The sequence below is a fragment of the Pseudomonas putida genome (assembly GCF_026625125.1).
In the GTDB taxonomy this organism is placed as follows: Bacteria; Pseudomonadota; Gammaproteobacteria; order Pseudomonadales; family Pseudomonadaceae; genus Aquipseudomonas; species Aquipseudomonas putida_X.
Window position 1 is genome coordinate 4,229,873 of sequence record NZ_CP113097.1, and the last position, 56,569, is coordinate 4,286,441.

Annotated in this window: 54 protein-coding genes and 5 tRNA genes (2 of these 59 cut by a window edge); 15 read left to right on the forward strand and 44 right to left on the reverse strand. The window is 60.9% G+C overall.

All coding sequences use genetic code 11. The features are described 5' to 3' along the window. The 15 genes from OSW16_RS19435 to OSW16_RS19505 all read right to left on the reverse strand — a co-directional run. On the reverse strand, positions 1-1,082 hold the start of the coding sequence (locus tag OSW16_RS19435; protein WP_267817751.1) for a glycosyltransferase. The gene continues 2,500 nt to the left of window position 1, outside the view; only the first 1,082 of its 3,582 coding nucleotides appear in the window; it begins with the start codon at positions 1,080-1,082; its stop codon lies off the left edge, out of view. Between the two features lie 118 nt (positions 1,083-1,200). After that, positions 1,201-2,775 (reverse strand): flagellar hook-associated protein 3, encoded by a 1,575-nt coding sequence (locus tag OSW16_RS19440; RefSeq protein ID WP_119687560.1) that lies wholly within the window; start codon positions 2,773-2,775, stop codon positions 1,201-1,203. A 13-nt stretch (positions 2,776-2,788) separates the two neighbouring features. Further along, positions 2,789-4,837 carry a flagellar hook-associated protein FlgK gene (gene flgK / locus OSW16_RS19445; RefSeq protein ID WP_241804598.1) on the reverse strand — a complete coding sequence of 683 codons (2,049 nt, stop codon included), beginning with the start codon at positions 4,835-4,837 and terminating at the stop codon, positions 2,789-2,791. A gap of 12 nt (positions 4,838-4,849) precedes the next feature. Beyond that, positions 4,850-6,016 carry a flagellar assembly peptidoglycan hydrolase FlgJ gene (gene flgJ, locus OSW16_RS19450; protein ID WP_267817754.1) on the reverse strand — a complete coding sequence of 389 codons (1,167 nt, stop codon included), beginning with the start codon at positions 6,014-6,016 and terminating at the stop codon, positions 4,850-4,852. An 11-nt stretch (positions 6,017-6,027) separates the two neighbouring features. After that, positions 6,028-7,137, reverse strand: coding sequence for a flagellar basal body P-ring protein FlgI (locus OSW16_RS19455; protein ID WP_241804600.1), 1,110 nt, complete (start codon positions 7,135-7,137; stop codon positions 6,028-6,030). A 12-nt stretch (positions 7,138-7,149) separates the two neighbouring features. Continuing rightward, positions 7,150-7,845 carry a flagellar basal body L-ring protein FlgH gene (flgH, locus tag OSW16_RS19460; RefSeq protein ID WP_267817756.1) on the reverse strand — a complete coding sequence of 232 codons (696 nt, stop codon included), beginning with the start codon at positions 7,843-7,845 and terminating at the stop codon, positions 7,150-7,152. A 34-nt stretch (positions 7,846-7,879) separates the two neighbouring features. Next, entirely contained in the window at positions 7,880-8,665 is a 786-nt protein-coding gene (flgG, locus tag OSW16_RS19465; protein WP_012315556.1) for a flagellar basal-body rod protein FlgG, read from the reverse strand. 47 nt (positions 8,666-8,712) lie between these two features. Further along, on the reverse strand, positions 8,713-9,453 hold the full coding sequence (flgF, locus tag OSW16_RS19470; protein ID WP_042111635.1) for a flagellar basal-body rod protein FlgF: 741 nt from the start codon (positions 9,451-9,453) through the stop codon (positions 8,713-8,715). Positions 9,454-9,784: 331 nt separating this feature from the next. Continuing rightward, the gene (locus OSW16_RS19475) at positions 9,785-9,970 is read right to left on the reverse strand and encodes a hypothetical protein (protein WP_267817760.1); all 186 of its coding nucleotides are present in this window, start codon (positions 9,968-9,970) and stop codon (positions 9,785-9,787) included. Positions 9,971-10,042: 72 nt separating this feature from the next. Beyond that, complete coding sequence (flgE, locus tag OSW16_RS19480; RefSeq protein WP_267817763.1) at positions 10,043-11,398, reverse strand: flagellar hook protein FlgE; 1,356 nt, start codon at positions 11,396-11,398, stop codon at positions 10,043-10,045. Positions 11,399-11,428: 30 nt separating this feature from the next. Then, positions 11,429-12,136 (reverse strand): flagellar hook assembly protein FlgD, encoded by a 708-nt coding sequence (gene flgD, locus OSW16_RS19485; RefSeq protein WP_241804604.1) that lies wholly within the window; start codon positions 12,134-12,136, stop codon positions 11,429-11,431. Between the two features lie 15 nt (positions 12,137-12,151). Continuing rightward, the gene (gene flgC / locus OSW16_RS19490; protein WP_012315561.1) at positions 12,152-12,595 is read right to left on the reverse strand and encodes a flagellar basal body rod protein FlgC; all 444 of its coding nucleotides are present in this window, start codon (positions 12,593-12,595) and stop codon (positions 12,152-12,154) included. Between the two features lie 2 nt (positions 12,596-12,597). Continuing rightward, positions 12,598-13,008 (reverse strand): flagellar basal body rod protein FlgB, encoded by a 411-nt coding sequence (gene flgB, locus OSW16_RS19495; protein WP_012315562.1) that lies wholly within the window; start codon positions 13,006-13,008, stop codon positions 12,598-12,600. Between the two features lie 336 nt (positions 13,009-13,344). Then, positions 13,345-14,172, reverse strand: coding sequence for a protein-glutamate O-methyltransferase CheR (gene cheR / locus OSW16_RS19500; protein WP_012315563.1), 828 nt, complete (start codon positions 14,170-14,172; stop codon positions 13,345-13,347). 51 nt (positions 14,173-14,223) lie between these two features. Then, positions 14,224-15,153, reverse strand: a complete 930-nt coding sequence (locus OSW16_RS19505; RefSeq protein WP_241804605.1) for a chemotaxis protein CheV — start codon at positions 15,151-15,153, stop codon at positions 14,224-14,226. A gap of 78 nt (positions 15,154-15,231) precedes the next feature. Between OSW16_RS19505 and flgA the strand changes: the two genes are divergently transcribed. From flgA to OSW16_RS19525, 4 genes are all read left to right on the forward strand, one after another. Beyond that, positions 15,232-15,984, forward strand: a complete 753-nt coding sequence (gene flgA / locus OSW16_RS19510) for a flagellar basal body P-ring formation chaperone FlgA (protein WP_267817769.1) — start codon at positions 15,232-15,234, stop codon at positions 15,982-15,984. 151 nt (positions 15,985-16,135) lie between these two features. Continuing rightward, on the forward strand, positions 16,136-16,447 hold the full coding sequence (gene flgM, locus OSW16_RS19515; RefSeq protein ID WP_241804607.1) for a flagellar biosynthesis anti-sigma factor FlgM: 312 nt from the start codon (positions 16,136-16,138) through the stop codon (positions 16,445-16,447). A gap of 49 nt (positions 16,448-16,496) precedes the next feature. Further along, positions 16,497-16,964: a flagella synthesis protein FlgN gene (locus OSW16_RS19520; protein ID WP_241804608.1), complete on the forward strand. Its 468-nt coding sequence runs from the start codon at positions 16,497-16,499 to the stop codon at positions 16,962-16,964. Between the two features lie 80 nt (positions 16,965-17,044). Beyond that, positions 17,045-17,788, forward strand: coding sequence for a flagellar brake protein (locus OSW16_RS19525; protein WP_241804609.1), 744 nt, complete (start codon positions 17,045-17,047; stop codon positions 17,786-17,788). Between the two features lie 330 nt (positions 17,789-18,118). Here the strand turns inward: OSW16_RS19525 and OSW16_RS19530 are convergent, their stop codons facing one another. From OSW16_RS19530 to bkdR, 3 genes are all read right to left on the reverse strand, one after another. After that, positions 18,119-19,450 (reverse strand): MFS transporter, encoded by a 1,332-nt coding sequence (locus OSW16_RS19530; protein ID WP_267817773.1) that lies wholly within the window; start codon positions 19,448-19,450, stop codon positions 18,119-18,121. Positions 19,451-19,580: 130 nt separating this feature from the next. Continuing rightward, positions 19,581-20,822: a glutamine synthetase family protein gene (locus tag OSW16_RS19535; protein ID WP_267824049.1), complete on the reverse strand. Its 1,242-nt coding sequence runs from the start codon at positions 20,820-20,822 to the stop codon at positions 19,581-19,583. 198 nt (positions 20,823-21,020) lie between these two features. Further along, positions 21,021-21,506 (reverse strand): Bkd operon transcriptional regulator BkdR, encoded by a 486-nt coding sequence (gene bkdR / locus OSW16_RS19540; RefSeq protein WP_008098689.1) that lies wholly within the window; start codon positions 21,504-21,506, stop codon positions 21,021-21,023. A gap of 197 nt (positions 21,507-21,703) precedes the next feature. Between bkdR and OSW16_RS19545 the strand changes: the two genes are divergently transcribed. Genes OSW16_RS19545 through lpdA form a run of 4 tightly spaced genes read left to right on the forward strand, consistent with a single transcriptional unit; the run spans position 21,704 to position 26,650 of the window. Next, positions 21,704-22,936, forward strand: coding sequence for a 3-methyl-2-oxobutanoate dehydrogenase (2-methylpropanoyl-transferring) subunit alpha (locus OSW16_RS19545; RefSeq protein ID WP_241804611.1), 1,233 nt, complete (start codon positions 21,704-21,706; stop codon positions 22,934-22,936). 1 nt (position 22,937) lies between these two features. Then, a complete protein-coding gene (locus OSW16_RS19550; protein WP_012315573.1) occupies positions 22,938-23,996 on the forward strand; it encodes an alpha-ketoacid dehydrogenase subunit beta in 1,059 nt (352 codons plus the stop codon). Beyond that, positions 23,997-25,268 (forward strand): dihydrolipoamide acetyltransferase family protein, encoded by a 1,272-nt coding sequence (locus OSW16_RS19555; RefSeq protein WP_267817779.1) that lies wholly within the window; start codon positions 23,997-23,999, stop codon positions 25,266-25,268. It begins immediately after the preceding gene. A 2-nt stretch (positions 25,269-25,270) separates the two neighbouring features. Then, on the forward strand, positions 25,271-26,650 hold the full coding sequence (lpdA, locus tag OSW16_RS19560; protein ID WP_267817781.1) for a dihydrolipoyl dehydrogenase: 1,380 nt from the start codon (positions 25,271-25,273) through the stop codon (positions 26,648-26,650). Between the two features lie 104 nt (positions 26,651-26,754). Here lpdA and OSW16_RS19565 read toward each other — a convergent pair whose 3' ends face one another. The 3 genes from OSW16_RS19565 to OSW16_RS19575 form a co-directional block, all read right to left on the reverse strand. Next, a complete protein-coding gene (locus tag OSW16_RS19565; RefSeq protein ID WP_012315576.1) occupies positions 26,755-27,477 on the reverse strand; it encodes a TylF/MycF/NovP-related O-methyltransferase in 723 nt (240 codons plus the stop codon). Continuing rightward, positions 27,474-28,340, reverse strand: coding sequence for a hypothetical protein (locus tag OSW16_RS19570; protein ID WP_267817784.1), 867 nt, complete (start codon positions 28,338-28,340; stop codon positions 27,474-27,476). Before OSW16_RS19570 ends, OSW16_RS19565 begins: the two co-directional genes overlap by 4 nt. A 228-nt stretch (positions 28,341-28,568) precedes the next feature. Then, positions 28,569-29,414: a phytanoyl-CoA dioxygenase family protein gene (locus tag OSW16_RS19575; protein WP_267817786.1), complete on the reverse strand. Its 846-nt coding sequence runs from the start codon at positions 29,412-29,414 to the stop codon at positions 28,569-28,571. Positions 29,415-29,530: 116 nt separating this feature from the next. On the opposite strand from OSW16_RS19575, the gene OSW16_RS19580 reads away from it, so the two are divergent. The 5 genes from OSW16_RS19580 to OSW16_RS19600 are packed head-to-tail and all read left to right on the forward strand — an operon-like array spanning position 29,531 to position 33,408. Continuing rightward, a complete protein-coding gene (locus OSW16_RS19580; protein WP_267817788.1) occupies positions 29,531-30,187 on the forward strand; it encodes an acetyltransferase in 657 nt (218 codons plus the stop codon). Between the two features lie 7 nt (positions 30,188-30,194). After that, complete coding sequence (locus tag OSW16_RS19585) at positions 30,195-31,118, forward strand: hypothetical protein (protein WP_267817790.1); 924 nt, start codon at positions 30,195-30,197, stop codon at positions 31,116-31,118. Then, positions 31,111-31,890 (forward strand): class I SAM-dependent methyltransferase, encoded by a 780-nt coding sequence (locus OSW16_RS19590; protein ID WP_241804617.1) that lies wholly within the window; start codon positions 31,111-31,113, stop codon positions 31,888-31,890. The genes OSW16_RS19585 and OSW16_RS19590 overlap by 8 nt, the downstream gene beginning before the upstream one ends. A 7-nt stretch (positions 31,891-31,897) precedes the next feature. Next, entirely contained in the window at positions 31,898-32,677 is a 780-nt protein-coding gene (locus OSW16_RS19595) for a phytanoyl-CoA dioxygenase family protein (protein ID WP_241804618.1), read from the forward strand. 2 nt (positions 32,678-32,679) lie between these two features. Further along, a complete protein-coding gene (locus OSW16_RS19600) occupies positions 32,680-33,408 on the forward strand; it encodes a class I SAM-dependent methyltransferase (RefSeq protein ID WP_241804619.1) in 729 nt (242 codons plus the stop codon). A 3-nt stretch (positions 33,409-33,411) separates the two neighbouring features. Here OSW16_RS19600 and OSW16_RS19605 read toward each other — a convergent pair whose 3' ends face one another. From OSW16_RS19605 to OSW16_RS19615, 3 genes are all read right to left on the reverse strand, one after another. Then, positions 33,412-34,095, reverse strand: a complete 684-nt coding sequence (locus OSW16_RS19605; RefSeq protein WP_241804620.1) for a WbqC family protein — start codon at positions 34,093-34,095, stop codon at positions 33,412-33,414. 14 nt (positions 34,096-34,109) lie between these two features. After that, positions 34,110-35,231 (reverse strand): DegT/DnrJ/EryC1/StrS family aminotransferase, encoded by a 1,122-nt coding sequence (locus OSW16_RS19610; RefSeq protein ID WP_267817791.1) that lies wholly within the window; start codon positions 35,229-35,231, stop codon positions 34,110-34,112. Positions 35,232-35,300: 69 nt separating this feature from the next. Continuing rightward, positions 35,301-36,614 (reverse strand): glycosyltransferase, encoded by a 1,314-nt coding sequence (locus OSW16_RS19615; protein ID WP_267817792.1) that lies wholly within the window; start codon positions 36,612-36,614, stop codon positions 35,301-35,303. A 233-nt stretch (positions 36,615-36,847) separates the two neighbouring features. Here OSW16_RS19615 and OSW16_RS19620 point away from each other — a divergent pair, with 233 nt between their 5' ends. Continuing rightward, positions 36,848-37,819, forward strand: coding sequence for an endonuclease (locus OSW16_RS19620; RefSeq protein ID WP_267817795.1), 972 nt, complete (start codon positions 36,848-36,850; stop codon positions 37,817-37,819). Between the two features lie 22 nt (positions 37,820-37,841). On the opposite strand, the gene OSW16_RS19625 is transcribed toward OSW16_RS19620, so the two are convergent. Both OSW16_RS19625 and phnN read right to left on the reverse strand, forming a co-directional pair. Then, positions 37,842-37,918 (reverse strand) — tRNA-Arg (locus OSW16_RS19625). Between the two features lie 113 nt (positions 37,919-38,031). Next, positions 38,032-38,619 carry a phosphonate metabolism protein/1,5-bisphosphokinase (PRPP-forming) PhnN gene (gene phnN, locus OSW16_RS19630; RefSeq protein WP_267817797.1) on the reverse strand — a complete coding sequence of 196 codons (588 nt, stop codon included), beginning with the start codon at positions 38,617-38,619 and terminating at the stop codon, positions 38,032-38,034. A 344-nt stretch (positions 38,620-38,963) separates the two neighbouring features. On the opposite strand from phnN, the gene OSW16_RS19640 reads away from it, so the two are divergent. Next, a complete protein-coding gene (locus tag OSW16_RS19640; protein WP_003254499.1) occupies positions 38,964-39,290 on the forward strand; it encodes an Arc family DNA-binding protein in 327 nt (108 codons plus the stop codon). Positions 39,291-39,439: 149 nt separating this feature from the next. On the opposite strand, the gene mgtE is transcribed toward OSW16_RS19640, so the two are convergent. From mgtE to OSW16_RS19730, 18 genes are all read right to left on the reverse strand, one after another. Further along, positions 39,440-40,882, reverse strand: a complete 1,443-nt coding sequence (mgtE, locus tag OSW16_RS19645) for a magnesium transporter (protein ID WP_267817799.1) — start codon at positions 40,880-40,882, stop codon at positions 39,440-39,442. A gap of 375 nt (positions 40,883-41,257) precedes the next feature. Continuing rightward, positions 41,258-41,334: transfer RNA gene (locus OSW16_RS19650), tRNA-Arg, on the reverse strand. A gap of 72 nt (positions 41,335-41,406) precedes the next feature. Next, positions 41,407-41,483, reverse strand: a tRNA-Arg gene (locus OSW16_RS19655). Between the two features lie 72 nt (positions 41,484-41,555). After that, positions 41,556-41,632: transfer RNA gene (locus tag OSW16_RS19660), tRNA-Arg, on the reverse strand. A gap of 106 nt (positions 41,633-41,738) precedes the next feature. Next, a tRNA-Ser gene (locus OSW16_RS19665) sits at positions 41,739-41,829 on the reverse strand. 72 nt (positions 41,830-41,901) lie between these two features. Next, positions 41,902-42,090, reverse strand: a complete 189-nt coding sequence (gene csrA, locus OSW16_RS19670) for a carbon storage regulator CsrA (RefSeq protein WP_003254503.1) — start codon at positions 42,088-42,090, stop codon at positions 41,902-41,904. Positions 42,091-42,257: 167 nt separating this feature from the next. Then, a complete protein-coding gene (locus OSW16_RS19675; RefSeq protein ID WP_267817801.1) occupies positions 42,258-43,493 on the reverse strand; it encodes an aspartate kinase in 1,236 nt (411 codons plus the stop codon). Positions 43,494-43,578: 85 nt separating this feature from the next. Next, the gene (gene alaS, locus OSW16_RS19680) at positions 43,579-46,203 is read right to left on the reverse strand and encodes an alanine--tRNA ligase (protein ID WP_241804627.1); all 2,625 of its coding nucleotides are present in this window, start codon (positions 46,201-46,203) and stop codon (positions 43,579-43,581) included. Positions 46,204-46,541: 338 nt separating this feature from the next. Beyond that, entirely contained in the window at positions 46,542-47,549 is a 1,008-nt protein-coding gene (gene astE, locus OSW16_RS19685) for a succinylglutamate desuccinylase (protein WP_267817804.1), read from the reverse strand. 10 nt (positions 47,550-47,559) lie between these two features. Next, complete coding sequence (locus tag OSW16_RS19690; RefSeq protein ID WP_039602667.1) at positions 47,560-47,850, reverse strand: hypothetical protein; 291 nt, start codon at positions 47,848-47,850, stop codon at positions 47,560-47,562. Positions 47,851-47,865: 15 nt separating this feature from the next. Then, a complete protein-coding gene (astB, locus tag OSW16_RS19695; RefSeq protein WP_267817807.1) occupies positions 47,866-49,215 on the reverse strand; it encodes an N-succinylarginine dihydrolase in 1,350 nt (449 codons plus the stop codon). A gap of 23 nt (positions 49,216-49,238) precedes the next feature. After that, a complete protein-coding gene (gene astD, locus OSW16_RS19700; RefSeq protein ID WP_267817809.1) occupies positions 49,239-50,702 on the reverse strand; it encodes a succinylglutamate-semialdehyde dehydrogenase in 1,464 nt (487 codons plus the stop codon). Further along, positions 50,703-51,731 (reverse strand): arginine N-succinyltransferase, encoded by a 1,029-nt coding sequence (gene astA, locus OSW16_RS19705; protein WP_267817811.1) that lies wholly within the window; start codon positions 51,729-51,731, stop codon positions 50,703-50,705. Positions 51,732-51,785: 54 nt separating this feature from the next. Then, positions 51,786-52,805 carry an arginine/ornithine succinyltransferase subunit alpha gene (gene aruF, locus OSW16_RS19710; protein WP_039602670.1) on the reverse strand — a complete coding sequence of 340 codons (1,020 nt, stop codon included), beginning with the start codon at positions 52,803-52,805 and terminating at the stop codon, positions 51,786-51,788. Between the two features lie 139 nt (positions 52,806-52,944). Next, positions 52,945-54,165: an aspartate aminotransferase family protein gene (locus OSW16_RS19715; RefSeq protein WP_267817814.1), complete on the reverse strand. Its 1,221-nt coding sequence runs from the start codon at positions 54,163-54,165 to the stop codon at positions 52,945-52,947. 329 nt (positions 54,166-54,494) lie between these two features. After that, on the reverse strand, positions 54,495-55,475 hold the full coding sequence (gene argR, locus OSW16_RS19720) for a transcriptional regulator ArgR (RefSeq protein WP_267817816.1): 981 nt from the start codon (positions 55,473-55,475) through the stop codon (positions 54,495-54,497). Between the two features lie 100 nt (positions 55,476-55,575). Next, on the reverse strand, positions 55,576-56,340 hold the full coding sequence (locus tag OSW16_RS19725; protein WP_241804634.1) for an ABC transporter ATP-binding protein: 765 nt from the start codon (positions 56,338-56,340) through the stop codon (positions 55,576-55,578). 22 nt (positions 56,341-56,362) lie between these two features. Further along, on the reverse strand, positions 56,363-56,569 hold the 3' portion of the coding sequence (locus OSW16_RS19730; RefSeq protein ID WP_241804635.1) for an ABC transporter permease. The gene runs 492 nt beyond the window's last position; the window shows 207 of its 699 coding nt (coding positions 493-699); its start codon lies off the right edge, out of view — the gene reads right to left on this strand; it ends in the stop codon at positions 56,363-56,365.

Consider the following 56,569-nt stretch of genomic DNA (forward strand, 5'->3'; position numbering starts at 1 on the left):
GCCTGGCGCTCAATGCTGTCCAGGGTAACCTGCAGAGCTTGTGCATCACCCTCGCTGTCGATAACCACGGGCACGATACGCGGACGAGTTGGCCAGTGCTCGCTAAGGCGCATCAGACGCGCGAGCACCAGCGGATCCTGTCGGCAGGCCAGCCATTTGCTGTACAGCTCGGCAAAACTGTCGCTGTCGCTGCCGACATGAGATTCCTGGATCGCCTGCAAGCAGCGCAGGGTATGGATCAGGAACAGGTTCTCCCAGATACGCTGGGTATCGCCCTCGTCGCCCTGGAGGATTTGCACCCGCACCCAACCGGAGAACGGCTCACGTACTGCAGTGCGCGCGGCGAACATGTCGCGCAGGTGTTGTGATTCACTGGTAGCGGCAGCCTTCACATCGCTCTGGCGACGCAGTTGGTCGGGATGAACCCGCTCGACACAGTGCACCCCGGCGGTCACGCCCAGATGGCCGCGACGCAGCAGGCACACGAACAACACGAAATCGAGCATTGCCACAAAGCCCGGCGCCAGCGCAGGCAGCAATTCACGCAGATCGCGGGTACGCACCAGCACGCTGCTCAGCCCGCCGATGAAGTTGAGCTGGCGGGTCTCGAAGAAATCCAACAGGTCGTCACCGTTGAACAGTGTGTCGCCAAACGTGACCGGGCTGGTTTCCAGACGCTGCGGCAAAATGTGATCTTCAGCATCGACCTGGTGGCGCCTGGCCGCGACCAGGCTGACATCGTCATGGGCCTGGAACAGTCGCACCTGGCTGGACACGCAATCGGCCATCAGGCGGTCATCGTCACAGAGGAACTTGATGTAGTCGCCCTGGCTCTGCTCCAGCCCGTGTTGCAAATTCCCGGCAAAACCCAGCGGTTGCGGGTTACGCAAGTAAATCAGTGGATGACGTGCAAGACTGCGCAGCTCATCGACCACCGCCTCGATCTGCGTACCTGGGCTGTCGTCGCAGACGATGACTTCGAGGTTTGCGTAATCCTGAGCCAGGGCGCTGACCAGAGCAGTACGGAAGTAACGGGGGTTGCAGGCGGGAATGACGAGGCTGACTAGAGGGGCTGGGTTCACGAGGAAATCTCTCAACCGATGACTGCCCGCAGGGAATTCAGAACAGTCGATACTACGGGGAAATCAATGCGCCTTCACCGCGTACCCGAGGGGTAAGCGGTGAAGGCGACGGGCGCACTTAACCGATGGCGTTGAACAGGCTCAGCTGGCTGACGCGTGCGAAAGCCGCCTGCGAAGCCTGAAGCAAGGTCTGCTGCTGGGTAAGGCGGACCAGCACGGTGGCAGGGTCCGAGTCACGGATCGACGACTGCGTGGTGCTGTTGGCAATGCTCAGACTCTCGTTGGTGTTTTGCTGGATTTCCAGCGCCTTGCCACGGGCACCGATATCGGTGACTGCCGTGTTGAGCGCGTCCTGACCGCTCTGGATATTGGCGATGGCCGAATCCAGGTCTGCACGCAGTTGCTGGTAGGCCGCGTTATCGCCGTCGATCGGCTTGCTCAACGCCGTACGCAACTGGGCGACGGTGTCCAGAACGTTCTGGGTCTGGTGGTTGTCGACGTTCACCACGTACTGGTCACCGGACTGCTGCGCGGGCGTGCTGGTGAAGGTGAAGTCCACACCGGCAGCCGAGGCGACGTTGCCAGTCATGGCACCACTGGCCACCGGGCGGCTGTCAGCGGTCAGCGGCTGGGCATAGAGTTCGAAGTCCGTGGCGCTGGTGAACTTGATGACCGCACCGCCATTGGGAAACATCGCTTTGTACTGGGCCGGATCAGTGATGCTGATCGACGATACCTGAGCACTCGACGGGTTGCCCGGGCTACGGGTCGCAGTGATGGTATCGGGCTTGCTTTGCAGGGTGAAGGTATGACCTGCCACCGCTGCATCCGGAACGTCGCCGTCCTGAAGGTTGATGTTCAGCCGCATGTCCACACCACGGAAGCTGATCATCGATCCGCCTACGGTATCGGGATCAAATTTACCGCCCTGGGTGGCCTCGGCGGTCACATCGTTGCCCAGGCTGTCGGTGATGCTGAACTCGGTACTGCTGAGCATGGTGACTGTGTACGGCTGACCACTGCGGAAGCGATCGTTGTACGTGACGCTGCCGGACACTTGCCCATTGGACAGCTTCACGCGGCCATCATCCACCGCGGGGGCGCTCAGGCTGGTTTCGGTGCGGCTGGTGTTGAGGGCTTGCTCGAATACGCTATAGCCAGAGCTGTTGCCGGCCATCTTGAGCATGTCACCGACCTGCAGCTCCAGCTGGGTCTGGTCACCTTGATAAGAATAGGTACCATCGGCATTGCGCACGAACGGCGCGGTGTCGGTACTGGAACCGGCAAACAGGTACTGGCCGTTCTCATCACGGCTGTTCATGAGGCTCAACAGCTGGTCTTCCAACTGCCCCAGCTCGGCTGCCTTGGCCTTGCGTTCGGTGTCGGTGTAGCCGGCATTACCCGACTCGATCGCCAGCTCGTTGACCCGCGTCAGGATCGTGTTGATCGAATTGAGCGTGGTCTCGGTCTGGTTCAGCGAGTTGGTGATGTTTGTCGCGTTGGTCTTGTACTGGGCCAGCATGTCTGCCTGATTACCCAGCTGCAGCAGACGTGCAGCCCCCACCGGATCATCGGCAGCGGTATTGACCCTGACGAAGGAACTGGCCTCTTCATTGGTCTTGATCAGGTTGGAATAGTTGCGCTGGTAGTTCGCCGCGCTGGTCTGGTAGAACTGGGCCGTGGAAATACGCATGGATCAATACTCCTTAAAGCGCAGCGATCAGCGTGTTGAAGATGTCCTGCGCCGTCTTGATGATCTGCGACGAGGCCGTGTAGTACTGCTGGTACTTGATCAGGTTGCTGGCTTCTTCATCCAGCTGCACGCCGGACAACGAGTCGCGGGCGCCGGCAGCCTGAGTCAGAATGACGCCGGTTGCCTGGGTATCCATCTGGCCCTGCTTGGCCTGGGCACCCACACTTTCCACCAGTTTGCCGTAGGCATCGGTGATGCTGATGCCCTTGGTCGAACCGATGTCCATCGTCTGTTTGGTCTGCAGCTCTTGCAGGGACAGTGCATTGCGGTTGTCCGAGGAGCCTGCGCCGGTCAACGATACGGTAAAGCTGTCGCCATTCTTGGGCGAGCCGGCTACATCCATCTCGAAGCTGAATGACTTCTGGACGCCGCTGGCGTCATTGATCGGGTTGCCCGAGGCGTCGATCATTGGCACATCGAGCTTCAGGGTATTGCTCTGCCCCGGAATGAAGGTGCCGGTGCCAATGCTGTTGCCCTTGGCATCGAAGGCTTCGTAGGTTTGTGGTGAGGCGGTTTCGTCACCGAACACCAGGCGCACCGGGGTGGAATACTTTATGCCGGTTTGCAGTTCCAGGCGCTGGGCAGGGTCAGCGATGTCCAACACCGAGGTCAGTACCGGCTGGGTGATCACCCCGGTACCGGAATTGCCGCTGCCGGATGTGGCGGTCAGCGGTGCGGCCAAGGCGAGCCGCTTGGCGTCGGTGAGCACTACGTCGATCTCTGCCGAGGCATTGCGGGTCGGGGTAATCTTGAAGCTATCCCCCACTGCCGCAGTACCGCTCTTGAGGTCGATGCTGAAACCGTCGATCACCGGTGCCGGGTCGTCGTTGGTGCTATAGGTGCCCATGTCCGTGCCGTCAGGCAGCTTCTTGACCTGGAACTTGTCCGCAGTCGGGCCAACGAACGTCACCTGATAGTCACTGGTGCTCAACTTGCCGGTATCTCGGATGACGACATTCAGGGCGGCGTCGCCAGCGTTACCAATCTTGGCAGTGCTGCGCGCAGACATGGCTTTGTCGCTATTGATGTCGCCAAACAGAGCAGCGCCGAATTCACCGTTCTTGTCGATACCTTGGCCGAGCTGCGAGTTGATCTGCTGCGACACCACCAACGCGATACGACCCAGCTCGTTCATGGCCGGCGCGAGGGTTTCACTGCGGTAGCGCAACAGCCCCCCCATTTCACCGCCGGTGATGCTGTTGGTGATATCCATGGTGGTGCTGCCACGATCGAGTTTGATCGCAAACTGCGTAGGGTCGGTGGCGCTTGGCTCAGCGCTCATCTTGTTGGTGGTCTTGCCCAGTACCAGCGACTGCCCGTTCTTGAGGTAGACGTCGATATTTCCGTCACGCTCGACGGTCTGCACGCCCACCAACTCATTGAGCTGACGCACTGCCTCGTTGCGCTGATCGAGCAGGTCGTTGGGCTGGCCGTTGACCGCCGACACCTTGGAAATCTGCTCGTTGTACTGCGCGATACTGGAGGTCAGCTCGTTGATCCGGGCGGTCATCGAGCTCAAGTTGCCATTGATGTTGGTGTTCTGCTCCTTGAACTGGGCAGAGAGGCTGTTGAAACGATTGGCCAGCGCATCGGCATTGCTCAACAACAACTGACGGGAAGCGTCTTCGGTCGGCTTGTTGGCAGCGCTCTGCAAGGCGGAAAAGAAGTTGGTCAGCGCGCCAGTGATACCAGTGTTGCTGTCCGACAACAAGTTGTTGAGGGGCGTGACCTGGTTCAGGTAGGCGGTGCTGTCACTGTTGAGCGAGGTGGCGGTCTGCAACTGTGCATCCAGGAAGGCATTGTACACCCGGCGCACATCCGCCAGCGTCGTACCGGTGCCCATGAACAGCTGGCCTTCCTGGAGCGAGCCCTTGGCACGCTGGATATTCTGCTGACGGGAGTACCCGGCGACATCGGCGTTGGCGATGTTGTTGCCTGTGGTATGCAGACCCGACTGGGAGGCCGACAATCCCGACATGCCAATGTTGATCAAACTCGCCATGTTTCCATACCCTTAAAGTGGTGTTGTGGTACCGAGCGATGCATAGCTCTCGTACGACTTCATCTGTCTTGCGATCTGCGAGATCTTGCTGGCGTAATTCGGGTCGGTGGCGTACCCGGCCTTTTGCAACTCTTGCACGAACTGTTCTGGCTTATCGGCCGCCTTCACCGCTTCTTGATAGCGGGAATTGTTCTGCAGCAGGCTGACCAGGTCGTGGAAGCTATCCTGATAGGAGTCGTAGGAGCGGAACGCTGCGGTCTCCTTGACGAACTGGCCGTCACGGAACTCGCTGGTGATCGCCCGCGCCGAGTCGCCTTCCCAATTGCCCGTGGCTTTGATGCCGAACAGGTTGTGGCTGCTGCTGCCATCGCTGTTGCGCATGACCGACTTGCCCCAGCCGGTTTCAAGGGCTGCCTGGGCCACCAGGTAGCGCGGGTCGACACCGATGCGCTTGGCGGCCTGTTCGGCCATCGGCAGCATGGTGGCGACGAATGCGTCGCTGTCGGTGAACGCTTTTTTCGGCGCCAGAGGCGGCTGCGCCACGGCACGGCCGGAGATGCGCAGCCCGCGCTCGGGCACGGCGAAGCTCTGCGCCACCTGCTGCCCATCGCGGGCCGGTACGGCGGCGGTATTGGTGGCTGCCGCCGGGTTGCCCGCCGAGGGCACGATACCGGCCAGCAAGCGGTCGGTCAGCTTGCCCGGCAACGCCAGGCGCCTTGAATTGAGCGCGGCAACGTCGTTGCGGGTGGCAGTCGACTGCACGGCATGTACCGGGTCGGCTACCTTGTTGCCCCACAGCGCCGGCGCACTGCCTTCGCTACGGGGGAACGGGCTGGTGTTGACCGGCGCGCTCTTGTTCTTCGACAGCTGGCGCACCAGCACGTCCTGCAGGCCGATACCGCCACCCTCGCGGGACATGCTCACAGCCAGCTGCTGGTCGTACATGTCGCGGTACTGCTTGACCGTCGCGCTGTTCATCGGGTTGTCGTCGGCCAGTACGTCACTGGCCTTGCGCGAGGCCTTGAGCATTTCGCTGATGAACAGCGACTCGAATTCCTGGGCCACCTTGCGCACGTTGGCATCGCTGTCGCGATCACCGTGCTTGAGCGAGCTCAGGCGATTGAGGTCGGTGTAGGCGCCGCTGTCGGCCGTGCTGGAAACCAGGCTTTTCGAGTTCATGCGTGGCGTCCTCAGATCACGATCAGGTCGGCCTGCAAGGCGCCGGCCTGTTTCAGGGCTTCGAGGATGGCCATCAGGTCGCTGGGCGCTGCGCCCACCTGGTTCACCGCACGGACGATTTCATCCAGCGTGGTGCCCGGGCCAAACTTGAACATTGGCTTGGCCTCCTGTTGCGCGTTGACCCGCGAGCGTGGCACCACGGCGGTCTCGCCATTGGAGAACGGCCCCGGCTGGCTGACGATCGGGTCTTCGGTGATGGTCACGGTCAGGCTGCCGTGGGTCACCGCCGCCGGCGAAACCTTGACGTTCTGGCCGATCACGATGGTGCCGGTACGCGAGTTGATGATGACCTTGGCAACGGCCTGGCCCGGGTCGATCTCCAGGTTTTCGAGGATCGACAGGTAGTCCACACGCTGGGTCGGGTCCATCGGCGCGCTGACGCGCACCGAGCCGCCGTCCACCGCCTGGGCGACGCCTGGGCCGAGCAGTTCGTTGACCTTGTCGACGATACGCTTGGCGGTGGTGAAGTCGGGCCGGTTGAGGTTCAACGTCAGGGTATTGCCCTGGTTGAACCCGCTCGGTACTGCACGTTCCACCGAAGCGCCACCTGGAATACGACCCGCCGACGGAACGTTGACGGTGATTTTCGAGCCATCGCGGCCTTCGGCATCGAAGCCGCCGACCACCAGGTTGCCCTGGGCAATGGCGTAGACATTGCCGTCGATACCCTTGAGCGGGGTCATCAGCAGGCTACCGCCGCGCAGGCTCTTGGAGTTGCCGATCGAGGACACGGTAATGTCCACCACCTGGCCCGGCTTGGCGAAGGGCGGCAAGTCGGCATGCACCGACACTGCGGCGACGTTCTTCAACTGCACGTTGCCGGAGCCGGCGGGCACTTTGATGCCGAACTGCGACAGCATGTTGTTGAACGTCTGCAGCGTGAACGGCGTCTGGGTGGTCTGGTCACCCGTGCCGTTGAGGCCCACCACCAGGCCGTAACCGATCAACTGGTTGGAACGCACGCCCGAGATACTGGCGATGTCCTTGAGGCGCTCGGCATGGGCGCCAAACGCACAGGACAGAAGCAAGGTTGCGGCAATCAGTTGCCTGACGTTGAACATGTTCATCCGTACTCAGAAGGGCCAAAGCGGGCTGAGGAAGAAACGGTCCAGCCAGCCAGGCTGGCTGGCGTCGGCGAAGGAACCGGTACCCGAATAGGTGATGCGCGCGTCGGCCACACGGGTGGACGGCACGGTGTTGTCGGTGGCGATGTCGTCGGCGCGGATCAGCCCGGCGATGCGCACCAGCTCTTCGCCGGTGTTCAGGGTCATCCACTTCTCACCCCGCACGGCGATGATGCCGTTGGGCAACACTTCGGCGACGGTGACGGTGATCGAGCCGGTCAACGTGTTGCCCTGGGTGGCCTTGCTGTCACCCTTGGTGGCACGTTCACCGCTGTAGCCCGCCTCCAGCGACAGGTCGCCGCCGCCGAACGGGTTGTTGGTGTTCGGCGTGGCACCGAACAGCGAGGTCAGGCCGATGTTGGCGCTGCTGTCCTTCTGGATCTGCGAACCGGCATTCTTGCTGGCCGAGGTACGTTCGTTGAGCGTGATGGTGATGATGTCACCCACGCGGAACGCCTTGCGGTCGCTGTACAGGTTCTGCTCGAAGCCGGCCTGGTAGATCGAACCGTTGTTGGCCGCTGCCGGCAACGGGGTGCGCGGCAAAACCGGCGCGTAGTACGGGTCGTTGGGCTTGGCCGTCGGCGCGACGCAACCAGCCAGCAACACCGCCCCCCCCAGGGCGAACAGGGACAACAAACGATTCATGACGCTTACCTCACGGTGTAACAGGGACTTGGGCTTACAGCTGCTGAGTGACGAACGACAGCATCTGGTCAGCAGTGGAGATGACCTTGGAGTTCATCTCGTAGGCGCGCTGCGTGGTGATCATGTTGACCAGCTCTTCCACGGTGCTGACGTTGGAGTTTTCCAGGGTCTGTTGCAGGGTGGTGCCGAAGCCGTTCAGGCCTGGGGTACCGACCTGTGGGGCACCACTGGCAGCGGTTTCCAGGAACAGGTTGTCGCCGATCGCCTGCAGGCCGGCCGGGTTGATGAAGTCGGCGGTCTGGATGTTGCCGATGACCTGCGCTGCCGGGTTGCCAGCGGTGGTGATCGACACGGTGCCGTCCTGGCCTACGGTGAAGGTCTGGGCGTCGTTCGGCACGACCACCGCAGGCTCCAGCGCGAAGCCGTTGGCGGTGACGATCTGGCCGTCGGAGTTCAGGTGGAAGGTACCGTCACGGGTGTACGAAACCGTACCGTCCGGCTGCAACACCTGGAAGAAACCACGGCCGTTTACCGCCATGTCCAGCGGGTTTTCGGTGGTCTGCAGGCTGCCGGTCTGGAAGTTTTTCTGGGTGCCGACGATGCGCACACCGGTACCGACCTGCAGGCCCGACGGCAGTTCGCTGTCCTGGGTGGACTGCGCGCCTGGCTGGCGTTTGATCTGGTACAGCAGGTCCTGGAATTCGGCGCGGTCGCGCTTGAAGCCAGTGGTCGAAACGTTGGCCAGGTTGTTGGAAATGACCGTCAGGTTGGTGTCCTGGGCGGACAGGCCGGTTTTAGCGACCCAAAGAGCCGGAAGCATCAGTATTCTCCTCGTGCGCCTGTTTTACGGCACCCGTTCAAGTGTGGTTAGCCGAGTTGCAAAACACGCGCCATGGCTTCATCGCCTTCCTTGGCCGCGTTCATCATCTTCACGTGCAGTTCGAATTGGCGAGACAGCGCCAGCACCGACGTCATTTCTTCGACGGCATTGACGTTGCTGCCTTCGAGGAAGCCAGATACGACCTTGACGTTGACATCGGCAGCTGCCGGCTGGCCGCTGGTGGTGTGGATCAGCCCGTCCAGGCCCTTGGTCAGGCCCTTGGTGTCCGGGTTGACCAGCTTGATCCGGTCGACCTCAGCCATCACCCGCGGGTCTTCACCCATGGAGCGGATGCTGATGGTGCCGTCAGCGCCGACTTCGACTTTCTGCTCTGGCGGAATGGCGATCGGCCCGCCGTTGCCGATCACCGGCATGCCATTACCGGCGCGCAGCACGCCGAGGGCATCGATGTTCAGGCTACCGGTACGTACGTAGGCTTCGCTGCCATCGGGGGCCTGCACGGCAATGAAGCCCTGCCCCGCCACCGCCACGTCCAGGTCACGCCCGGTCTCGACCATGGGCCCTTCACTGAAGTCGGTGGCCGGACGCTCGGTCATGGCAAACGCCCGCGACGGAAAGCTGTCACCGAACACCGGCATCGAGCGCGCCTGCTCCAGGTCACGCTGGAAACCATTGGTGGAAATGTTCGCCAGGTTGTTGGCGTGGGCCTTCTGCGCCAGCGCGTTCTGGCTGGCGCCGGTCATGGCCACGTAAAGCATCTTGTCCACAGTCATCCTCCGCTGCACTGGCGATCGTTTGCCGCTCGCCGTTGCTGTGCAGGCACTAAAGCAAGTTCCGAACCAACTTTTTGAAATGCTGAAAAAGCCCGCAAATACGGGCTTTGAAGGGTGCTACCGGGCAGGAGAACGCCGGTTATCCGGCGCCGGGTTGCCGGTAGCGGCAAAGCAAGTGTGCGCACCGGCCTCATCGCCGGCAAGCCGGCTCCCACAAGGATCGCGTAAACTTCTGGATATTGGGTAAGACGGTTGCCCCCAATATCCGCAGCGCTGTAAAACCCTGTGGGAGCCGGCTTGCCGGCGATGAGGCCGGTGCAGGCAATCACCGATCGCGGCAACCACCATTGTTGTAAGGCCCGGCAAAACGCTTCCAGCCCTCCCCCGGCGACCATTGTGAGCACACCAGGCGCCCATCCACCTGGCTTTCCCAGCGCCACCAGGGCGCAGTACCCGCATGGGCCTGATACAGGCAGAACACGGCAAACGCGGCGACAAGCCACTTTTTCATAAGCCCTCCCACAAAAACGACGAACCCCTTCATGGCGAAGGGGTTCGTCTTCACACAATCAACCCGCGACCATCAGGTCATCTGGATGATGGTCTGCATGATGGTGCTTTCGGTGGAGATGGTCTTGGCGTTCGCCTGGTAGTTGCTCTGCGCCTTGATCAGCTCGACCAACTCCTGGGTCAGGTTGACGTTCGAAGCCTCCAGGGCATTGGACTCGACGCTACCCAGCGTACCGGTCTTGGGCTCATCGATGCCGGGAATGCCGGAAGAGAAGGTTTCGGTCCAGCGGGTGCCGCCGATCTGCTGCAAGCCCTGCTCGTTGGCGAAGCTGGCCAGCGCCACCTGGCCAATGGCGCGCGACTGCTGGTTGCTGAAGCTGGCGAACATCACGCCGGTGGAGTCGATGCTCAGGCTCGACAGGATACCGGTGGCGTAACCATCCTGGGACTGCGACATGCGCGCGGTCTCGGTGTTGTAGGACGTGGTGCTGTTCATCGACAGCTTCATGCCATCGGCGTTACCCGCAGCGCCATTGGACGCCCAGTTGCCTGCCGAATCCTCGACCGCTGGCACCCAACCGGTCATGGTGAAGGTGTTGTTGGTCACGGTGAACGAAGCACCCGCCGGATGGCCTGTGTTATCGGCAGTCATGCTGCTCACAGAACCATCGCTGCTGAAACTGATGGTGCCGGTCAGCGGCGTGGTGGAAGCAGGATCGAACGGGTTTCGACCGTCGACCAACGTGTACATGGTCCATTCGTTCGTACCGGTCTTGCGGTAGAACTGCTCCATGGTGTGCTCGTTACCCTGGCTGTCGTACACCTTGGTCGGGAACGACTTGGTGTAGGTCGTCTCGTCGGTAGGGTCGAACGGCAGATTAGGCACCATCGCACCCGTGCCATCATCGATTTCCAGTGGAATATCGGTGGCCGAGGAGTTCAGGTTGATGCCTTGGTCAATCAGCGAGGTGGCTTTTGGCTGCAGCGCCGAGGTGTCGATCTGCAGGTCAGTCAGCACACCCTTCTGGATCTTACCGTTCGCATCGGCCGCGTAGCCTTGCAGGCGCAGGCCGTCCGAGGTGACCACGAAGTTGTTCTTGTCGGCCTGGAACGCACCGGCACGGGTGTAGACCCGCGAACCGTTGTCGGACAGGACGAAGAAGCCCTGGCCCTGGATACCCATGTCCAGCACATTACCCGTGTTGTTGACATCACCCTGGGTGAATTGCTGCGAGATCGCCGCCAGGCGCACGCCGTTGCCGACCTGGTTCTTGCCCACACCCAGACGGTTGGCACCGGCATAGACGTCGGCGAACTCGGCACGCGAGGATTTGAAGCCTGTGGTATTGACGTTGGCGATGTTGTTGCCGGTAACGTCCAGCTGTTTGTTGGCTGCGTACAGACCGCTAAGGCCGATATTGAAAGACATGAATTCGCTCCTGCGCCGCGCTGGCGGGCCTTAGATACCGATGGTTTGTATGTCAGAGAGGGAGACCTTGCCGACGCCAGCAAGGTTGAGCACCATTTCGCCGGTGGCATTGAAGCTGACGCTGGTCACCTTGGCCGGCAGCAGCGTGCTCATCTGCACCGACTGGCCATCCACGGTGGTGCTGGCGGCGAAGGTGTAGGTGCCCGGGTCGACCTTCTCGCCGCTGTCGTTGGTGCCGTCCCAGATGAAGTCGGCATAGCCGGCTTTCTGCTCGCCCAGCTCGATGGTCTTGACGGTATTGCCGTCCTTGTCCTTGATGGTGATCTTCGCTTCACTGATTGCCTGCGGCACGACGAACTGTGCATTGAAGCTTTCAGTGGTATCGACCACCGCCTTGTCGTTCTGTACCACCACCGAACGGCCGACCAGCGAGGAGGCCTGCAGGGCCTGGGACGAGGCCATGGCATTGGTGATGCTGCTGACCGATTCGTTCAGGGAGGTGATGCCTTCCAGGCTGCTGAACTGCGCCAGCTGGGCCACGAACTCACCGTTCTCCTGCGGATCCAGCGGGTTCTGGTGCTGCATCTGGGTAACCAGCAACTGCAGGAACGCGTCCTTGCCAAGCGTATCGGTACCGGTCTTGGACACGGTATCGGTGGTTTTCTTGGTGGTACCACCGACGCCCGACGCTGTCAGGACATCATTGAGGTTCACACCGCTGGTGCTATCGACTGCCATGGTCCGGATTCCTTATCACTGACCCAGGGTCAGCACTTTCTGCATCATGTTCTTGGCGGTGTTCATCAGCTCGGCGTTGGTCTGGAACGCGCGGCTGGCGGAGATCATGTCAGCCATCTCCTCGACCACATTGACGTTCGGGTAGTAGACGTAACCGTCCTTGTTCGCCGCCGGATGGTTGGGCTCGTAGCGTGCTTCGAGGTTGCTCTGGTCTTCGATGATGCCCTTGACCTGCACTCCCTGCCCTGCCTCGCCCTGGTCTTCGAACAGCGACTGGCTGCCGCCGGCCTGCGCATTCTGGAAGGTGGTGGCGAACACCGGGTGCCGCGCGCGGTAGGTCTGATCGATACTCGACGAAACCGTCTCGGCGTTGGCAATGTTGGAAGCAACGGTGTTGAGGCGGGTGTTCTGCGCGCTCATGCCGCTACCGGCAATGTTGAAGACACTGGACAGGGACATGGTCATTCTCCTCGCAGGGCAGAAACCAGCCCTTTGAATTTACTGTTGAGCAGGGTGAAGCTGGCCTGGAAGCCAATGGCGTTTTCCGTGTAGTTCGATTGCTCGATCTGGGCGTCCACGGTGTTCTGGTCGATCGACGGCTGCGTCGGCGTGCGGTACTGCAGCGTGTCGTCAGCCATTGCCAGGCCTTCGGCCTCGATGTGACGGCTGTTGGTTCGGTCCATGGCAAAGCGGCCACCGCTCTGCTGCTTCTGGCTTTCGGCGGCGAGCACCGAAGAGAAGTCCATGTCACGCGCCTTGTAATTGGGCGTGTCAGCGTTGGCGATGTTGTTGGCCAGCACTTCGGCGCGCTGAGCGCGGAAGCCCAGTGCCTTTTCATGGATGCCAAGCGCCTTGTCGAAACTGATGCTCATGTCGGGGAAACCTTCGAAGGTTGACCGGAATATCGTTGGCCAAGCTATAGCAAGGGCTGTGCCAATATCCTGAAAGGCCAGAAACACTGGGCTGGGGCGGAGATGGCTGATGGCGCGATGCCAGAAAAGCGGCAAAAGGCTTCCGCCTGAACAACGCAAAGCGGCAATTGCCGGGCGGCAAAAGCGGCAAAACAAAAAATTGACGTCAACAGGCGTGGGTGGCGTTTGGGGGAGGGCAACCTGCTGCTTGGAACATCAGGCTTTTGAGCGCGAGCGCCGCGCGGGCAGCGTTCGCTCTCACGCCTGCCTGGAACAGACCGGCAGGCTCGCAGCCGATCACTTGGCCTGGTAAATGATTCCCGGGCTGCACTGCACCATCTGGTAGTGGTCCGGCAACCCATTGAGCGCCTCGGACGCCCCCAGGAAGAGGTACCCACCTGGCTTCAGGGTGCTGTGAATACGCAGCAGGATGTCTTTCTTCACCTGTGCCGAGAAATAGATCAACACATTCCGGCAGAACACGATGTCGAACTTGCCCAACGCCGCGTAGCTGTCGAGCAGGTTGAACGAGCGGAACTCGACACGGCTGCGAATCGCCGGCTTGACCGCCCAGCGCCCCGGCCCCTTGGTGTCGAAGTAGCGCTGCAGGCGCTCCTGGGACAAGCCGCGGGCGATCGCCAGGCTGTCGTATTCACCGGTCTTGCAGTTGTTGAGCATCGACCCGGACAGGTCGGTGGCAACGATCTGCGCACCCATCTTCAACTGGCCCAGGTTGCTGCGCTCGAACTCATCGATGGCCATCGAAATGGAGTACGGCTCCTGGCCCGACGAGCAGGCCGCCGACCACATGCGCAGGCGCTGGCCGGGGTTGTTCTTGATGAACTCGGGAATGACCTTGTTCTTCAGCACTTCGAATGGGTAGGTATCGCGAAACCACAAGGTTTCGTTGGTGGTCATCGCATCCACCACCTGCTCGCGCAGCCCCCCACGCGGCTGAGCCTGGATGCGCTGCACCAGTTCGCCCAGGCTCTTGATGCCCTGCTGCTCCATCAGCTTGTTGAGACGGCTGGAGACCAGGTACTGCTTGTTCTCACCCAGCAGGATGCCACAGGCTTTCTCCAGGAATACCCGGAACTGTTCGAAATCCAAATTACCCGTAGACACTACTGCGGCCTCTTTTCAATCACAGGTACCGGGAGTCGCCTCCCGGCTACTTCAATGCGTTGCCTTGATCCGGTCGACCACGCGCTGGGCCAGGTCGTCCGGCCTGAACTTGGCCAGGAAGTCATCGGCACCGACCTTCTTGACCATCGCCTGGTTGAACACCCCGGACAGCGAAGTATGCAGGCAGATATGTAGCTTTTGCATGCGCGGGTCACTGCGGATCTCGGCGGTCAGCGTATAACCGTCCATCTCCGGCATCTCGATGTCCGAAATCATCATCAGGAACTCTTCTTCCGGCCGCTTGCCCTCCTCCACCAGTTTGCGCAGGTAGTCCAAGGCCTGGCGCCCATCATTGAGCGCCACCACCTCGACACCGACCGTCTGCAGGCAGCGGCTGACCTGCTTGCGCGCCACCGACGAATCGTCAACGGTCAGCACACGCAGCAGCACGGCCTTGTCCTGGGTGTCGGCATCGACCACACCGGCTGACACCGACTCGGACGACGGCGCCACCTCGGCCAGTACCTTTTCCACGTCGATGATTTCAACCATGCGGTTGTCCACCCGGGTAACCGCAGTCAGGTAATGGTCGCGGCCGGTGCCCTTGGGTGGCGGGTGGATTTCTTCCCAGTTCATGTTGACGATGCGCTCGACCGAGTGCACCAGAAAACCTTGGGTCTTGGTGTTGTACTCGGTGATGATCACGAAGCTGTTGCGAGTCTCTTCCTGCAGCCCGGGCAAGCCGGTGGCCATCGACAGGTCGAGAATCGGAATGGTCGCCCCACGAATGTTGGCCACACCACGCACCACTGGGTGGGACTTGGGCAGCACGGTCAGCTCAGGGCATTGCAGCACCTCGCGGACCTTGAACACATTGATGCCGTAAAGCTGCGCGCCATTGAGGCGGAACAACAGCAATTCCAGGCGATTCTGCCCAACCAGCTGTGTGCGCTGGTTGACTGAATCCATAACCCCCGCCATGCCTGACTCCTTCTTCTTTCTGCCATATCGTAGCCACTCCTACAGCGAGTCGGCACGGGCTTTGCTTTTTTGAGCGTCATGTACACGAAAACGACAATTTTCCGACGACTGACGCACCTGCTGAGCGGCTCGCTGGCTGCACTGTGCCTGCTGGCACCCGGCGCTCGAACGCTGGCGGACGCGGTTACCTTGCCTGAACAGCTTATCGGTGTCACCCAAGGGTTTCTTGAATTCACCGTAGAGGATTACCTGGCCACGACGCAGACACCGGGCCGCTACGAAATACAGGTCAACTCGCTCGATCCGCGCCTGCGCATGCCGCTGTGCAGCCAGCAACTGGACGCTTCGCTGGAAAGCCCGGCGCAGCCATTGGGGCGTGTCACGGTACGTGTACGCTGCGACGGCGCCGCGCCGTGGACCGTCTTCGTGCCGGCAACGGTGCGGCTGTTCCGCGATGTGGTGGTGGTTACCCGCCCGCTGAAGCGCCAGAATATCGTGGGTGAAGGTGACGTGGCCCTGCGCGAACGTGACGTTGGCACCCTCACCCAAGGCTTTCTCACCGACCTTGATCAGGTGGTTGGCATGAAGATGCTGCGCCCGACGGTGATCGACCAGGTTTTGACCCCACAGCACCTGGAGCAGGCCGAAGTGATACGCAAGGGCGACCATGTGGTGATCATCGCCCGCAGCGGCAGCCTGGCCGTACGCATGCCCGGCGAGGCCCTCAGCAAAGGCGGCCAGGGCGAACAGATCCGGGTGCGCAACCTGAATTCGCAGAGGGTAGTGAAGGCCCGGGTCACGGCCCCCGGCCAGGTGGAGGTCGCCATGTAGATTGGGCTGGCAGTGTATTACCGCTTTTTCTAAACTGTATCAGGAACGGGTTCGCGGGCTTGCCGAGAGGCGGCTGAGCATTTATGCCTAAAGTTTCTTTCGCAATGGCCGAAAACATGGCAAGCGTCCAAATACCCAGGGGTTTCTGATCATGGTCATCGACTTCAGTCGTTTGAATAACTCTCCGTCCATCACGGGCGGCGTTCGCGGCAATGCCGCGCCCGGCAACGCCGACAAGTCCGGCGAAACCACCGCGCCGAATAGCGCAAGCGCCAGCGGAGAAGCGGTACACCTCAGCCAAGAGGCCCAGCAGTTGCAAAAGGTCAGCGACAAGCTGCGCGACCAGCCCGTTGTCGACAATGCCCGCGTGGCACAGTTGAAACAGGCGATCGCAGATGGCAGCTACCAGGTCGATGCCGGCCGGGTCGCCAGCAAACTGCTCGATTTCGAAGCCCAGCGCTGACCGTTCGGCGCGCTGACTTCACGGACGCTTGAAAAGCCAAGAGTTAGCCATGCACGACATCACATTGCTGCAACTGATCGAAGACGACATCGCCCCCACCCAGGAGCTGCTCGACCTGCTTCAGCAGGAGGCAGTCGCCCTGCACGGGCGCGATATGGCACCGCTGGAGGGCATCCTGGCCCGCAAGCAATCGCTGATCGTTCTGCTCGAGCAGCAAGGCATCCGCCGCCACAACCTGCTCACCAGCCTCGGCCTCAGCGCCGACCGCGCCGGGGTGCAGGCCGTTGCTGCACAGTCGCCAAACGGTGAAGTGATCATGCAACAACTCAGAGCGCTGACCGAATTGATGGAAACCTGCCAAAAGGTCAACGAAACCAATGGCCGGATCGTCCAGGTACAGCAGCACGTCACCGCCAACCAGATCAGAATCCTCATGGGCGGCGATTCTCCGTCGCTCTACGACAGCCGTGGCGCCACTTCGCCACTGGCCAAGCCTCGGGCGCTCAGCCAAGTGTGATTAGTTCTATCAAGGCACGGAACATACTGGCAAAATGCCTTTACTTGCGTGTGTCGTTTTTGCCTGGAGATTGATAACCCGTGTTCAATGAAACCGATGCTCCGCAGCCGCCAAAGGTGCTGAACACTCCTTTGGAGATTGCGGCCAACCTGCGCCAGTTGCTGGAGAGCCATGATCCTTTGATCATCACCTTCCATGAGCGCAGCCAGCGTTTCCAGAGCTACGTGGTTCATGTGGACCGTGACAGCAATACTTTGGCGCTGGATGAGATGATCCCGCGCGATGGCGAAAAATTCATCGAGAACGGCGAGCCGTTCCGCGTTGAAGGGTTCCACGACGGCGTACGCATTGCGTGGGAGTGCAACCACGAACTGAGGATCACCGAGGTCGATGGCCATCGCTCCTACCGCGGTGCCTTGCCGGACGAGGTGACCTACCACCAGCGGCGCAATGCATTTCGCGCTGCGCTGAAGCTGTCGCAGCTGGTCGATGTGATTCTCGATGGTACCCATCTCAAGGGGAATGGTGCCTTGCGCGGCAAGTTGCTCGACATCTCCGCCACTGGCTGCAAGCTGCGGTTCGACGGCAACGTCGAGGCGCGTCTGCAACTGGGCCAGGTTTACGAGCGCTTCAAAGCCAGCAACCCGCTGGGCCTGGTGGACATGATGGTCGAGTTGCGCCACCTGCATTACGAAGAGCGGATCAACACCACCTTTGCCGGCGTACGCTTCCATAACCTCAATGGCCAGGCGCAACGCAAGATAGAGAGCTTCGTGTACCAGCTGCAGCGCGAAGCGCGGCGGTTCGATAAAGACGATTATTGATCGTCTGCTTAGAACGCCCCCCCTGGAGGCTGATGCCAGTCTTTTGAACGATCAGGGCCGCTTTGCGGCCCATCGCCGGCAAGCCGGCTCCCACCGGGATCGCGCCAGCTTTTAGACGTTGGGCAAGACAGTTGCTCGCACAGTTTGTGAAAGTGCCCTGGGAAGTTAGGCACCCATCCAATGTCTTGAGGCAGCCCTCTATGGTGAAGCCTACGCCGCACCGGTGGGAGCTGGCTTGCCAGCGATGGGCTGCCTAGCAGCCCTGATGAAGCGTACTCACTGGCATTGACCTGGAAGTGGCTTTTCGTTTGTGCCTACCCTGGGCCCGCCTCAAACTGGCTTGCTGACCTCGCCCGGATCAGCCGGTTCGGCCTTATCTTCAGCCTCGGTATCCTCAGCCGCCACAGGCGCCTGCATTACCTCCTGCACGGTCTGTTCATCCACCCGCGGGTCGAGCGCCGCCGACAATGGCGAGCCCGCCGCCGGCATGGCCACGTGACCCAACGGCGCGTCCTGTACCTGGTGCAGCCCGGTGACCGCCTTCGGCCGAATCCGCCACACCAGCACCAGGGCGAAGAACACGAAGAAGGCATACAGCATCTGCGCGCCCAGCACCTTCATCAGTACCCCCGCCGCCAGCGGCCCGATGCACGCCCCCACGCCGTAGGTGACCAGCAGCATCGCGGTCAACGAGACACGCCGCTCGCTTTCCACGTGGTCGTTGGAAAATGCCACAGCCAGCGGATAAAGGCAGAACTGCAGCAGCGAAATCAGAAAGCCGATGCCGAAAAGCAACTCCAACGGCACATTGGGCAGAATCGCCAGCGGCGCCGCCGCCAGCGCCAGCCCCACAGCCACGCTGCGGATCAGCACGGCCCGGTCATAGCGGTCGGACAACCAGCCCAACGGCCACTGCACCAGCAGCCCGGCAAAGATGCAGCTGCCCATGAACAAGCCGATCTGCTCGGTGGAAAGCCCCTGGCTGGACGCATACAGCGGCGCCAGGCCGTAAAAAGAGCCAACGATCAACCCCGAACCCAGCACCGTGCTCAGCGACTGCGGCACGCGCTTGATGAAGAATTTCGGCTCCATGGGTGCCGGGCGCAGCGGCGCCGGGTGAATGCGCCGGGTCATCGCCACCGGCACCAGGCACAGGGCGAAGCACATCGCGACCAGCATCAACAGTTCAGGGCCAAGTTCGGGATGCACCACCAGAATCAGCTGACCGAGCACCAGCCCCAGGTAAGAGGCGATCATGTACCCGCCAAACACAGCGCCGCGGTGCTTGGCGTCAGCCTGCTCGTTCAGCCAGCTCTCAATGACCATGTACTGGCACATCATGCCCAGGCCAACGAGCATCCGCAGCCCGACCCAGACCGGCAGCCAGTTGGTCATGCCATGGCCCAGCACCGCCGCACAGACGATGCCGGCGCAGGTGGTATAGGCCCGGATGTGCCCTACCCGGCCGATCAGTCGGTGGCCAACCTTGCCACCAACAGCCAGGCCGAAATAGTTGGCCGCCATCAACGCACCGACCCACAGGCTGTCGACATTGTCGGCCGCCAGGCGCAAAGCCAGGTAAGTACTGAGCAGACCCGAGCCGATAAGCATCATCAAGGCAGCGAAATACAACGACTGAAACGGCTTCCAGATGTTTCGCATACGTCCCGTAGGGCTCCCTGGTCAGGTGGCGTTGGCTTGCTGGCAAGCATAAAAGCAAATCAGCCGCGGCGCAGTCCCCTGCCGGCGAAATAGCAGAACAGGGGCGCATGCAGTAGCGTTCGTGTCGCGATCAGGCTTGTGCCGCCAACACGCGCCGCTCCCACGGCGTGATCTCGTCGTAGAAATCAGTCAACTCGAGCGTCTTGCTGGCAGCGTAACCTTCGATGAACTCAGCCCCGAACAGTTCCCGGGCCAAGGCGCTGCGCTTGAGACGTTCCAGCGCCGCGTGCAGGGTGCAGGGCAGGCTCAGGTGCTCAGGGACCTGGAACTCACCCTGGATGGCCGGTGCAGGCGCCAGGCGCTGCTCGATGCCGTGCAGGCCAGCTGCCAGGCTGGCGGCAATGGCAAGGTAGGGGTTTGCATCCGCGCCCGGCAGGCGGTTCTCGACGCGCCGCGCCGCGGGGCCGCTGGCCGGAATACGCAGCCCGGCAGCGCGGTTGTCATGCGACCAGCAGGCATTGTTCGGCGACGCATAGGGATGGCACAGCCGCTGGTACGAGTTGACATTGGGTGCGAACAGCGCGGTGAAATCGGCCATGCACGCCTGCAGGCCGCCAATGAAATGATGGAAGGTCTCGCTCGGCTGCCCCTGGTCATCGCTGAACACGTTCCGCCCCGTGGCGACCTCTACCAGGCTCTGGTGAATATGCATCGAGCTGCCCGGCGTATGCGCCAGGGGCTTGGCCATGCACACCACCGTCAGGCCATGCTTGAGCGCGACCTCCTTGAGCAGGTGCTTGAACAGGAACGTCTGGTCGGCCAGCAGCAAGGGGTCGCCGTGCAGCAGATTGATTTCGAACTGGCTGACGCCCATTTCATGCATGAAGGTGTCGCGCGGCAGGCCAAGCGCTGCCATGCACCGGTAAACCTCCTGAAAGAACGGCCGCAGGCCGTTGTTGGAACTGACACTGAATGCCGAGTGGCCGAGCTCACGGCGGCCGTCCTTGCCCAGCGGCGGCGCAAACGGTTGTACAGGGTCACTGTTGGGCGCAAAGACGAAGAACTCCAGTTCGGTGGCCACCACCGGCGCCAGGCCCAGCGCGGCATAGCGGGCGATCACCCCTTTGAGTAGCCCGCGGGTGGATAGCCCTGACGGGCGGCCATCGAGCTCATTGGCATCACAGATCGCCAGCGCCAGGCCCTCCTCGCTCCAGGGCAAGCGGTGGATCTGCGCAGGCTCCGCGACCAAGGCCAGATCACCATCGTCGCTGCCGTAGTATTTCGCTGGCGGGTAGCCGCCCATGATGCACTGCAACAAGACGCCACGTGCCATCTGCAGGCGCCGGCCTTCGAGGAAGCCATCGGCAGTCATGACCTTGCCACGGGGAACGCCGTTAAGGTCGGGAGTGACACATTCGATCTGGTCGATGCCCTGAAGATGCTCGGCGAGCGAGCGCGGGGCTGCGGTGGTCATGACGCTTGTCCTTGTTGTTATGGGCTGGCAACAACATAGGCTGGGGGTGTTTAAAATATCAAGCACCTGCATCCGCGACGACGCAGTTCTTGCCCCTCACTCGCGCAGGGTCATGCCGTTGGCAGGCAATGGCAGCGCCGTTTTGTACCGGACCTGCTTCAAGGCAAAACTCGAGCGTATGTTCGCTACCCCTGGCAGTCGCGTCAGGTAATCGAGAAACCGCTCCAGCGCCTGAATGCTCGGCAACAGCACCCGTAGCAAATAGTCGGGGTCGCCAGTCATCAGGTAGCACTCCATCACCTCCGGGCGCTCGGCGATTTCTTCCTCGAAGCGGTGCAGCGCTTGCTCTACCTGCTTCTCCAGGCTGACATGGATGAACACATTGACATCCAGCCCCAGCACCTCTGGCGACAGCAGGGTCACCTGCTGACGGATCACACCCAGCTCTTCCATGGCCTTGACCCGGTTGAAGCAAGGCGTGGGCGACAGGTTCACCGACCGCGCCAGTTCTGCGTTGGTGATGCGGGCGTTGTCCTGAAGGCTGTTGAGAATGCCGATATCGGTACGATCGAGTTTGCGCATGAGACAAATTCACCGGTTTTTTGTGTTTATGCAGAATGTTTATCTGGACCGCTCGCTAAAGGCAATCAACTTGAGAGAAAAATTCTCCCGGGGTGTCACTACTATGTAATTGACGCTGACCTGCCAGTCACAAGCCGGTAGTCAGCGGCGGCCGCTTCAAAGCTCACAAAAACAACATCCGAGCGAGCGTAAAAAGCATGAACGAGTACGCCCCCCTGCGTTTGCATGTGCCCGAGCCTACCGGCCGGCCAGGCTGCCAGACCGATTTTTCCTACCTGCGCCTGAACGACGCGGGTCAAGTCCGTAAACCGCCCATCGATGTCGATGCTGCCGACACTGCCGACCTGTCCAACAGCCTGGTCCGCGTGCTCGACGAGCATGGCGATGCTCTTGGCCCATGGGCCGAAGACATCGATCCACAGCTGCTGCGCCAAGGCATGCGCGCCATGCTCAAGACGCGGATTTTCGACAGCCGCATGGTGCTTGCCCAGCGCCAGAAGAAGATGTCCTTCTACATGCAGAGCCTGGGCGAAGAAGCCATCGGCAGCGCCCAGGCGCTGGCGCTGAACCGCACCGACATGTGCTTCCCCACCTACCGCCAGCAAAGCATCCTGATGGCCCGCGACGTGTCGCTGGTGGAAATGATCTGCCAGCTGTTGTCCAACGAACGCGACCCGCTAAAAGGCCGCCAGCTACCGATCATGTATTCGGTACGCGAAGCCGGCTTTTTCACCATCAGCGGTAACCTGGCGACGCAGTTCGTGCAGGCGGTCGGCTGGGCCATGGCCTCGGCGATCAAGGGCGATACCAAGATAGCCTCGGCCTGGATCGGCGACGGCGCCACGGCCGAGTCCGACTTCCACACCGCGCTGACCTTCGCCCACGTATACCGCGCCCCGGTGATCCTCAACGTGGTCAACAACCAGTGGGCGATCTCCACCTTCCAGGCCATCGCCGGCGGCGAATCGACCACCTTCGCCGGCCGTGGCGTGGGTTGCGGTATCGCCTCCCTACGGGTGGACGGCAACGATTTCGTCGCTGTATATGCCGCCTCGCGCTGGGCCGCCGAACGCGCCCGCCGCGGCCTGGGCCCGTGCCTGATCGAGTGGGTCACCTACCGCGCAGGCCCCCACTCCACTTCCGACGACCCGTCCAAATACCGCCCTGCCGACGACTGGAGCCACTTCCCGCTGGGCGACCCGATCGCCCGCCTGAAACAGCACCTGATCAAGATCGGCCACTGGTCCGAGGAAGAACACCAGGCCGTCACCGCAGAGTTCGAAGCGGCCGTCATCGCCGCGCAAAAGGAAGCCGAACAATACGGCACCCTGGCCAACGGCCACATCCCGAGTGCAGCCTCGATGTTCGAGGACGTGTACAAGGAAATGCCCGACCACCTGCGCCGTCAGCGCCAGGAACTGGGGGTTTGAGATGAACGACCACAACAACAGCATCAAACCGGAAACCGCCATGGCCACCACTACCATGACCATGATCCAGGCCCTGCGCTCGGCCATGGACGTCATGCTTGAGCGCGACGACAACGTGGTGATCTACGGCCAGGACGTGGGTTACTTTGGCGGCGTGTTCCGCTGCACCGAGGGCCTGCAGACCAAGTACGGCAAGTCGCGCGTGTTCGACGCGCCGATCTCCGAGAGCGGTATCGTCGGCACCGCCGTGGGCATGGGTGCCTATGGCCTGCGGCCTGTGGTGGAAATCCAGTTCGCCGACTATTTCTATCCTGCCTCCGACCAGATCGTTTCGGAAATGGCGCGCCTGCGCTACCGCTCGGCCGGCGAATTCATCTCCCCACTGACCCTGCGCATGCCCTGCGGTGGCGGCATCTACGGTGGCCAGACCCACAGCCAGAGCCCCGAAGCGATGTTCACTCAGGTGTGCGGCCTGCGCACGGTCATGCCCTCCAACCCGTACGATGCCAAAGGCCTGCTGATCGCCTCGATCGAATGCGATGACCCGGTGATCTTCCTGGAGCCCAAGCGCCTGTATAACGGCCCGTTCGACGGCCACCACGACCGCCCGGTGACGCCGTGGTCCAAGCACCCGCAAAGTGCCGTGCCGGACGGTTACTACACCGTGCCGCTGGACAAAGCGGCCATCACCCGCCCAGGCAACGACGTCACTGTATTGACCTACGGCACCACGGTCTACGTGGCCCAGGTGGCCGCCGAGGAAACCGGTGTGGATGCTGAAGTGATCGACCTGCGCAGCCTCTGGCCGCTGGACCTGGACACCATCGTCGCGTCGGTGAAGAAGACCGGCCGCTGCGTGGTCGTGCATGAAGCCACACGGACCTGCGGTTTCGGCGCCGAACTGGTGGCGCTGGTGCAGGAGCATTGCTTCCATCACCTCGAAGCGCCCATCGAGCGCGTCACCGGTTGGGACACGCCCTACCCTCACGCACAGGAGTGGGCTTATTTCCCAGGCCCTTCTCGTGTTGGTGCGGCATTGAAACGGGTCATGGAGGTCTGAATGGGCACGCACGTCATCAAGATGCCGGACATTGGCGAAGGCATCGCGCAAGTCGAACTGGTCGAATGGTTCGTCAAGGTCGGCGATGTGATCGCCGAAGACCAGGTGGTCGCCGATGTCATGACTGACAAGGCCACCGTGGAAATCCCTTCGCCGGTCAGTGGCAAGGTGCTGGCCCTGGGTGGCCAGCCGGGTGAAGTGATGGCGGTCGGCAGCGAGCTGATCCGCATCGAAGTGGAAGGCAGCGGCAACCACGTGGATGTGCCGCAGGCCAAGCCGGTCGAGCCGCAGGCCGCACCGGTCGCCGTCAAGCCGGAACCCCGTGTCGACGCACAACCGGTTGCCTGCCCGGCCACCACGTCGCACAGTGCCCCCCCTATCGTGCCGCGCCAGGCCGACGAAAAGCCGCTGGCCTCCCCCGCTGTGCGCAAGCGCGCCCTGGATGCTGGTATCGAATTGCGTTACGTGCATGGTAGCGGCCCGGCCGGGCGCATCCTGCACGAAGACCTCGATGCCTTCATCAGCAAACCGCAGAGCCCTGCCGGCCAGGCACCTGGCGGTTATGCCAAGCGCACCGACAGCGAGCAGGTGCAGGTGATCGGCCTGCGCCGCAAGATCGCCCAGCGCATGCAGGATGCCAAGCGCCGCGTGGCGCACTTCAGCTATGTCGAGGAAATCGACGTCACGGCGCTGGAAGCCCTGCGCCAGCAACTCAACAGCAAGCACGGTGACAGCCGCGGCAAGCTGACCCTGTTGCCGTTCCTGGTGCGCGCCCTGGTCGTGGCGCTGCGCGACTTCCCGCAGATCAACGCCACCTATGACGACGAAGCCCAGGTCATCACCCGCCATGGCGCGGTGCACGTGGGCATCGCCACCCAAGGCGACAACGGCCTGATGGTGCCGGTGCTGCGCCACGCCGAGGCCGGCAGCCTGTGGGGCAATGCCAGCGAGATTGGCCGCCTGGCCAATGCAGCGCGCAACAACAAGGCCAGCCGCGAGGAACTGTCCGGCTCGACCATCACCCTGACCAGCCTCGGTGCGTTGGGCGGTATCGTCAGCACACCGGTGGTCAACACCCCGGAGGTAGCGATCGTCGGCGTCAACCGCATGGTCGAGCGGCCAATGGTGGTCGACGGCCAGATCGTGATCCGCAAGATGATGAACCTGTCCAGCTCGTTCGACCACCGTGTGGTCGATGGCATGGATGCCGCGCTGTTCATCCAGGCTGTACGTGGCTTGCTTGAACAACCCGCCTGCCTGTTCGTGGAGTAAGCATGCAACAGACTATCGACACCACCCTGCTGATCATCGGCGGTGGCCCTGGTGGCTACGTGGCCGCCATCCGCGCAGGGCAATTGGGCATCCCCACCGTGCTGGTGGAAGGCCAGGCGCTGGGCGGCACTTGCCTGAACATCGGCTGCATTCCGTCCAAGGCGCTGATCCATGTGGCTGAGCAGTTCCACCAGGCTTCGCGCTTTACCGAACCCTCGCCCCTGGGCATCAGCGTCGCCTCGCCGCGCCTGGACATCGGCCAGAGCGTGGCCTGGAAGGACGGTATCGTCGATCGCCTGACCACCGGCGTCGCCGCGCTGCTGAAAAAGCACGGGGTCAAAGTGATCCATGGCTGGGCGAAGATCCTTGACGGCAAGCACGTCGACGTCGACGGCCAGCGCATCCAGTGCGAGCACCTGCTGCTGGCCACCGGCTCGAACAGCGTCGAACTGCCCATGCTGCCGCTGGGCGGGCCGATCATCTCCTCGACCGAGGCCCTGGCCCCCGAAACCCTACCTCGGCACCTGGTGGTGGTTGGCGGCGGCTATATCGGCCTGGAGCTGGGTATCGCCTACCGCAAACTGGGCGCGCAGGTGAGCGTGGTGGAGGCGCGTGAGCGCATCCTGCCGACCTATGACAGCGAGCTGACCGCGCCGGTAGCCGAATCGCTGAAAAAGCTGGGCATCACTGTGTACCTTGGGCACAGCGTCGAAGGTTACGACAGCGGTTGCTTGCTGGCCCGCGATGCTCAAGGTGCACAGCTGCGCCTGGAGGCCGACCGGGTGCTGGTGGCGGTTGGCCGCCGCCCGCGCACGCACGGTTTCAATCTGGAAAGCCTCGAACTGAAGATGAACGGCGCGGCCATCGCCATCGACGAACGCTGTCAGACCAGCATGCACAACGTTTGGGCCATCGGTGACGTGGCCGGCGAACCGATGCTGGCACACCGCGCAATGGCGCAAGGTGAAATGGTCGCGGAAATCATTGCCGGCAAGGCACGACGGTTCGAACCCTGCGCAATTGCAGCAGTGTGTTTTACAGACCCGGAAGTCGTTGTGGTCGGCAAGACCCCGGAACAGGCCAGCCAGCAAGGGCTGGACTGCATCGTCGCGCAGTTCCCCTTCGCCGCCAATGGCCGCGCCATGAGCCTGGAGTCGAAAACCGGCTTCGTGCGCGTGGTGGCGCGGCGTGACAATCACGTGATCCTGGGTTGGCAGGCGGTTGGCGTGGCGGTTTCAGAGCTGTCCACAGCGTTTGCCCAGTCATTGGAAATGGGCGCGCGGCTGGAGGATATCGCGGGCACTATCCACGCTCACCCGACCCTGGGCGAAGCGGTGCAGGAAGCGGCATTGCGCGCGCTGGGCCACGCCCTGCACATCTGACACTGAAGCGGCTGCGGCCGATTTGGCCCGCAGCGCCCTCGGCGCTGCGGGCTTTTTTTCATTCGGCGATGCTGCATTGGCCTGCAGACATGCCGATGATCAGTTCAAACGCGGAAGTAGCCCACCGACGAATCGAACGGCAGGCGCTTGAGTTCGATCTTGTTCAGATCCAGCACGTCACGCAGCGCGGCAGTTTCGCCAGGGAAGTTGCGGTAGGCGACTTCGTCCAGCACCACGATCGCGCCTTTAGGCATGTAAGGCAGGAAAGTCTCCAGCGCCACCTTGGTGGACGAATACAGGTCCGTGTCGAGGATCAGCATGGCCACTACCAGATCGGGGCGGGTTTTCACAAAGGCAGGCACGGTTTCCAGAATGTCGCCCTTGACGATCTCGCAGCGCGGGATCCGATTGACCGGGCGAATCAGATCGTTGGCCTCGATCATGTCCTGAATCAGGGTCTCGTCGGTGTCGGAGAACATGCTTTCATTGATGTCGGCTGGATCCTGCTCGGCATCGATGCTGGCAAAGCCGCCGAAGGTATCGAAACCGATGATCGAACGGTTGATCGCATAGGGTTCCAGAATCATCGATAGCTGCATGTACAGCATCAACGAGTTGCCTTTGTATACGCCGCACTCGACGATAGCGCCCGGAATGTCTTGCACCATCTTGAACAGTTCGATGCGCGAAAGCGCAGCGGTCACGGCGATACGGTTGGCAAACACGAACGGCGCATCGGCCACGTATTGGGCATCGACACGGCTCAGCACGCTGGCGCGCTTTTCGTTGTACTCGACCTCGGCAGCAGTCAGACGACGCTTGGTCATGGGTTAACTCCCTGGAATTGCGAAAAGTCGCTGGCGTTGAAAAAGTCTTTGAAGCCGGCCTCAGCATCCGAACAACCGTTGTCGACGTTCGGTGCACCGCGCTTATGCAGCAGGTCTTGCAAGTGGATCAGACGGAAGTCCACGCTGAAACGCACCTTGTCGGTGAAGTTGGCTACGGTGCCGTGCAGATGAGCGCCAGAGAAAATCAGCATTTCGCCGCTGTTTGCAGCCACACGCAGTTCGGCGCTGGTATCGATGTCTTCCAGCGGCACCGGGTGTACCCGGGTTTCTTCAGTGATGTTCTGCGAAGCCTTGTGCCGTTGCACATGAATCCAGTCATTGAGGCTCCAATCAGCGGAGCTGTTTCGCACCGGCCGCTCGAAATAGGCCGGGTTGATCATCATGGTCTGTTCGGGCTCGATGCTGTACACCGGCATCCAGGTATTCACCTGGCTTTCCACACTGCCGTACCAGGTATCGCGGTGGGGCTTGTATGCGTAGCTCACACCTGCATGCAGGTACTCGTAGTTGGGCACTACACGCACACGAGGCACGTCGAAGATATAGTCCTTGGGATCGGCCCCGATCTCGCGAATGAAATCGCGGATCAACGCCTTGGCCTGCGGACCATTGGTAAACTGCCGCTTGAGTGCAGTGACACGCTCTACGAAGGTCTCCACCGGCATCATTTTGTGCAGCGACTGGTGGTCGGTTTCGCCATCAAAGGCGGCGGTAATACTCTGCCGGGCCAATGCACACAGCTCATGTGCATTGCCAAGGGCGGTTTCCAGGAAGATATCACCCCTGAACAGCGAGCCCCGGTAGTCCGGCTTGTTCTTCACCTGATTGACATAAAAATTCATACTTGTCCCTTCAGGACCTCATTGAGACCAATGTCCACCACGAACTACGTGGGCTGGCAGCGGTGCATGGATTGAAGCGGACGCAAGGCGACGCATCCAGCCGCTGAGGGCGGGAACTCCAACCATGGCGATACAGGTGTATTACCTGTATCCAGTGCTTCAGTGATCGGCATGCCGGCAGGAAACTTTAAGCGCGCGTGACGCCGATGCTGGCCAAATATCGGCTAATTAGTGGCCTTCAATGGCATACACAGCGCGCACCTGTTCCACGCTCGGAAAGTGCTCGGTAATCAACCCGCGCTGCATTGTCTTGTGCTGGGTGAACGGATACTCGCGCTCGATGAACGTCGGCTCACTGGCATTTTCATAACGCCCACTGACGGAAATCCGCAAGCGCTCATCCCCTTCACGAGAAGACCGATGAATGGTGAAGTTCGACATCAAGCAAACGCCACCCTTGCCGACACAGACAGGAACGAAGTCATCTTCCTTGAAGTGCTTTTCGTCGACCCTCAACACATGCTGTTCCTGGTCGCCGCTAAGCAGGCCCAGCAAATGACTGCCGGGCATCACCTCCATGGTGAACAATTGCGTGTCGATGTCCATGAACGGGATCCAGGTGGTGATGGTATCCAGGCTGCCCTGGACTGAAGTCCAGTCCTGATGCACGTCAAACCCCTGATAACCTCCCGGGATCACCAACTTTTTCGACATCAGATGCAACACAGGGGTGGTCTGGAACAACGGAGTAACGACGCCCAGGTCGGCAGCCGCTTCGCGTAGTCGATCGGCGGTCATCAACCGGTAGACGCCGTACAGCTTGGAGCACATGCGCAGCGTCGCCAAGTAGAGAGGAACGCTCGCCCCCAGCAGTACGGCCATGTTCAGATGCAGGGCTTCAACGGCAGGACCATCAGCGACAGGTAGAGCAAGCCGGTCCAACTGTTGGGCAAATGCCAGATTGAAGTGGACCAGGGTTTCGTCGAGATGACGCGGGTCGAAAATGCCTTCGGCGACCAGATAACCCTGCTCGCGATAAAAGCGGATTTGATTTCGATCAAGAATCTTTCCCATCGGCCCGGTGCCCTTTTTTGTTACGCAAGCGGAGGTGCTATCGTGGCCAGCAGTATACACAGCGTACCCTCAGCACCGGTTGACCTGACTCATCCTCGAACACACTGGATACCCTGATGCAAAAAGTTGTCATTTTCGGAGTGCTGGACACCGCCCAACTGGCGCACTACTACCTGAAAAAAGACCCTGCAGTGGACGTGGTAGGCTTTACCGTGCACGAACGCTACCTGCCAGAATCGAGAATGTTCGAAGGGCTGCCGGTGGTGCCCTTTGAAACCCTGCAGGACTATTTCCCAAGCACCGACTACAAGCTGTTTGCGCCCATGACCGGCCGCAAGATGAACCGCCTACGTGAGTCGGTGTACATTCAGGGCAAGCAAAAGGGCTACGACTTCATTAGCTATGTCAGCCCCAATGCCACGGTAAACGACAACGTCATCGGTGAGAACTGCTTCATTCTCGAAGACAACACGCTGCAACCATTCACCACCATCGGCAACAATGTGGTGATGTGGAGCGGCAACCACATAGGCCACCATGGCGAGATCCGCGATCATGTGTTCTTCGCTTCCCACGTGGTCCTCTCCGGGCACTGCCTGGTCGAGCCCTTCGCCTGGTTCGGCGTCAACGCGACCATCACCAACAATTGCACGATCGGTGCAGGTACCTGCGTCGCCATGGGGGCACTGATTTCAAAAGACACTCAACCCTGGCAGCTCTACATCGGCGCACCCGCGCGCGCAGTAAAGAGCAGTCAGGAACTGGATTTTTAGGTAGAGCATGGCCTGGAAAAAACTCGGTAGAACCTTCGACCCCGATAAAGACTGGGTCGGCTCCCACGCCCAAGTGCCCACCGCGCTGGTGCTGGACGATGTGATTCGGGTATTCATCTCCACCCGCAACAGCGCAGGCAAAAGCCTGTGCTATGCGGTTGACCTGGACAAGCAGGACCCGCGCACCGTCGTTGCCCGCCACCGCGAACCTTGCCTGGGTTTCGGCGCTCCCGGCACCTTCGATGACGAAGGCGTGATGCCCAGCTATGCCCTGAAGAAAGATGGCCGTACCTACCTGTACTACAGCGGGTGGAACCAGCGCCTGACCGTGCCCTACCACAATGCCATGGGCGTCGCGGTTTCTGACGACGACGGGCTGCACTTCGAAAAACTGTTCGAAGGCCCGATCATGGATCGCACTGCAACCGAGCCCTACCTGGCCGTGACGCCCACCGTGCTGTTCGATCAAGGCCTGTGGAAGATGTGGTACGTGTCCGGTACACGCTGGCTGGAGGTGGACGGCAAATACGAGCCGTTGTACGTGATCAAGTACGCTGAATCCAAAGACGGATTCCAGTTCACCCGATTCGCGCAGCAATGCCTTGAATCGCGCTTTGAGACCGAAGCCTTTTCCCGCCCCTGCGTCATCAAGGAAAACGGGATTTTCAAGATGTGGTACTGCTCACGCGCATCGCAGGACTACCGCAATGGCGCCGGCTCGTATCGCATACGCTACGCAGAGTCGCCCGACGGCAAGACCTGGACTCGCTACGACGATGCGGGTATCTCACCGTCAGCCGAAGGCTGGGACTCGCTGATGACCTGCTACCCGTTCATCTTCCAGAGCGGCGAGCGCACCTACATGCTGTACAACGGCAACCGTTTCGGGACCAGCGGCTTCGGCCTGGCCCAGTGGAGTGATGATGAATAACGAACAGCTTCAAAACGAAGTCTACAAACTCGAATCCACTGCATCGGATTTGCAGTACGCCTTTCGTGACAAGTTGCGCGACATGTACCTGAACAGCCCGCTCTCTGACGACGACGTGCTTTTCAATATCGGCCTTTATACCCGCAGCTCAGTATTGGTGAAGTTCATCGTCTTGAGCGACCTTTACAAACGCTTCAAGCATATCCCGGGGATGATCTGCGAGTTTGGCACCTGGTACGGCCACAACCTGGTGCTGCTGGAAAACCTGAGGGCCATGTACGAACCGTTCAACAAACAGCGGCAGATCGTCGGTTTCGACACCTTTGAAGGCTATTGCGCGCCGGGTGAAAAAGACTGCAAGGAGAGCGGTGTGTGGGTTGAGAACTCCTACTCCACCAAAGCCAGCTACAAGGATTACCTGAGCGAACTGTTGCAGGTGCACGAAGGCAACAACGTGCTGGGACACAAGCGCGGAGTACATCAACTGGTTGCGGGGGACGTCTGTCAGACCGCGCCCGAATTCTTCAAGAACAACGGCTCGGCCATCGTCGCTTTCGCCTACTTCGACATGGGTCTGTACGAGCCAACCCTGGCAGCGCTCAAGGCGGTCAAGCCCCATCTGGTTTCCGGCAGCATGCTATTGATGGATGAGCTGACATGGGCTCAAGCACCAGGCGAAGCGCTGGCCTTCAAAGAAGTCTTCACCCCTGCTGAATACACCTTGGAGAAGTGCGAGCTGTACCCCTCAAAATGCATCGTCACGATCAGGTGAAGCGCCTATGATTTCTTCCGAGGTATTCGACCAGCGCATGGCGGAACAAGGCTGGGTGATCTTTGAGAAGGCCATCCCGATCACTATCGTCGAGCAGATGCGTAAAGACATCCACGAGGCCTATGCAATCTGCCGCCACTACCAGATAAAAAACGGCATCGATCAGGACACCAGTTACACCGTGCACCACCTGATCGGCCAGTTTGGCAGTTTTCTCGACTGTCTGAAGGCCTACCCTATCTATGCCTTCATCGAGCGCTATTTCGGCGGGCAGTTCATCCTTAACTCGTATGGCGGCGCCATCAACACCCGCGACAGCCAATCTTACGCCCAGCGCGTTCACCGTGATATCCGTTCGTTTTCCGGTGACATGCCGTTGCTACTGAACACGCTGGTGATGCTCGACGACTTCACCGCCGCCAATGGCGCGACCTGGATGCTCTCCGGTTCGCACAAGGCCGAAGCCAAGCCGACGGACGACTATTTCATGGCCCACGCCGAACAGGCGATCGCACCGGCCGGCAGCATCCTCATGTTCAACTCCAATGTCTGGCATGCGGGGGGCAGCAACGTTACCGATCAGGTGCGCCGCTCGGTGACGCCAATGTTTTCCAAGCCGTTCATCAAGCAGCAATTCGACTACCCGCGGGCCCTGGGCTATGACCTGGGGCCAAACCTCGACCCATTGATGCGCCAGGTCATCGGCTACAACGCGCGGGTACCCGCATCGCTGGACGAGTGGTATCAGCCACCGGCCAGGCGCATGTATCACTCCAACCAGGGTTAACCATGTCACGAGATCTGAATACCGAGTACCAGGACACGGAAAACCGCCTGTACGCCTACGATTTCGACTATATACACCGCGACTACATGCTCAGGGCGCTAAACGGGCAGTTTCGCCCCGGGAATGCGCTGGAAATGGGATGCTATCACGGCGAGTTCACCAAAAAGTTGCTGCAGGTCTTCGATGACGTGACCGTGCTTGAAGGGGCCTGTGACCTGCTCGAAGTCGCCCGCAAAAACGTTGCCGATTCGCGCGCAACATTCATCCTGGGTCGGTTCGAAGACACTACCCTGGAACGTCGCTTCGACAACATCTTCCTGATCCATACCCTCGAACATCTGACCGAGCCGCAGCCGGTGCTCAAGAAGATACGCCAGTGGCTGGCGCCGGGTGGCCGGCTATTCATCGTCGTGCCCAATGCCAATGCGGCGTCGCGGCAGATCGCGGTGAACATGGGGCTGATCGACTTCAATGCAGCTGTTACCGATGGCGAGCGCAAGCACGGCCACCGTTGCACTTACAGCCTCGACACACTGGAGCACGAGGCGTTGCAGGCGGGCTTCGAAGTGACCCAGCGCGGCGGTATCCTGTTCAAGCCGATGGCCAACTTTCAGTTCGATGCAGCCTTGCGTGCCGGTATCATCGACCAGGCATTCTTCGAGGGCTGTTACAAGATGGGCATGAAATACCCGGACCTCACCGCGAGTATCTATGTAGTCTGCCAGGCTTGAACCTCAGAGGTAGTCGTAGGCCGCCAAGTGCGGCCCGATGCCCTCGGCGCCGACCTCCATCAGGGCATCGATGATCGACAGGTACGGTGTGAAACCCCCGCAGCGTTGGCGATAGCCCATTACCCGCATACCGATGAAACGCAGATCGATGTTGGCGTCGGCGAACCGCTCCGCCTCATAGAGCGAGCGCCCGCCCTGAGCATTGATATAGCAGGTAGCACCTTCGTGGCGGCAAATATCTAGAATCCGCGCCTGCGCTCTAAGTTGAGCATTGCCGTAAGCCTCACTACTCGTAACTAGCCGAGTCGTTTGGCCCATGAAGTTGGCCAACACCTGAATTTGATGACTCAGAAAACCCGCGAGATTGTTGTCTTCGTGCGCCAGAATACGCTCTATCACTGGAAATACCTGATCAAAGCAGGGTGCCTTGCGGTAGGCCATTTCCACGCTGCGCAGCATACGTCGTTGCCACTGGGCAGCAGGCGCGATGTCTATTTCGTTGATCTTGCGGTTTTGCGACGCCTGCAATAACGGCAGCGTGATCAGCCCTGGCGCCCCGTTGATGAGGATGCGATTGCGGTTGATCCATCCCCGCGTGATGAAGTTAACGTCATCGTAGACCACGAAGCAGTCTGCAGCCTTCAATAGTTGCCAATAGCCAATGTAGGGAAACAGGTACGGCTGCATGATCGCCACCCTGGTCATGCACTGGCCCCGACGATCAAACCGATAATGAAGTCCACGGTGCAGAGATCCAGATCAGGATAGATCGGTAGGCAGATAACCTGCTCCACCGCCTGATGCGCTACTGGCAGGTTGTCGGCACTGGACGATGGGTACCCGCAGTACATCGGCAAGCCACTTATCAGGGGCTGGAAATAACGCCGCCCATGGATGTTGTGGGCGGCGAGGTGCGAGAACAGTGCATCACGGCCAAGCGCAAACTCAGGCCCTACCAGTATCGGGAAGTACGCATGATTGGCGACTGCCTCGCCCCTCCCCTCGATACAGCGAATACCCGCAATACCCGCAAGGCCTTCGCGATAACGCTGGTCGATCAGCCGCCGTTTCCCCAGCGCCTCATCCAGGCCATCCAGCTGCAACATGCCAAAGGCCGCGTGAATTTCGCTGAGCTTGCCGTTAGTACCGGTCAGTTCTACGGTACTTCCGTCGGGAGATAGACCGAAGTTCTTCAACTGGTCTATGCGCCGCTTGGTCTCCTCGTCGCGACAGATGACAGCGCCGCCCTCGAAGGTGCTGAACACCTTGGTAGCGTGAAAGCTCAGGGTCACCAGGTCGCCGTGACGCAGCAGGCTACCGTTTTCATCCTGCACACCGAAAGCATGAGCCGCGTCATAGATCACCTGCAATCCATGGTGCTCGGCAATCGCGCGTATAGCCTCGACATCACAGGGATGGCCATAGCAATGTACTGGCAGGATGGCCGTGGTTTTGTCGGTGATGGCCGCTTCGATGCGTGCCGGGTCAAGGTTCAGGGTGTGCGGGTCGATATCGACGAATACTGGCGTCAAATTGTTCCATAGCAGCGAATGGGCAGTAGCAACAAAGGAGTAAGGCGTTGTGATCACCTCACCGCTGAGCCCGGCCGCTTGCAACGCTGTAATCAGCGCCTGACTACCGTTGCAGAATAGCGAAATATGTTCCACGCCCAGGTAAGCGCACAACGCCGCTTCCAGTCGCTGGTGCATGGCTCCGCCATTGGTCAGCATGCGGCTGTCCCAAATTTCCCGCAGGTATGGCAAAAAAGCCTCCAGCTCGGGCAACGCAGGCTGGGTCACGAAAACGGGTGGCCGACCAATCATGAGCGGTGTTCCTGTGGCCGGCGACGGTGGCCAACCTTGTGTTGTTCAGGCGTGGTCATATGCGCAATGTCAAAGCGCCTTGTCGAATTCATGCCGCGCCCAGAAGTCGCGCATGATTGCCCAGCAGCGTCGGGATTCACCCTGTGCAGCGGCGCCGTAGAGCACCTGACATTGCTCGCCGTGGATGCGGAAGCTACTCAGTGGCTGAACCAGATAAACGGTGTTGCCGCGCAGTGCCAGGTTGAGAAAAATCGCTACGTCGGAGGCCCAGGCGATGGGTTGTTCGTCTACCGACATGAAATCCGGAGTAATGTCCAGCATGTCAGCGCGGCGGAACATGACCGTGCTTGGCTCGCCAACGAAATTGATCTGCGACTGCATCAGTGCGGTGCCCAGCGACAGGCCTTCGATCATCGCATCGTCTGCCACGGGGGCTTGGGTTGCTGCGATATCGGCTAGAGGTTCGCCATACTGGTCGATGCGCTGGCGCTTGGAGGTTACAAGCGTAACGTCTGGATGAGAGCGGAAGCTGTCGAGCATCCGTTCCACGCATTCGAGTTCCAGCAGGTCGTCGTCGTTGAGGAACTTGACGAATTCGCCACGAGCCTCTTTCAAGCAAAGTACATGGTTTAGACGGCCAATGTCTTTTCCGGCATCAGGGTTGCGCACATAACGCACGCGCGGGTCGTCCTGGCTCAGGTCGGCGCAGATCTTTTCGATCTCATCAGTCGGGCAGTCGTCGCACACCAGGATTTCCAGGTTGCGGTAAGTCTGGTTAAGCGCGCTGCCCAAGGCGTCGTATAGGTGTTCGGTTTTGTAGGTCGGCATGACAATGCTGACCAGAGGCTGGGCATCCGCCGCCAATTGACGCTGCGGCTTGCAAAATTCCAGCACTAACTGGCCCGCCACCGAAGCGTCCAGCCCACTCAGATGCGGATCGCTGCTATTGGCTTCTGCGGTGATAGCTATCGGTTCCAGCCCTACCATCGTGCAGATCCGCGTGAGCTCCTCGGCGTCGAAGGTCCAGGTATGCTGGCGCAGGGCTTTGTTCAGCCTTTCAGCGCGACCGACGCCCGGCGCCTCAGGGCGTGTGCGGTTATTAACATAATCGTCCACCAACGCTTCCAGGTCGGCGCAGACGAGACGGATCACCCCGCCCGGCTGCAGGACTCGGCGGCATTCGTGCAGCAAGCGAATACCTTGATTACGCTCGAGTCGCTCCAGAAGATGAGCACTATAGATCCCAGGCACCGTGCCTTGGTCCCACGGCAAAGCCTGGCCCGGCTTCCATTGCAGATCGGCGCCCGTGGACTCCACATCAATATTGATAAAGCCTTGGCGAGGGTGATCGGCGCAACCTAGGTTCAAATAGATGGGGAGCATGGTACTCGCTTCGAAGGGGTCAACAAGGGCGTAGTGCAGCAACCCAGTTATCGGCCGTGCTCTTCAAATCATGACCGTTGGTTCCGGGACATTATGCAACAGGAGTAGCCCCAAATCGAGAAACCCAATCAGCACCGCGCAACAGGCGCAATACAGCAACGTGATCGGACATTTCTTCAATTGACGTCAGTACGCCGTATAATTCTGCCCCCGCAATCCGATGATGCTTTCTCATGAAGAAACTGCTGTACGTCTTTACCCTCGCCCTCTCTGTCATCCCCGCCGCCTTCGCCAACCCCCCCGCAACGTTTACCGAAGCCAAGGTTGTCGCCAAACAGAAAATCTACCTCGACCAGGCCGACAGCCCCATGGGCGAGCTGTACTGTGGCTGCAAATGGAAGTGGGTCGGCAAGTCCGGTGGCCGTGTCGATGCCAAGTCCTGCGGTTACGAAACCCGCAAAGTGCAAACCCGCGCCGAACGTACCGAATGGGAGCACATCGTGCCGGCCTGGACGTTTGGCCACCAGCGCAAATGCTGGCAGAACGGTGGTCGTGAGCATTGCGTCAATGAAGACCCGACCTTCCGCGCCATGGAGGCGGACCTGTTCAACCTTTACCCGTCTGTGGGTGAAGTGAACGGTGACCGCAGCAATTTCAACTACGGCATGGTTTCCGGCGTTGAGCGCCAGTATGGACAGTGCACCACCAAGGTCGACTTCCAGCAAAAAACCGCCGAGCCGCGTGACGAAGTCAAAGGCCTGGTTGCGCGTACCACGTTCTACATGTTCGACCGGTACAAGTTGAGCATGTCGCGCCAGCAGCAGCAGGTGCTCATGGCCTGGGATAAACAGCACCCGGTGTCGGCATGGGAAAAGCAGCGCAATCAGCGCATCGCCGCGATCATGGGGCACTCGAACCCCTTCGTCACCGGCGAGCGCACATGGACGCTGGGCTACAAGCCTGTTGGGGCGATGGACGTGGTAGCTTCGGCTCCCGCTAAAACGGCTGCGAGAGATGTCGGCAAGCCGACCCTGGCGAATGCGCCAGCTGACGGTGCGATCATTGGCAACCGTAACAGTCACGTGTACCACCTGGCCAGCGGTTGCCCCAGCTACAGCCAAGTCGCTCAGAAAAACCAGGTAGCCTTTGGCAGTGAAGCAGAAGCGCAGCGTGCAGGTTACCGCAAGGCAGGGAACTGCAAGTAGGCGTATGGAGCGAGAGAAGATATGGCGTCCCAGGCAGGATTTGAACCTGCAACCTTCCCCTTAGGAGGGGGATGCTCTATCCAATTGAGCTACTGAGACACGAGAACCGGCAGCGAACGCTGCACAGCTGGACGGCGAGCATGTTAACCAGCGGGCAGCCGTTTGTCATGCATCTATCGGGCTTTTTGCACGTAGGGTTTTTCGGAGGCTTGTCAAACGGGCACCCCGTGCTGACGCAACAGGTCCATCAAGGTGCTGACCGCCGCGGCCAGTGACCCTGAGTTGTCCAGCACATGCACGCGGGGATCGGGGCAGGACTGGAGCCTGGCGCTGCGCGCCAGGCGCTGATCGATCTCTTGCGCTGCCTCCCTGCCCCGGGCAACCAGGCGCGCGCGCAACACCGCTGGGTCAACCTCCAGGCGCACTGCCAGCAGGCTGGGGTAGCGCCTGCACGCCTCGGGCAGATAGCCACGGGAACCGTTGACCAGCACCGATCGCCCTTGCGCGAGCCAAATGTCCACTTGCTTGGGTATGCCGTACTCCAGGCCGTTGGCTTGCCAATGCATGGCAAACTCGCCTGCCGCACGCATCGCTTCGAAGCGCTGTGGCGTGACGCTCTGCGCCGCCTCACCTGCGGCCTCTGCAGAGCGTGTGATCACTCGCCGGGCGATTTCCACACCGGCGGCAGCCAGGTATGAGCGAGCGGCCTCGATCAGAGAATCTTTTCCCGAACCGGAAGGGCCTATCAAATAAATCAGGCGACCCGAGGCTTTATCGTGGGAGCTTGCGTCATGTTGCATAGCCACTATGCTCTATGGAAGGAAACCTGCGCATTTTAAGGGTTTTCTCTACCCTTTGCCGCGTTTTACGGGTTTTTGACGACAGAGGGCTGACGGTAAGGCGATCCTGGAAATGCAAAACTTTTCCAACCAGTACTCATTTCTGATAATTGGTACTGGCAAAAAGCCTTTACCGAGATCACTATTTGTCACAGAATTGACGCCAAGGAAACGGCGACCTTGAGGCAAGATGAGCACCAAATTTTCCAGGCGGTTGAACATTTTGTCGTCGCCACGGTCGTACCAGCATCCCGTGCGGCCAATTTGTGAACCGCTTCCCCTGAACCAAAAACCGGTTAATTTATATGCGCCCAATGAAACAGGCTATTTATTCGAGCCGCACCGCTGACAAGTTTGTCGTCCGCCTGCCAGACGGAATGCGTGAGCGCATTGCCGAGGTAGCGCGCAATCATCACCGCAGCATGAACTCCGAGATCATCGCACGCCTGGAGCAGAGTCTTATCCAGGAAGGTGCGCTGGGCGACGAGCTGAGCATGCGCCTGGACAGCCCGGAACTGTCCCTGCATGAGCGCGAGTTGCTGCAACGCTTCCGCCAGTTGTCCCACCGACAGCAGAACGCGCTGGTCGCCCTCATCGCTCACGATGTGGAAATGGCAGCCGACGCCTCCTGAGGCGCGCAGCAAAAATAAGAAAGCCAGCGTAAGCTGGCTTTTTTTTTGGGTTGTTCACTGGTCGGTGGTGATCCGGCCGGGCACATGCCTTGATCGCCCTGGCGGCCCGGGTATCCAGCGCCGCGCGGGCGGCACTTACACCTGCACCATCACAGCAGGAACAGCGTAGCCAGCCCCAGGAAGATGAAGAAGCCACCACTGTCGGTCACGGCCGTGATCATCACGCTGGACCCCATGGCAGGGTCGCGCCCCAGGCGCGTCAGGGTCATCGGGATCAATACCCCCATGAGCGCTGCGAGCAACAGGTTCAATGTCATGGCCGCAGTCATGACCAACCCCAGTGACCAGCTGTCGTACAGCCAGAACGCCACAGCACCGATCACCCCACCCCAAATCAGGCCATTGAGCAGCGACACCGCCAGCTCTTTGCGCATAAGGCGGCTGGTATTGCCTGGCGACACTTGGTCCAACGCCATGGCGCGAACGATCATGGTAATGGTCTGGTTGCCGGAGTTGCCGCCAATACCCGCCACGATCGGCATCAGTGCCGCCAGGGCCACGAGCTTCTCGATCGAGCCCTCGAACAGGCCGATCACCCGCGAGGCCAGAAACGCAGTTATCAGGTTGATCGCCAGCCAGGCCCAACGGTTGCGCAATGAACGCCAGACCGAGGCGAAGATGTCTTCCTCCTCGCGCAGACCCGCCATGTTGAGCACTTCGCTCTCGCTCTCTTCACGAATCAGGTCGACCATCTCATCGATGGTCAAACGGCCGATCAGGCGGTCGCTCTTGTCCACAACTGGCGCCGAAACCAGGTCGTAACGCTCGAAAGCCTGCGCAGCGTCGTAGGCATCTTCGTCGGGGTGGAAGGACACCGGATCAACCGCCATGACCTCCGCGACCTTCTTGTCCGGGTCGTTGACCAGCAGGCGCTTGATCGGCAACACACCTTTGAGGATGCCGTCGTAGTCGACCACGAAGAGTTTGTCAGTGTGGTTGGGCAGCTCTTTAAGGCGGCGCAGGTAACGCAGAACCACTTCCAGGCTGACGTCTTCACGGATGGTCACCATCTCGAAGTCCATCAGCGCACCGACCTGCTCCTCGTCGTAGCTCAACGCCGAGCGTACACGCTCACGCTGTTGGGCATCGAGGCTTTCCATGAGCTCATGGACGACATCACGCGGCAATTCCGGCGCCAGGTCCGCCAGCTCGTCGGCGTCCATTTCCTTGGCCGCAGCGAGGATCTCGTGATCGTCCATGTCGGCGATCAGCGATTGACGAACCGAGTCGGAAACCTCAAGCAAGATGTCGCCGTCACGGTCCGAGCGCACCAGCTGCCAGACCGTCAGGCGGTCTTCCAGGGGCAAAGCTTCGAGGATATAGGCGATATCTGCGGGGTGCAGGTCGTCGAGCTTACGCTGCAACTCGACGAGGTTTTGACGGTGGACGAGGTTTTCCACCAGGTCGTGGTGATGACCTTCCTGACGATGGGTCAGGTCTTCAACGACGCGCTGACGCTGCAACAGTTCGACCACCTGGGCCAGGCGATCCTGCAGGCTCTCTTGCGCTTTCTTTACTTCTACTTCAGTCATAGGCGAACTCCACTCCCAGCAGCGGAGCACGCCGGGGGAATCAATCGGTCAGATCAGGCTGTAAGAATCTTGTTAACGAGTAACTACTGGGTAAGTCCATGGTGGTATTCCACAAGCCCCGGCGGGGCTGACGGGCGCAATCATACACTGCCTAAGCTGTCAGATCGCTTAAATTTTTGGCCAGAACAATCGTTTGCGCGATAAAGCTATGACAACGCTCGAAGCCATGTGTGCGACGGCACGAGCCAGCGAAAAAACACATGCGGCGCAAAGAAGTGTCGGGCGGGTTGATTTTCAGTCTAGCGGGCATCACTGATAAATCAGTGAACGGCGGAAGACAAAAAGCCCGCTCAATTGAGCGGGCTTCTTGATATGTGGCGGACTCAGGAGGATTCGAACCTCCGACCGCTCGGTTCGTAGCCGAGTACTCTATCCAGCTGAGCTATGAGTCCGTGGTTGGTAGTTTTAGGCCAGATTACCACTGGCTGACTGAAGCCGCTTTTCAAGCAGAGCCACTTCAAAAGTGGCGGACTCAGGAGGATTCGAACCTCCGACCGCTCGGTTCGTAGCCGAGTACTCTATCCAGCTGAGCTATGAGTCCGTAGTTGGTAGTTTTAGACCAGATTACCACTGGTTGCTTGAAGCAGCTTTGTAAGCAAAGCCACTTCAAAAGTGGCGGACTCAGGAGGATTCGAACCTCCGACCGCTCGGTTCGTAGCCGAGTACTCTATCCAGCTGAGCTATGAGTCCGTATCTTGCCGCGCATTATAGGTCGCTGAAACATTTTTGCAAGAACTTTTTCGTTTAAATTCAACGACTTAGCGTTCTTACCGATTACAGCGCCCTAAGCGAATAATGGCGGTGAAGGGGGGATTCGAACCCCCGATACCCTTATGAGGTATACTCCCTTAGCAGGGGAGCGCCTTCGGCCACTCGGCCACCTCACCGCAACACGAGGCGAATATTAAACAGGCTCTTCCTCGTTTGCAACCCTTTTTTTGAAAAAAACTTCAAAAAAATTAAAGGCTTGGCTCCTCATCCTTCTCTTTCTTGATCCGCAGGTAGATTTCCTCGCGGTGAACGGCCACTTCCTTGGGCGCGCTGACGCCGATACGCACCTGGTTTCCTTTGACGCCGAGCACCGTCACGGTGATCTCGCCATCTCCAATGATCAGGCTCTCGGCGCACCGACGAGTCAGAATCAACATAGCTTTCTCCTTACGCAAGACATTCAGGGATAACAGTCTGGGAACAACAGGGCCTGGCCGTGGACGACGACACAGGGCTCCGTAGCACGTCACGCTGGCAGGACAGGGCCTGCGTGACGCGCAGAAACGCGAAGGGCGCGGCAAGCCGCGCCCCTCAAGGCAACGCCTTACTCGCCCTGTCGGGCCGGAGCGTCAAGCTCGAACGCGGTATGCAGCGCGCGAACGGCCAGCTCCAGGTACTTCTCTTCGATGACGACCGACACCTTGATCTCGGACGTGGAGATCATCTGGATGTTGATGCTCTCCTTGGCCAGGGCTTCGAACATGCGGCTGGCAACACCCGCGTGGGAACGCATGCCAACACCGACGATCGACACCTTGGCGATCTTGGTATCACCGATCACTTCGCGGGCACCGATTTCACGTGCGGTGTTTTCCAGCACGCTGTGAGCCTTGTCGTACTCGTTGCGGTGTACGGTGAAGGTGAAATCGGTGGTGTTATCGTGCGAAACGTTCTGCACGATCATGTCCACTTCGATGTTCGAAGCGCTGATCGGGCCGAGGATCTTGAAAGCGACGCCCGGGGTGTCCGGCACGCCGCGAATGGTCAGCTTGGCTTCATCACGGTTGAAGGCGATACCGGAAATGATCGGCTGTTCCATGGATTCCTCTTCATCAATGGTAATGAGGGTACCTGGACCCTCCTTGAAGCTGTGCAGCACGCGCAGCGGAACGTTGTACTTGCCGGCGAACTCCACCGAGCGGATCTGCAGCACCTTGGAGCCGAGGCTGGCCATCTCCAGCATCTCTTCGAAGGTGATCTTCTCCAGGCGGCGCGCCTGTGGCACGACGCGCGGGTCGGTGGTGTAAACGCCATCGACGTCGGTGTAGATCTGGCACTCGTCAGCCTTGAGCGCGGCCGCCAGGGCCACGCCCGTGGTATCGGAGCCGCCGCGGCCCAGGGTGGTGATGCTGCCGTGCTCGTCAACGCCCTGGAAACCGGCTACAACCACCACGCGCCCGGCCTTGAGGTCGGCGCGAATCTTCTGGTCGTCGATCTGCAGGATGCGTGCTTTATTGTGCGCGCTGTCGGTGAGGATGCGCACCTGGTTGCCGGTGTAGGACACCGCCGGCACACCACGCTTGATCAAGGCCATGGCCAGCAGGGCAATGGTAACCTGCTCGCCGGTGGACACGATCACGTCCAGCTCACGCGGAACCGGCTGATCGGTGATCTGCTTGGCCAGGTCGATCAGGCGATTGGTTTCGCCACTCATGGCCGACAGCACAACCACCAGGTCGTCGCCCGCTTCACGGTGTTTCTTGACCTTGTCGGCAACCTGCTCGATCCGCTCGATGGAACCGACAGAGGTACCGCCAAATTTCTGTACGATCAACGCCATTTCAATGGTGCCTCAGCCCATACCGGGCCTCAAAAAAACCATCCAACATGGAGGGGCCGATGACTAGACCATCGGCCCCTCCATCTCAAAGTCCCTGCTCTGCGAACGGCACGGCCAGCGCCAGGGCCTGGTCCAGCGCAGCGACGTCGACGCCACCGCCCTGAGCCATGTCCGGACGGCCACCGCCCTTGCCACCCACTGCCGCAGCGGCTTGTTTCATCAGGTCACCAGCCTTGAGTTGGCTGGAGAGGTCTTTGGTCACGCCGGCCACCAGCACGACCTTGCCCTCATGCTCGCTGCCCAGCAGGATCACTGCGTGGCCGAGCTTGTTCTTCAACTGATCGACCAGGGCCAACAGGGCCTTGCCATCCTGCCCATCCAGGCGGGCGGCGAGGACCTTGGCACCCTTGACCTCAACAGCCGCATTGGAGAGATCGTCCCCTGCGGCGCTGGCGGCCTTGGCCTGCAGCTGTTCCAGCTGCTTCTCAAGCTGACGGTTGCGCTCAAGCACAGCCGACAGCTTGTCGATCAGGTTGTCACGGTTGCCCTTGACCAGCTGCGCGGCTTCCTTGACCTGCTCTTCGGCAGCGTTCAGGTAGGCCAGTGCAGCAGCGCCGGTCACCGCTTCGATACGGCGCACGCCAGAGGCCACGCCGCCTTCGCTGATGATCTTGAACAGGCTGATATCGCCGGTGCGCTTGGCGTGGATACCGCCGCACAGCTCGACGGAGAAATCGCCACCCATGCTCAGCACGCGCACGGTATCGCCGTACTTCTCGCCGAACAGGGCCATCGCGCCCTTGCGCTTGGCGGTTTCGATATCGGTAACTTCAGTTTCCACCGGCGTGTTCTTGCGCACTTCGCGGTTGACGATATCTTCCAGCGCCTTGATCTGCGCAGGCGTCACCGCCTCGAAGTGGCTGAAGTCGAAACGCAGACGCTGGCTGTCGACCAGCGAGCCCTTCTGCTGCACATGCTCGCCCAACACCTGGCGCAACGCTTCGTGCAGCAGGTGCGTGGCCGAGTGGTTCAGCGAGGTGGCGTGCTGCACCTCGGCATCGACCTTGGCTTCGACCGGAGAACCGATCAGCAGCGCGCCGCTGGCCACCACGCCATGGTGCAGGAAAGCGCCGCCGGTCTTGGTGGTGTCTTGCACGTCAAAGCGCACGGCGCCGGACTGCAGGTAGCCGGTATCGCCGACCTGGCCACCGGATTCGGCATAGAACGGGGTGCGGTCCAGCACCACGACGCCCTGCTCGCCCTCGCCCAACTGGTCGACTGACTGGCCGTCCTTGTACAGGGCAATGACCTTGCCCTGACCTTCGGTGGCGTTGTACCCGACGAAATCGGTGGCGGTGTCGACCTTGACCAGGCTGTTGTAATCCATGCCGAAGGCACTGGCCGAACGGGCACGCTCACGCTGGGCATCCATCTCGCGCTCGAAGCCCGCTTCATCGATGGTCAGCTCGCGCTCACGGGCGATGTCGGCGGTGAGGTCCATCGGGAAGCCGTAGGTGTCGTAGAGCTTGAACACCACGTCACCCGGCACGACGTCGCCCTTGAGCTGGGCAAGGTCCTGCTCGAGGATGCGCAGGCCCTGTTCGAGGGTCTTGGCGAACTGTTCTTCTTCGGCCTTGAGCACGCGCTCGATGTGGGCCTGCTGGCTCTTGAGCTCGGGGAACGCCTCGCCCATCTCGGCAGCCAGGGCTGCGACGATCTGGTAGAAGAAGCTGCCCTTGGCACCCAGCTTGTTACCGTGACGGCAGGCGCGACGAATGATGCGGCGCAGCACGTAGCCACGGCCTTCGTTGGACGGCAGCACGCCGTCTGCGATCAGGAAGCCGCAGGAGCGGATGTGGTCTGCCACGACTTTCAGCGAAGCCTGGCCGTCGTTGCTGCAGCCGATGGCCTTGGCCGCAGCGCTCAGCAGGTTCTGGAACAGGTCGATCTCGTAGTTCGAGTGCACGTGCTGCATGACCGCACTGATGCGCTCCAGGCCCATGCCGGTATCCACCGACGGCGCTGGCAGCGGGTGCAGCACGCCATCGGCAGTACGGTTGAACTGCATGAAGACGTTGTTCCAGATCTCGATGTAGCGGTCACCGTCTTCTTCCGGGGAACCGGGTGGGCCGCCCCAGATATCGGCACCGTGGTCGTAGAAGATCTCGGTGCAAGGGCCGCACGGGCCGGTATCGCCCATGGTCCAGAAGTTGTCGGAGGCGTACGGGGCGCCTTTGTTGTCACCAATGCGCACCATGCGCTCGGCCGGCACACCGACTTCCTTGGTCCAGATGTCGTAGGCTTCGTCGTCGCTGGCGTAGACGGTGACCCAGAGCTTCTCTTTGGGCAGGTTCAGCCACTTGTCGGAGGTCAGGAAGGTCCAGGCGAAAGTGATCGCATCGCGCTTGAAATAGTCGCCGAAGCTGAAGTTGCCCAGCATCTCGAAGAAGGTGTGGTGACGCGCGGTGTACCCGACGTTTTCCAGGTCGTTATGCTTGCCACCGGCGCGCACGCACTTCTGGCTGCTGACCGCACGGGTGTAGGCGCGCTTCTCGGCACCGAGGAAGCAGTCCTTGAACTGGTTCATGCCTGCGTTGGTGAACAGCAGGGTCGGGTCGTTGTTCGGAATCAGCGAACTGGAGGCGACTCGGGTATGGCCCTGCTCTTCGAAGAAGCGAAGGAAGGCTTCACGGATTTCTGCGCTTTTCATAGGTTCTTCCACGGAAACGACGGCCCCTGGGGGCAAACGCGTCGACGAAACGACGGCAAAGGGCCGCATTATATCGGTCCTGCAATCTCGGTGCAGTGTGTTTATGCGATGCAAAACGTCGATTGGACGGCTTTTGAAGCGCGTGCAAACGAAAATGACATGACCGGATGCTAAATGCAGGCTTTTGCCGCTGGCAAGCCTATTACCGCTCAAGGGAAGGGAAAATGGAACAGGCGGTGAATTAAATGATTGTCATGGGCAAGGTTCAGCGACGACCGGCCTTGGCAGAAGCGCCCTTTGGCGACAACAAGGCCGCTCCTGCCAGGCACTGCGCAAACTCAGCCCAGACGCTGGCCTGAGTCCGGGACGATAAGAATCCCGGCGCGCAGCCCGTTCTTGACCTTGGGGTTGGGGAAGATGATCCGCGCCCCCTCCTCCTCCACCACCCAGCGCATTTCAGCCAGGTCCTCGGCCAGCAGATAACCTTTGCTCAGCTCGGAGAAGTTCTCGATATCCGCCGGCAGATGCAGGCGAAAGCCCTCACTGTGCTTGATGATCTCGCGAGCCACACTGAACAGTTTAAGACCATCGAGCGACTCCCCGGCCTCAGGCTCATCGCCTTCGATAATCTGGATCAGGCGCTGCTCCAGCTTGTCGAGGTTGACCTGCTCGTTCTGCCCGAACGGCCGCGCCTTGCCGAGCTCCAAGGTAAATGCTTCGGCATCCAGCTGCTCATAGGTGAACGCACTGAAGGTGATCGATGACTTGCTCTGCAGCAGCACCGCTTCCATGCCTGCAGCAGCCAGCCGAGCCAGCTCGCGGCGGGAATGCTTGCGCCCCTCTTTATAGGGGTAAAGGGCAAACTGCTCTATCTTGGAGCCACGAATGGCGGTGTGCAGGTCGTAATGCAGACGGGTACGCTCAGGCTTGCTGAAGAACACCCGGGCGAACTGCTCAAGCTCCGCAGCACGCAGTGCCTCGAAACCACTGGAAAGCTCGTGACGACCATTGAACAGGCGGTTGATGTCCTGCTCGATGAAGCGCTCGCCCTTGCGGATCGCCGCTGGGTTGCCGAACAGGAACATCACACGCGAACGCGGCTTGATCGTGCCATCGGCCACGCCGTGCAGCAGCCGTTCGAGCAATTCGATCGGCGCTGTTTCATTGCCATGAATACCGGCCGACAACAGCAGGTCCAGCCTGCAATCGTCGCCTTCGGGCGGACGCACCTCGAGTGCGCCCTCCCCCAGCCAGCGTAAACGCACGCCCTTGGGTGTAACTTGGGTCTTCTCGGCCGGCTCGTGATCGGTCAGGGTCAGCTCAAGCAATTTGCCAAGGGCGAGCATAGGCGCTTCCTTAGTGGTCGTGGCCGCAGTCGGGGCCATGGACGTGGTCATCGTCTTCACCGACTTCTGCCGGCTCCATCTCCAGCTGCAGGCTGACCAGGTTGGTAGCCATCGGGCGCAGGAGCAGGTTGGCGTACTCGGTGTCGTTCTCATCGACGTCGACACCGATCAGCAATTGGCCACGGCCGTCTTGCTGAATCCACACTTCCTTGCCCTGCCAGACAACGGCAAAGCGGGTGCAGGAAGTTTCCAGCTGGGTGCCGTCTACATCTTCAAGGATCAGGCGCAGGGCGTCGGTCATTACAAAAGTCTCTCTTCAAGGTTGGCGTTGGAACGGATAGACCGAGCCCAACTTCAGAATCTGGGTCAACTCATCCAGCGCCGTACGGCATTCGACCAGCAACTGCGGGTCGGCAAGGTCCGCTTCGCCCAGGCGGTCGCGGTAGTGCTTGTCGACCCACTGCACCAGTGTGTCGTACAGCGGGGCGGTCATGATAACGCCTGGATTGACCGCCGCCAGTTCCGATTCCTTCAAAGCCACGCGCAAGCGCAGGCATGCCGGGCCGCCGCCGTTCTGCATGCTTTGCTTGAGGTCGAACACCTTGACCTCCTTCACCGCGCCACCCTGGCGGGTCAGTTGCTGCAAGTACGCCCAGACCCGCTCATTGTTGCGGCACTCCTCCGGCACCACCAGCAGCATCGAGCCGTCGTCGCGGCTGAGCAGTTGGCTGTTGAACAGGTAGGAACGCACCGCATCCTCTACCGCCACCGCTGCCCGTGGTACACGGATAGCCTGGAAGTTGCCACCCTTGCTGGCCAGTTTAGCTTGCAGCTGGCCAAGCACCGCGTCAGTCTCGAGGAAAGCATCTTCGTGGTAGAACAGCACCTCGCCATTGCCCACCGAAATCACATCGTTGTGGAATACACCCTGATCGATCACCGATGGGTTCTGTTGAGCGTAGACCACACCGTCATCGCTCAGACCGTGAAGCCGTGCCACGGCCTGTGAGGCTTCCAGGGTCTGGCGTGCCGGATACTTCTGCGGCGCGGGATAACGGCCGTCGAACGCGCTGCGACCATAGACGAAAAACTCGACGCCCGCCTCGCCGTAGCTGCGGCAGAAGCGCGTATGGTTGGCCGCGCCCTCGTCGCCGAACTGCGCCACGGCAGGCAGCGCCGGGTGATGGGCAAAGTGCTGCTCATTACTGAACATGGCGGCCAGCACACGGCTGGTGGTCGGATGCTCGATGCTGCGGTGGTACTTGCAGTTGAGGTTGGCAGCGGTGAAATGCACGCGGCCATCAGCGGTGTCGGCGCTGGGGCTGACGGTGGCCGCGTTGGCCACCCACATGCTCGATGCCGAACAGCTGGCGACCAACAGCGGCATGGCCTCTTTGGCGGCGCGCCGGATCACTTCGGCATCGCTACCGCTGAAGCCCAGACGACGCAGAGCGGCCACGTCCGGGCGCTCCTGCGGCGCCAGCACGCCCTGCTTGAAGCCCATATCGGCCAGCGCTTTCATCTTGGCCAGGCCTTGGCGCGCCGCTTCACGCGGGTTCGAGGCCTGCTGGCTGTTGCTCTGCGAAGCCACGTTACCGTAGGACAGGCCGCCGTAATTGTGGGTAGGCCCCACCAGGCCATCAAAATTCACTTCATAGGATTTCATCGGCTAGGCTCCGTGACCTGTTGTTATAGGGTGACGCCCGGCGTCAGGGTCGCCGGCAGGGCAAGGCTGGCAGTCTCCAGCGAAGCCACGGGGTAAGCGCAGTAGTCGGCGGCGTAGTAGGCGCTGGCGCGATGGTTGCCACTGGCGCCTACCCCCCCGAACGGCGCGCTGCTGGCGGCACCGGTCAGTTGCTTGTTCCAGTTGACGATGCCGGCGCGGCTGCGCAGCCAGAAATACTGGTAGCGGGCACGGGAGTCGGACAGCAGGCCAGCCGCCAGGCCGTACTGGGTGTTGTTGGCCTCATCGATGGCGGCATCGAAGTCCGCGTAACGAATCACCTGCAGCAGCGGGCCGAAAAATTCTTCGTCGGGCCGGTCGGTCACGGCAGTGACATCAATGATGCCCGGGGTCAGCAATGCGGCATCGGCTTGGGGCTGGGTCATCTCCAGCAACGGGGTGGCGCCTTTGGCGAGCAGCTCAGCCTGGGCCGCGATCAGCGCCTGCGCAGCCTGTAGCGAAATGACCGAACCCATGAAAGGTGCCGGCTGCTGATCGAAAGCGCCGACCGTGATGCCTTTGCACACCTCGACCAACCGCGCGAGCAGCGCATCGCCCCAGGCGCCCTGCGGCACCAGCAGGCGGCGAGCGCAGGTGCAGCGCTGGCCCGCGGAGATGAACGCCGACTGGATGATCGTGTACACCGCCGCATCGAGGTCCTTGACCTCATCCACCAGCAATGGGTTGTTGCCGCCCATTTCCAGGGCAAGGATCTTGTCCGGACGGCCGGCAAACTGCTGATGAAGCAAGTTGCCGGTGCGGCTGGAGCCTGTGAAGAACAAGCCATCGATACCCGGGTTGGCAGCCAGCGCCACCCCCGTATCGCGCGCGCCCTGCACCAGGTTCAGCACGCCGGCAGGCAGGCCCGCGGCGATCCAGCAATTGACGGTCAGCTCAGCGACCTTGGGGGTAAGCTCGCTGGGCTTGAACACTACACAGTTACCCGCCAGCAGTGCCGGAACGATGTGCCCATTGGGCAAATGGCCGGGGAAATTGTAGGGGCCGAATACTGCCACCACTCCGTGGGGCTTGTGCCGCAGTACCGCGGTAGCATCTGCCAGCGGGCCGCTTTTCTCGCCCGTGCGCTCGCGGTAGCTCTGTATCGAGATCGCGACCTTGTTGACCATGCTGCTCACTTCGGTAGCCGACTCCCACAGCGGCTTGCCGGTTTCTTCGCCAATGCAGTGAGCCAGCGCCTCGGAATGCTGCTTCAGCTGTTCGGCGAACTTTTCCAGTACGTCGATGCGCGCCTCCAGGCTCAGTTGCGCCCAGGCTGGAAAAGCCTGACGCGCAGCCTGTACGGCAGCCTCGACCTGGCCGGCCTCGGCGCCCTGCCCTTGCCAGACAACGGCTTGCGTGACCGGGTTGAGCGACTGCAGGGCTCCACCCTGGCCGGCCTGCCAGCTGCCGGCGATGTAATGCGTGGTCATTTACTGGGCCTCCCGGCTTGCCGACAGCGGTACGGCGCGCACGTTGTCGCCCGCGCCCATGCGCAGGCGCTTGGCGGTCAGCGGGTCGACCACCAGGGTGCCCGCCGCCAGGCGTGCGGGCGCGGCAGTGATACGGCAGTCATCGCGCTTGCGGTTATGGATGATGTAAGGGGTTGCGTCATCGCCAGGCGTACCCACGGCCAGCACCAAGGTCTGGCTCTCGCGTACGGCACGAATCCTCGAGGTTTCGCACTCGATGGCGGGGCCTGCGTCGAAGATGTCCACATACCCCTGATAGCTGAAGCCTTCCTGCTTGAGCATGGCCAGCGCAGGCTCGGTGTCGCTGTGCACACGGCCGATCACGCTGCGTGCGGCTTCCGACAGGAAGCAGGTGTACAACGGGAACTTGGGCATCAGTTCGGCAATGAACGACTTGTTGCCTACGCCAGTGAGGTAGTCGGCCTGGCTGAACTCCATCTTGAAAAAGTGCCGGCCAAGGCTCTCCCAGAACGGCGAACGGCCCTGCTCGTCGGACATGCCGCGCATTTCGGCAATGATCTTGTTGCCGAACAGTTCCGGGAACTCGGCGATGAACAGCATGCGCGCCCGCGACAGCAAGCGGCCATTGAGCCCAGAGCGGTGGTCACTGCGCAAAAACAGCGAGCACAGTTCGGAGTTGCCGGTCAGGTCATTGGCCAGGAACAGGGTGGGGATCTCGCGATAGATGTTCAGCTCTTGCGAGGCGCTGACGGTCAGGCCCACCCGGTAGTTGTACCAGGGCTCGCGCAGGCCGACGGCGCCGGCGATGGCACTGATGCCGACCACCAGGCCTTCGTCGTTCTCCAGCACGAACAGGTAGTCGGTGTCTCCGCGCTCGGCTTCACCCCGGAAGCTTTTCTCGGCCCAGCCGACACGGTGCCCGAGGCGCTCCTCGTTGGCCGGCAAGGTGGTCAGCCCGGTGGTACCGGTGCTGCGTGCCAACTCGATCAGCGCAGGTAAATCGCTGCTGCGTACAGGACGAACGATCATGCTATCTCCTTGTGCGGCCGCTGTGGCTACCGCGAAACTCTCTGTTCCCAGGCCTCAGACCGCGACCAGGCGCACGCTGGCGCCCTCGCCCACACCCAGCGCCTCGGCAGCCTCGGCACTGAGGCTCACCGGCTTGCCCGGCACCCAGTCCAGCTCGACCAGCACCGCACGGTAATCCTGCAGTTGGCCGTTGCACACCAAGTACGGGCGCCCGCCCTTGGCAGGCAGTTCCTCGAGCTTGACCGGCACCACCCTGCTCTGGGCGATCGAGCGGATGCCCGAGGCACGCGCATGCAAGGTGGGGCCGCCATCGAAGATGTCGATGTAGTGCTCGGTCTCGAAGCCCTCACGCATGAGGATGTCGAACGTGATTTGCGCGCGCGGATGCACCTGCCCCATGGCCTCCTGCGCAGCGTCCGGCAGCAGGGGTACGTAGATCGGGTAGTGCGGCATCAGTTCGGCGAGGAAAGTACGGCTCTTCAGGCCGCACAGGCGCTCGGCGTGGGCGTAGTTGAGGTCGAAGAAGTTGCGCCCTATGGCATCCCAGAACGGCGACTCGCCTTGCTCATCGCTGTAACCGACGATCTCGGTGACCACCGAGTCGGCAAAGCGCTCAGGGTGCGAAGCCATGAACAGCAAGCGACCACGCGAATTCAGCTCGGCCCAGCCACTGTTCACCAGTTCAGGCAGGACATAGAAGCTGGTCAGCAGGCTGTTGCCGGTGAGGTCATGGCACAGCGACAGCACGTGGATCTTGTTGTGGATCTTCAGCTCGCGGGAGGCGTGCACGAAGGTTTCGTTACGAAAGCTGTAGAAAGGCTCGGAGTAGCCTGCCGAGGCGACGATTGCCGAGCAACCGGCCAGCTTGCCGGTGACACTGTCCTCGAGCACGAAGAAGTAGCTTTCTTCGCCGTTGAAACTGACTTCGGCAGCAAACGACGTTTCCGAGGCGGCTATCTTGTCGCCCAGACGGGCAGCGTCATCTGGCAGCGAAGTGACACCAACGGGGCTGTCTGCAGCCATGCGCTGCACTTCGTTCAGATCAGCCATTTGCGCGGGGCGCATCACCAGCATGGTGTCACTCCTTTGGAAAAACTGGCCGCTCTGGCGGCACGGAAAAACGGCGGGCGCGTGTTGAGTCTGCAAGCACGCGCCCGCACTGGGATTCTGCAATCGCCGGCCCGACGGAGCCGGCGAAGGGACCGCCGGCGAATCAGGCCTGGGTCAGTTTGGCCACAGCCCGCTCGAAGCGGTCCAGACCTTCATCGATATCGGCATCTTCGATCACCAGGCTCGGCGCGAAGCGCACCACGTCCGGGCCGGCCTGCAGCACCATCACGCCTTCTTTCTCGGCGGCATTGAGGATGTCCTTGGCCTTGCCCTGCCAGGCTTCGGTCAGCACGCAGCCGATCAACAAGCCGACACCACGCACCTGAGAGAACAGGCCAGCCTTCTGGCCGATCTGCTCCAGGCGCGCCTTGAAGCGCTCGTGCTTGGCTTTGATACCGGCCAGGGTTTCTGGGGTATTGATCACGTCCAGTACCGCGCAGGCAACGGCGCAGCCCAACGGGTTACCGCCATAGGTGGTGCCGTGCGTACCGACCGCCAGATGCTTGGCAAGCTCAGTGGTGGTGAGCATGGCGCCGATCGGGAAGCCACCGCCCAGGCTCTTGGCGCTGGTCAGGATGTCTGGCGTCACACCGTAATGCTGATAGGCGTACAGCGAGCCGGTACGGCCCACACCCGTCTGCACTTCATCGAAGATCAGCAGGGCGTTGTGCTCGTCACACAGCTTGCGGGCGCCTTCCAGGTACGCCTTGTCGGCCGGGACCACACCACTCTCGCCCTGGATCGGCTCGATCACCACGGCGCAGGTCTTGTCGGAAATCTGTGCCTTCAGCGCTTCCAGATCGTTGTAGGGCACATGGCTGATGCCAGTGATCTTCGGGCCGAAACCATCCGAGTACTTCGGCTGACCGCCGACGCTGACGGTGAACAGGGTGCGACCGTGGAAGCTGTTCACGGCGGAGATGATTTCGTGCTTCTCAGGACCGAAGCGGTCATGGGCGACGCGACGGGCCAGCTTGAAGGCGGCCTCGTTGGATTCGGCGCCTGAGTTGCAGAAAAAAGCCCGGTCGGCAAAGGTGGCGTCGACCAGTTTGTGCGCCAGGCGCAGTGCCGGCTCGTTGGTGAAGACGTTGGAAACGTGCCAGAGGGTATTGGCCTGCTCGGTCAGGGCCTTGACCAGTGCCGGATGGCAGTGGCCCAAGGCATTCACCGCGATGCCGCCGGCAAAGTCGATGAGCTCGCGGCCCGACTGGTCCCACACGCGGGAACCCTCGCCTCGCACAGGAATGAAGGCCGCCGGAGAATAGTTGGGGACCATGACCTGGTCGAAATCGGCACGCTGCACCGGGGCTTGCTCAACGGACATCTGAGTCTCCTGAAGAGGAACGCTGGCCTGGAAGTGGCGAGCGATGGGGGGATTGTAAGGACTGATCTGCGCCTGTCCTTGCGGCCAAGCGACAACTTGTTACAGCGCAAAACCCAGTTTTATCCAGGCTTTCGGCAATGCGACAAACACTGTCGCAATCGCGCAGTGTAACGGCAGAGCGGGACTGGGTGAACGGGTGTTCACATAAGAAGATAGGCCGGCTGCACCGCCGCCCTCACCGCCAAGCCGGCCGCCACCGGGCCGGCGGCAACCCGATCAGCCTGGACGCTGGCTTGCAGGCGACAGAGGCGCAGTGCACCGGGCAGCGTTCAGCCCTTTTCGGCAGGCGCCGAACTCAATTCGAAGGGGCTGCTGTTACGCCGCTGGTTACGGTCTTCGCGGGGCGTGGCGCCAAAGAAATTGCGGTAGGCACTGGAGAAATGCGGGCCGGAGGAGAAGCCACAGGAAAGGCCGATCTGGATGATCGATTTGCTGGTCTGCATCAGCATCTGCCGTGCCTTGTTCAGCCGCAGCTCCAGGTAGTACTGGCTAGGCACACGGTTGAGGTACTGCTTGAAGATGCGCTCCAGCTGCCTGCGCGATACGCACACATGCTGAGCGATTTCGTCGGTGGTCAGCGGCTCTTCGATATTGGCCTCCATCAACAGCACCGCCTGGGTCAGCTTCGGATGGCTGGAGCCGAGGCGGTTTTGCAGCGGAATGCGCTGACGCTCCCCACCCTCACGGATGCGCTCGACTACCAGCTCCTCGGAAACCGCACCCGCCAGCTCGGCCCCGTGATCACGTGCCAGCACCGCCAACAGCAGATCGGTCACCGCCATACCGCCGCAGGCGGTCAGGCGATCACGGTCCCAATCGAACAGATGGCTGGTGGCGATGACCTTGGGGAAACGCTCGGCGAAATCGTCTTGCCAGCGCCAATGCACCGCAGCGCGGTAACCGTCGAGCAGGCCGAGCATGGCCAACGGATACACACCTGCAGACAGCCCACCGATGATGCAGCCGCTGCGGGCCAGTTGCTTGAGCGCCGTGGACAGCGCCGACCCCAATGCCTGGGGCAGTTCGTCAGCGAGCAGGAACAGCTTGTGACACCCCTCCAGGCGCCCGCTCCAGGGCTCGCCCGGCAGGCGCCAGGCGCCTTCCTGCGCAGGCTCGGCCTGGAGAAAGGCCAGCTCGTATACCACGTCAGGATGTACCCGCTGGGCCACCAGCAATACTTCCTCCGCCAGCGCCAACGTCAAGGGCTTGGTGCTTGGCCAGATGAGAAAACCGATTCGCTGGGTGGTCATAGGGTAAGGTCCGAAACCTGAAGTCGTTCGAGTCTGTGGCGCCAGGGCAGACTGCGCACTGCTGCGCAGCATGCCCTATTCTGGTGCAAAGGTGCAGCCTTTACTTCAGGCTGCCAGAGAGAAACTGCTTGAGCCGCTCCGATTGTGGGTTGACCAGCACTTCGCGCGGGCAGCCCGTCTCCTCGACCAGGCCTTTGTGCAGGAACACCAGCTGGTTGGACACTTCGCGGGCAAAGCCCATCTCGTGGGTCACCACCACCATGGTCCGGCCTTCCTGGGCCAGGGCCTGCATGACCTTGAGCACATCGCCGACCAGCTCCGGGTCCAGCGCCGACGTCGGTTCGTCGAACAGCATCACCTCCGGCTCCACGGCCAGCGCCCGGGCAATCGCCACACGCTGCTGCTCACCGCCGGACATATGCCCCGGGAAAGCATCCTTGCGATGGGCCACGCCCACCTTGGCCAGGTAGTGCTCGGCTTTTTCCAGGGCTTCCTTCTTGTTCACGCCAAGCACATGCACCGGCGCCTCGATGACGTTTTCCAGCGCGGTCATGTGCGACCACAGATTGAAGTGCTGGAACACCATCGACAGCCGCGAGCGCATGCGCTGCAGTTGGCGCGGGTCGGCAGCCTTGAGGGCGCCGTCCTTGCCGGCGACCATCTTCAGCTCTTCGTTGTTGAGCAGGATCTTGCCGGCGTGCGGCTGCTCGAGCAGGTTGATGCAGCGCAGGAAGGTCGACTTGCCCGAACCGCTGGAGCCGATGATGCTGATCACATCGCCTGCCTTGGCCGCCAGGGACACACCCTTGAGCACTTCATGGCTGCCGTAGCGCTTGTGCAGGTCTTGGACTTCTAGTTTGTACATGCTGTCGGTTCTCACAGAGCGTTCAGTGCTTGCGCGGCGCCAGGTAGCCGAGCCAGCGGCGTTCGGCCATCTTGAACAGGCGCACCAGGATGAAGGTCAGGCACAGATAGAACACGCCCGCCGTGATGTAGGCCTCGAAAGGCAGGTAATACTGGGCATTGACCGTACGTGCGGCACCGGTGATGTCGATCAGGGTGACGATCGACGCCAGGCTGGTGGTCTGCAGCAT

Coding starts and splice junctions, on each gene's coding strand:
- flgG (WP_012315556.1), bottom strand. CDS start 8,665: ATGCTTCCGGCTCTTTGGGTCGCTAAAACCGGCCTGTCCGCCCAGGAC.
- astD (WP_267817809.1), bottom strand. CDS start 50,702: ATGACCACGCATTACATCGCCGGCAGCTGGCAGGCCGGCCAGGGTGGA.
- OSW16_RS19610 (WP_267817791.1), bottom strand. CDS start 35,231: ATGATTGGTCGGCCACCCGTTTTCGTGACCCAGCCTGCGTTGCCCGAG.
- OSW16_RS19520 (WP_241804608.1), top strand. CDS start 16,497: ATGCACGACATCACATTGCTGCAACTGATCGAAGACGACATCGCCCCC.
- astA (WP_267817811.1), bottom strand. CDS start 51,731: ATGATCGTTCGTCCTGTACGCAGCAGCGATTTACCTGCGCTGATCGAG.
- aruF (WP_039602670.1), bottom strand. CDS start 52,805: ATGCTGGTGATGCGCCCCGCGCAAATGGCTGATCTGAACGAAGTGCAG.
- OSW16_RS19640 (WP_003254499.1), top strand. CDS start 38,964: ATGCGCCCAATGAAACAGGCTATTTATTCGAGCCGCACCGCTGACAAG.
- OSW16_RS19570 (WP_267817784.1), bottom strand. CDS start 28,340: ATGAATTTTTATGTCAATCAGGTGAAGAACAAGCCGGACTACCGGGGC.
- OSW16_RS19715 (WP_267817814.1), bottom strand. CDS start 54,165: ATGTCCGTTGAGCAAGCCCCGGTGCAGCGTGCCGATTTCGACCAGGTC.
- OSW16_RS19615 (WP_267817792.1), bottom strand. CDS start 36,614: ATGCTCCCCATCTATTTGAACCTAGGTTGCGCCGATCACCCTCGCCAA.
- lpdA (WP_267817781.1), top strand. CDS start 25,271: ATGCAACAGACTATCGACACCACCCTGCTGATCATCGGCGGTGGCCCT.
- mgtE (WP_267817799.1), bottom strand. CDS start 40,882: ATGACTGAAGTAGAAGTAAAGAAAGCGCAAGAGAGCCTGCAGGATCGC.
- OSW16_RS19675 (WP_267817801.1), bottom strand. CDS start 43,493: ATGGCGTTGATCGTACAGAAATTTGGCGGTACCTCTGTCGGTTCCATC.
- OSW16_RS19605 (WP_241804620.1), bottom strand. CDS start 34,095: ATGCAGCCGTACCTGTTTCCCTACATTGGCTATTGGCAACTATTGAAG.
- OSW16_RS19555 (WP_267817779.1), top strand. CDS start 23,997: ATGGGCACGCACGTCATCAAGATGCCGGACATTGGCGAAGGCATCGCG.
- OSW16_RS19585 (WP_267817790.1), top strand. CDS start 30,195: ATGGCCTGGAAAAAACTCGGTAGAACCTTCGACCCCGATAAAGACTGG.
- flgE (WP_267817763.1), bottom strand. CDS start 11,398: ATGTCTTTCAATATCGGCCTTAGCGGTCTGTACGCAGCCAACAAACAG.
- OSW16_RS19550 (WP_012315573.1), top strand. CDS start 22,938: ATGAACGACCACAACAACAGCATCAAACCGGAAACCGCCATGGCCACC.
- flgD (WP_241804604.1), bottom strand. CDS start 12,136: ATGGCAGTCGATAGCACCAGCGGTGTGAACCTCAATGATGTCCTGACA.
- phnN (WP_267817797.1), bottom strand. CDS start 38,619: ATGCAACATGACGCAAGCTCCCACGATAAAGCCTCGGGTCGCCTGATT.
- OSW16_RS19590 (WP_241804617.1), top strand. CDS start 31,111: ATGAATAACGAACAGCTTCAAAACGAAGTCTACAAACTCGAATCCACT.
- flgB (WP_012315562.1), bottom strand. CDS start 13,008: ATGAGCATCAGTTTCGACAAGGCGCTTGGCATCCATGAAAAGGCACTG.
- argR (WP_267817816.1), bottom strand. CDS start 55,475: ATGACCACCCAGCGAATCGGTTTTCTCATCTGGCCAAGCACCAAGCCC.
- flgM (WP_241804607.1), top strand. CDS start 16,136: ATGGTCATCGACTTCAGTCGTTTGAATAACTCTCCGTCCATCACGGGC.
- flgC (WP_012315561.1), bottom strand. CDS start 12,595: ATGTCCCTGTCCAGTGTCTTCAACATTGCCGGTAGCGGCATGAGCGCG.
- bkdR (WP_008098689.1), bottom strand. CDS start 21,506: ATGCGCAAACTCGATCGTACCGATATCGGCATTCTCAACAGCCTTCAG.
- astB (WP_267817807.1), bottom strand. CDS start 49,215: ATGAAATCCTATGAAGTGAATTTTGATGGCCTGGTGGGGCCTACCCAC.
- OSW16_RS19600 (WP_241804619.1), top strand. CDS start 32,680: ATGTCACGAGATCTGAATACCGAGTACCAGGACACGGAAAACCGCCTG.
- OSW16_RS19475 (WP_267817760.1), bottom strand. CDS start 9,970: ATGAAAAAGTGGCTTGTCGCCGCGTTTGCCGTGTTCTGCCTGTATCAG.
- OSW16_RS19725 (WP_241804634.1), bottom strand. CDS start 56,340: ATGTACAAACTAGAAGTCCAAGACCTGCACAAGCGCTACGGCAGCCAT.
- csrA (WP_003254503.1), bottom strand. CDS start 42,090: ATGTTGATTCTGACTCGTCGGTGCGCCGAGAGCCTGATCATTGGAGAT.
- OSW16_RS19595 (WP_241804618.1), top strand. CDS start 31,898: ATGATTTCTTCCGAGGTATTCGACCAGCGCATGGCGGAACAAGGCTGG.
- OSW16_RS19690 (WP_039602667.1), bottom strand. CDS start 47,850: ATGACCGACGCCCTGCGCCTGATCCTTGAAGATGTAGACGGCACCCAG.
- OSW16_RS19535 (WP_267824049.1), bottom strand. CDS start 20,822: ATGACTGCCGATGGCTTCCTCGAAGGCCGGCGCCTGCAGATGGCACGT.
- OSW16_RS19565 (WP_012315576.1), bottom strand. CDS start 27,477: ATGACCAAGCGTCGTCTGACTGCTGCCGAGGTCGAGTACAACGAAAAG.
- flgK (WP_241804598.1), bottom strand. CDS start 4,837: ATGGCGAGTTTGATCAACATTGGCATGTCGGGATTGTCGGCCTCCCAG.
- astE (WP_267817804.1), bottom strand. CDS start 47,549: ATGCTCGCCCTTGGCAAATTGCTTGAGCTGACCCTGACCGATCACGAG.
- flgH (WP_267817756.1), bottom strand. CDS start 7,845: ATGAATCGTTTGTTGTCCCTGTTCGCCCTGGGGGGGGCGGTGTTGCTG.
- OSW16_RS19545 (WP_241804611.1), top strand. CDS start 21,704: ATGAACGAGTACGCCCCCCTGCGTTTGCATGTGCCCGAGCCTACCGGC.
- OSW16_RS19580 (WP_267817788.1), top strand. CDS start 29,531: ATGCAAAAAGTTGTCATTTTCGGAGTGCTGGACACCGCCCAACTGGCG.
- flgJ (WP_267817754.1), bottom strand. CDS start 6,016: ATGAACTCGAAAAGCCTGGTTTCCAGCACGGCCGACAGCGGCGCCTAC.
- OSW16_RS19530 (WP_267817773.1), bottom strand. CDS start 19,450: ATGCGAAACATCTGGAAGCCGTTTCAGTCGTTGTATTTCGCTGCCTTG.
- OSW16_RS19455 (WP_241804600.1), bottom strand. CDS start 7,137: ATGTTCAACGTCAGGCAACTGATTGCCGCAACCTTGCTTCTGTCCTGT.
- OSW16_RS19575 (WP_267817786.1), bottom strand. CDS start 29,414: ATGGGAAAGATTCTTGATCGAAATCAAATCCGCTTTTATCGCGAGCAG.
- OSW16_RS19505 (WP_241804605.1), bottom strand. CDS start 15,153: ATGGCGGGGGTTATGGATTCAGTCAACCAGCGCACACAGCTGGTTGGG.
- flgA (WP_267817769.1), top strand. CDS start 15,232: ATGTACACGAAAACGACAATTTTCCGACGACTGACGCACCTGCTGAGC.
- alaS (WP_241804627.1), bottom strand. CDS start 46,203: ATGAAAAGCGCAGAAATCCGTGAAGCCTTCCTTCGCTTCTTCGAAGAG.
- OSW16_RS19440 (WP_119687560.1), bottom strand. CDS start 2,775: ATGCGTATTTCCACGGCCCAGTTCTACCAGACCAGCGCGGCGAACTAC.
- OSW16_RS19620 (WP_267817795.1), top strand. CDS start 36,848: ATGAAGAAACTGCTGTACGTCTTTACCCTCGCCCTCTCTGTCATCCCC.